Here is a 57671-nt window from a genome sequence, read left to right as displayed (position 1 = left end):
GCGCGCTCACCGCGCCGCAGCATCCTTGCAGCAACGAAAGCCCTGCTCGTAGCCGTAGTCCTCTTCCTTGTGGAACCCCACCGTGGGGCGGCAGCGGCCGCGCATGGGACCCCACCAACCGCCCTTCAGCCCGCTCCGCTCCGGCGACTTGCGGCCCGGCCGCACGACCCACTCGTTGATGTTGCCGTTGAGATCGTAGGCGCCGAACGGCGACACACACGCCGGCATCGAGCCCGCAGGCACGCGCTGATCGAGCCGCTCGAGCTCCGCCTTGCACTTGGGGTGCCGCATGCACCGCTCGTAGTGGTAGAGCGTCACCTCGCGCTGGCGAAAGGGCCGGTCGATGTTGCACTTGGTCGCGTCGCGGGCAAAGCCGTACGTGTACGGGAGCATCTCCTCGCCCTCGCAGGCGAAGTTGAACTCGTCCTCCGTGCAGAGGCGCTTGCTGACGCCCTCGCACGCCTTGACGGCCTGGCGCCACGAGACGAGCAGCGCCGGGAGCTCGCCCTTCCTGTTGGGCCACTCGTACCGGTCGACGCAGAACCGCATCGGCGCGCGCTTCTTCGAGAGGCACTCGCTCGGCCGCCTGTACTCGAGGCACCGCTCGCTGACGCTGGTCGGGCCCTCGTCGTGGGCCGTCGCCCGTCGCGCCTGGTCCTTCTCGTACTCCTTGTGGTGCTTCAGGCAGATCTGCTCGACCACGGGGCAGTAGTCGCCCTCGACGAGGACCATGTCGCCCGGGCACCCCTCGGAGCTGCCGGGCAGCCCCGCGCCGGGAGCGCCGCCGTCGAGGGCCTCCGCCGCGGCGCCCGGCGAGCCGCCGTCGACGGCTGCCGCCGCGGCGTCCGGCGCCGCCGCGGCGTACGACATCGCTGCCCCGGTGTCCGGCGGCTCCGCCGGGGTGTACGACAGCTCCGCCGCGGCATACGGCGGCTCCGCCGGGGTGTACGACAGCTCCGCCGCGGCGTCCGACGGCTCCGCCACAGCGGCGTCGGGCGGCGCCGGCTCGGCATCCGCAGCTGCGCCGGCGCGCTCGGGCCCTCCGGAGGCCACGGCGTCGATCCCCGCGGGCGGCGGGCTGTCGCAGGCGAGGATCGCGGCCGTGAGGCCGCAGAGGAAGGCGAGGCTGACCGCGCAGGGCCCGCGTGAGGCCCTGCGCCGTCGAGGTGGCGCGGCCGGCGGCGCGGCGCGGCGAGGGCGCCGGCTCATCGGCCGGGGGCGGGGATGACCTTGAGCGGCACCCGGGTCCCGCCGCGATCCACCTCGATCTCGACCTCGCGGCCCGGCTCGAGATCGCCGAGCGCGAACATGAAGTCGTGGATGTTGGTGACGGCGTGGGCGCCGATGCGCACGATCACGTCCCCCGCCTGCATGCCGGCGCGGGAGGCCGGCGCGTCGGGCCGCACGCCCGTGAGCTTCACGCCGGGCCCCTGGTACGCGTAGTCCGGCATCGTGCCGAGCGACGCGCGGAAGCCGCCGCGCATGCTGCGGTGGGGGTCGGCGGGCGCGTCGGTGAAGGCGAGCCGCGCGTCGCGCCCCGACAGGGCGAGCGCCATCCGCGCCGCGAGCACCGAGCACCGCGAGACGCCCGCGGCGTTGATCTTGTCCGCCGTGTCGCTCGGCCGGTGGTAGTCCTCGTGGACGCCCGTGAACAGGAAGGCGATCGGGACGCGCGACGCCGTGAACGACGCGTGATCGCTCGCGCCGAAGCCCTCGACGCCGAACTGGAGCGTGAGGCCGAGCCCGCGGGCGGCGTCGTCCACGATCGCCTTCCAGTCGGGCGAGGTCCCCAGGCCGTCGACGAGGAGCTTGCCGTCCCGCATCCGGCCGACCATGTCGGCGTTGATCATGGCCACGATCGGCTTCATCCCCGCGAGCGGCGCCGGCGGGTGATCGACGAAGTGGCGCGAGCCGATGGTGCCGAGCTCCTCGGCGCCGAACGCGATGAACAGGAGGTTCCGCGCCGGCCGCTCGGGGAGCGAGGCGAACCGCCGCGCCACCTCCAGGAGCATCGCCGTCCCCGAGGCGTTGTCGTCGGCGCCCGGGTGGACCGCATGCACGCCGGGCGCGCGCGAGAACGACGTGCCCCCGTAGCCGAGGTGATCGTAGTGCGCGCCGACGACGACGTACTCACCGGCGTGCGGCGAGCCGTCCCGCGCCGGGAGCAGGCCGATCACGTTCGACGCCGGCGCCATCCGCGCGGTGACCTTGGTCGTGATCTCGACGGTGGTGCCGCCGAGCGGCTTCGGCGCGGCGGCCTTGGTCGCGGCCGGCTTCACGGCCGCAGGCTTCGCCGCGGCCGGCTTCGCGTCTGCCGGCTTCGCGGGCGGCGCGAGCCCGGCCGCGGGGAAGAGCGCGCGGGCCGCGGAGCGCGAGATCACCACGGCCGGGATGCCCATGCTCGCCGCGTCGTCCGACACCCGCGGGAGCTCGTCGCCCGCCGCGACCAGGATCACCCCGGCGGCCTTGTGCTCGCGGGCGGTGCGGAGCTTGTAGCGGACGCTGCCGAAGTCGCGGAGCGCGTCCGCCGGCCGTGGAGCATGGTGATGAGGATCGGCGGGCGCAGCGCCGCCGGGCGCGCCGGCCTGCGCCGCTCCACCCGGGCCGCCGTCCAGCGTGGGCACGCCGTCGAGCACGATCGCGATCTTCCCCTCGATATCCCGGCCGGCGTAGTCGTCCCAGGACAGCGCCGGCGCGGTCACTCCGTGGCCGACGAGCACCGCGGCCCCCGACACCGTGCCGCTCGCGCTCCCGTCGGCCGTGACCAGCTTGCCGGCCTCGACGCTCTGCTTCCGGCCCGCGCGCTGCACCGCGAGCGCCGCAGGCGCCACGTCGGCGCCGACCCGCGCGTCGAACACCTGCCGGTACGCCTTCGCGTCGCTCCCCGGCCCGTCCAGCGGCGAGAGCTTGATCTCTGCGAACCGGCGCGCGATGAACTCGGCCGCGAGATCGGCGCCGGGCTCGCCGGTCCCGCGCCCCGCGAGCTCGGGCGACGCGAGGTACGCGACGTCCGCCGCGATCCGCGCCTCCGCGGCGGGATCGACCTCCATCGAGGCCGGCGCGGCGGGCGCCGGCGCGGCAGGCGTCGAGGCCGGCGGCGCGTCAGGCTGGCGGGGCGGCGCGGCCGGCGGAGCGCACGCCGCGACCGCGGCGAGCAGGCCGGCGGCGAGGCCGCGGCGGAGACCCCATGCGCGGGGCGACAGCGGGGCCGCGACGCGCCCGGCGATCACCACGGCGACGCCTTCTGCGCCGCGCGGACCAGCTCGAGCGCGCGGCGGCCGATGTATTCCTCCACGTCGGCGGGCGCGATGTGGCGGTCCTTCGCGAAGTCGAACTCGCGCGGCTTGCCGTCGCCGAACGTCACCCGGACGATCGCGGACTCCCGCAGGAGCTCGAGGGAGAGGCTGAAATCGCCGAGCGCGAGCCGGTGCTTGTCCTGCTCCTGGGCGAACACGATGGGCTGCCCCTTCTCCTGCAGCCTCTCGTGCGCGAACTTCAGCGACTCGGCCCCCTGCGACACGGCCGACTCCGCGGCCGCGAGCGCCTCGGCGACCCGCTTCTTGTGCCGCGCGAGCTCTTCCGCCTCGCGCTCCGCCTTCGATTTCACGGCTTCGATGAGCTCATCACGCCAGGTAGGCACAGTGCACCTCGGCGCGAACACTCTTCCGAAACGTGCGTTTTGTCCAGCCCGACACGCGCCGGTCACCCGACCACCCCGGCCAGCCCGACGCGCGCCGGAGACGGAAATGGCCGCGCTGCCAGCACAAAAACAGGAAGCCCGGGAGCTCCGGAGAGGACGACCCCCTCCTAGAGCGCTCCCGGGCTGCCTGCCCCTGGATCGTGCGCCGCGGCTTCGTGCGCGGGCCGATCCGCGCTGCGCGCCGGCCGCGCCGGACCGCGCGCCGCTACGGCGTGTCGGCGCCCCCGGCCTTCGCCGGGGCGAACTTGCTCAGGTCCTCGGCCACGGTGGCCTTCGGGTTCATGAGCTCGTGGAACGCGCGCTTCGCGAGCGCGCCCGTCTCGCCCTGCTCGTGCCGCAGGGCCATGAGCACGCCCTTCTCCTTCATGAACTTGAGCGTGTCGATCGCGCTCTTCTTCTTCGCGCCGTCGCCGCTCTTGGCCTCCTGGTAGAGCCGGTAGCGCAGCACGACGCGGGTCTCCGAGTGCGGGCCGTTGTCGTACTTCAGGTTGTCGAACTGGGCCTGGAGCCGCTGCCGCGCCCACTCCTGCGGCGCGTCGGCGACCTTCACCCGCGTGATCGCCTCGGCGTTCGCGACGTACCGGTAGAGGTTGCCGCGCTTGAAGTCCTCGTCCGACCAGTAGCCGAAGGCGCGGTAGTAGTGGTCCTTCAGGTCGTCGAGCGCCGACTTGTCGAAGTCGGCGTACATCGCGACCGTCCGCGCCGCGGTGTCGCTCGTGCCGCCGAGGATGAGCGCGAGCGCCGCCGCGTTCCGGACCTCGACGTCCTTGAGCTTCTCGAACAGCTGCCCCTGCACCGCCTCGTCGAAGCCGCCGATGCCGATGGCGCGCGCGATGGCCATGCGCACCCCGGGGTCGACGTCGGCCGTGAGGAGCGTGACGAGCTCGGCGGCCGCGCCGGGCACCGGCCGGAGCGCGAGCGACGACGCGTAGCAGGCGCCGATGAGCTGCTTGCGCGGCTCCTTCTTGCTCGCGAACTCCTTCGCCTTCTTCGCCACCTCGATCATCGTCTTGTCGTCGGCGCACCAGGCGAGCGACTCGCAGGCGGCCTGGCGGGCCTCCTCGTGCCACAGCTCGTCCTCGATGAGCTTCGTCAGCTTCTCCACCGCGCGCGGATCGCCCCACTCGGCGAGCCCCTGCGACGCGCCGTAGGCGACCGCGCGGAGCGCCATCCCCAGCATCGAGAGTCCCGCGCCCTGGAGCCCGTCCTGGGTGATGTCCATCTTCGGGTCCTTCTTCCGGCTGAGCTGCTCGAGCAGCCGCGGGTAGGAGGGCTCGTCCTTCATGCGCCCGATGTACCGGAGCGCGCTCTGCGCGGTCTCGAAGGCCGTGGGGAACGGCGGCAGCTGCCCCTCCTTGGGGAGCGGATCCGTCGGGAAGGCCCAGTCGCGCATGTCCTTCAGGATCTTCTCGGAGCGGACCGTGGCGAGGAAGCGCAGGCCGTTCGCGTGCGGCTGCGGGCGATCCTTGAGCCACAGGATGACCGGGGCCTCGGCCGCGGCCTTGAGCTCGGCGGCCTTGTCCGCGTGGATCGTGGCGAGATCGGCGAGCATGCGGGCGCCGACGACGCGCGGCAGATCGGTGCGCGACAGGTGCCCGCCCTCGTCCGCCTCCCAGAACTTCTCGAGCTTGTAGAGCTTGAGCGGGTCGGCCAGCAGCCGCTCGCCGAGGAACTTGGCGGCGCGGATGTCGCCGACCTCGGCGAGCCGCGTCCCCGCCTCGCCCTGCCAGTGCAGCGGCGGCTTCCTGGCCTCGATCCACTTCACGAGCGGGTCGGCCGACCGCGGGTCGGCGAGCTCGCGCAGCATCTCCATGATCTGCTTCGTCTGGAACCAGGTCGTCTCCTCGGGGTCCTGCTTCACGCTGTCGAGGGCGAGGACGAGCCCCTCGCCGCCGATGCCGTCGCGCAGCGCCTCGAGGAAGCGCTGGCGGCTGGCCTTGTCGGCGTTCGCGAGGGCCTCGAGGAGCGGGGCGCGCGCCGTCTCGTCGCCGATCCTCCCGAGGCCGTTCGCGGCCTCGCGCGCGACCTCGACGTCCTTGTCCTTCACGAGCGTGATGAGCGCGCTCGTCCACTTGGGCTCGGCGTTGCGCGACAGGACGGTCGCGACCAGCTGCCGCACCGACGGGCTCTCGTCGGTCGCGAGCTTCGAGAGCTCCTCGAGCGACACGAGGCCGGCGAGCTTCTCGGGGTCGAAGGCGATGCCGCCGCCGAGCCGCTCGACCTTCGAGAGGAACCCCTTCCTGTACTGGTCCATCGCGTCCTTGAACGCGGCCGGCTCCTTGAGCTCGACGAGGGCCCAGACGAGCTGGGGCCGGTCGCTCTCGTCCGCGACCTTGAGCGCCTCGAGCAGCGCGTGCTTGGCGCCGTCGGCCTTGGGCGAGCCGTAGTACGCGAGCACCTGCGCGGCGACGCCCTTCACGCGGTGGTCCGGGAGCGCGAGCGCGTTCTGCGCGTGCGTGACGCCCTCGGGGTCGTCGGCCCACGCGAGCTGCATGAGGGCCTCCTGCTGGAGCGACAGCTCGGAGCTCGCGGCGGCCCACTTGCGCCACAGGGGCAGCTGGTCCTTCTTGGGCAGGACGAAGATGTTCTTCTTCTCCTTGGAGACGGCGTCGACCGTCATCTTCTGGCTGTCCTGCTTGACGCCGAACCAGATGGCGCCCGCGGCGCCGAGCGCGACGAGGAGGCCGACCACGATCGACACGGGGCTGAAGCGCCCGCGCTTGAAGTTGCCGTCGTCCGCGAAGCCGCCGCCCCCGGGCGCCGGCGGGGCGCCGGGCAGATCGTTGTCATCGGGGGGCCACTTGGCCGCCCGCTTGGCCGGAAGGGGCCCCGGCGGCGGGCGCCGTCCGCGCGGCCCCGCGGGATTCTCTCGTGAAAGATTCGGACGATCGAGCATGGTTCCTCCAGCGCGCGGGCGACGACGTGACCCGAACGGCGGTGGCGTCGCGCGGCGTGCCGCGCTGCGCCCCCGACCCCTCCCGGCGGCGGCGGCGTCGCGCGGCGTGCCGCGCTGGGCCCCCGACCCCGGGCCAGGCGGCGAAGCGCCCGGCCGGTCGAGGCGCCGGACCGTACCAGAGCCGCTCGGACGTAGGCCCAAAGATTTGCTATGAAGCCCAGGGCCCGTATGGCCGAACCCCAGCCCGATTCCGGCAAGATTCTCTATCCTGCAGTCGCGTTGCTCATCGCCCTGAGCGCGCTGATTGGTCTTGTGATCCTGCCGCGCCTCGCGCCGGGGGCCTCGGGCATGGTCGGCGTGGAGGCCCCCGACGTGACGCTGCCGGTCGCGGCCAACGGCGAGCCCGGCGCGCGCATGCAGATCGCCGAGCTGAAGGGCCAGCCGGTGATCCTGGACTTCTGGGCGACGTGGTGCGGTCCCTGCGCGGTCCAGGCGCCGATCCTCGACCGGATCGCGCGCCGCTACGAGAAGAAGGGGCTCGTGGTGCTCGGCATCAACGTGGACGACCCGCCCCAGGTGGCCAGCCAGTACGCGCTCAAGAAGGGCCTCTCGTATCCGATCCTGATCGACGACGCGAAGGAGGCCTCGGCCCACTACGGGGTGGACAAGCTGCCGAGCCTCGTGGTGATCGACCGGCAGGGGAAGGTCGCGGCCTACCTGACGGGCGTCGTCGACGAGGCGAGCCTCTCCGAGATCATCGAGGCGGCCCTCTGATCTGGCGCGACGTGCCCGTCTCGGTAGTGCTCGAAATCGAACATGAAGGCGGGAAGGCGAGAAGAAAAGATCAATGATCTTCCCGCCTTATCGCCTTCATGTGAATTCTCTCCGGGCAAATGTGAGCACTACCCCCCTCTCGCTCCACGTGCCTCCTCCTTCCCGTCCCTTGCACCTCGTGCTGGCGGCGCTCGCCGCCGCCGCGCCGGCCTGCTCCCGCGGCGACGCCGATCGCGGTCGCGACGCCGGCGCGCCGCCTCCGGCCAGCGCCTCCGCGCCGCCTTCGGGCCCGGCGGCCTCCGCCCCGGAGGCGCCTGCCCCTCGGGCCTCTGGCGAACCCGGCGCGCCCGATGCGGCCGGCGGCGACGCCGGCGCGCCCGGGGCGGTCGGGGATCCGATGGCGACCCACCACGAGGCGCGCGAGGATCTGGTGCGGCTCTTCTCGCTGAAGGAGTTCTCGGAGCGAGAGCGGAAGCTCAAGAACCCCGAGCTCTTCCTGGAGAAGAACTTCGGCGGCGGCTCGCCTGCCCGGCTCAACCAGGGCAACAAGGAGCTCGCGCGGCACACGCGCTCGAAGGAGCAGTGCCTGGAGGGCCTCCGGGGCGTCGTCCTCCAGACGGAGGAGCAGCGCGCCCGCTGCGGCGGCCACGACAACATGGTGCCCGTGTACAGGCGCGGGAAGCCGGCGTCGGCCGCGTTCTGCATCGACATCTTCGAGTTCCCCAACAAGCCGTGCGAGCTGCCGATGGTGTGGGCGAGCCCGACGCAGGCGGCGGCCGTGTGCAGCCTGCAGGGCAAGCGCCTCTGCACCGAGGACGAGTGGAGCCTCGCGTGCCGCGGCGATCCCGAGGGCGGCAAGCCGAGGACGTACGCCTACGGCGACGAGCTCGATCTCGCCGTCTGCCACACGCAGACGCCGCACCGCGACATCGACGGCAAGCCGTGCGACGGCGACACCGCGCGCTCTGCCTACCAGACCTGCGCGACCGACACCGAGCCTGCGGGGTCGTTCCCCGCGTGCCGCTCGCGGTTCGGGGTGTTCGATCAGCACGGCAACGTGGCCGAGATCATGACCCGCCGCGACCGCGACGACGGCAAGCTGTACAGCCAGCTCAAGGGGAGCGCCTGGTTCTACGTCGAGGTCGCCCGCGAGCACGACGCCCCGAGGCCGAAGGGCCGGGAGACCTACCCCGACCACTGCGCCTACAGCCCGCGCTGGCACGTCGAGCCGATGGAGGACGCGTGGCACGCGAACTACCACCTCGGGCTGCGGTGCTGTAAGACGATCCGCTGACATGGCACGCCCGGCGCGCGCGGCTGGCTCGCGCCCGCGTCGACGGGTACCCTTCCCCCGCGATGGCGATGCAAGCGCTGGCGCCTCGTGCACGGATCGCCCGCGGCAACTCCGGTGAGGGCCGCTGGGAGCTCGCGACGCGGCCCCCGGCGCCTCACCTCCGCCCGTACATCCGCGACTACAGCGGCTACACGGAGGAGACGCCCGGGCCGCTGCGGCGGCGGGAGCTCCCGGCGCCGCAGATCGTCGTGATCATCGAGTTCGGACCGCCGCTGCGCGTGTTCGACGCGGGGAGCGATCGCCGCCATTCCTCGCACCCCGGCGGCTTCGTCGCGGGCCTCGACGCCACCTTCACGATCACCGAGCACGACGGGTTCCAGCGCGGGCTCCAGGTGAACCTCACCCCCATCGGCGCGCGGCTCTTCTTCGGCGTGCCCATGGAGGAGCTGACCGGGCGCGTGATCTCGGCGCGCGATCTGCTGCCCAGGAAGCACGCCCGGCTGGCGGAGCGGCTCGAGGAGCTCCCGACCTGGGACGCGCGCTTCGACCTGATCGAGCGGGCGCTCGGCGAGCGCGTGGACGAGGCGCGGCTCGAGGTCGGCGTGGTCTCGTGGGCGTTCCGCCGCATCGAGGAGCGCGGGGGCGCTGTCGACATGCGCGCCCTCGCGCGCGAGCTCGGCTACAGCCAGAAGCACGTGATCGGCCTGTTCCGCGAGCACGTCGGCGTCCCGCCCAAGCTCCTCGCGCGGCTCGTGCGCTTCGACCGGCTGGTGCGGCACCTCAAGACGGGCGCCACGGGGACCTGGGCGGAGCTCGCCCAGCGGTTCGGCTACTACGACCAGGCGCACCTCGCGCGGGACGTGAAGCAGTTCAGCGGGACGACCCCGACCCGGACGCGCGCGGCGCTGATCGACGTCGCCGGCATGAGCCCGTAACGGGCGAGCGCTCTTCGGGCTTCGGGCGTCGGGCGCGCCGGGTGGAACGTGGGACTCCCTGTACGCGGCGAGGGCGGCGCTGGCGTGGAAAAGCTGCGCGCGCCGTTTGCGGAGAAAAGGAATCTTCTCATCGAACGTAGACCGGTCTGAGCAGCGCAGTCGCCCGGAAGGCGCCCGCGCCCAGCGCTTCCAGGCGCTGTGGCGTCGCCCGGAGGGCCGCGCGGGCGTGCTCAAGGTGAAGGTTCTGGTTCGTTCAAGGAGATCTCGACATGACACGGATGAAGCTTCTCGGGTTTCTGATGGCTGGTCTCGCGCTCGTGGCTTGCGGCGATGATGAGGGTGCTGGTGATGGCGGTAGCGGGAGCGACATCGAAGGCAAACAGCTCGACGCGCTGACGGCCGAGGAGGCCGACGGCCTGTGCGACGACCTCCGCGGGCAGGCCGAGACGGTCTCGAAGGAGGACGCGTGCGAGGCCGAGGGGGTGCTTGCCTCTTTGTTCGGAATGGAGTGCGAGACCACCAAGCAGGAATGCATCAGCGCTCCGGAGGAGCCCGAGGAGACGGGCGACCTCGACGAATGCGGAGCGTCCCAGTTCGCCGGCTGCACCGCCACGGTCGCGGAGGTCAGGGCCTGCGTGGACGCCATGGTAGGCACCATCAAGGCGCTGACGTGCGAATCGACGCTCACTGACCTCGCGCAGAAGCCGGCGGCGTGCGCCGCGATCGAGGAGAAGTGCCCGGGGGCCTTGGGCGGAGGGGAAGAGGAAGAGGAAGACGAGAGCGAGGGCTGACACTCCTGAGCACAGCGCCCGCCCCGCCGCGCGGCTCGGTCTCGCTGGCACGAGCGCGCGGCGGGGTAAAATCTTTACAAGACCGCCGGCGTCGCCTTCTCCAGGATAGGCTTCGAAGGAGAGCGAACACCATGTCGAGCCGGTCTCCCACGCCTTCCACGCCTCCGCCTCCCGCGCATGTTCCTCCTGCGCTCCGTTCCGAAGAGTTCCAGAGGCTCGCGCTGTCGCTGCCCGAGGCCGAGGAGCAGGACCACTTCGGCAAGCCGTCGTTCCGCGTGCGAGGGAAGATCTTCGCGACCCACTGGGTGGCGGAGGAGCGCGCGGTCCTCAAGCTGTCCCTCGAGGAGCAGGACAGCCTGGTGCAGGCGCAGCCCGACGTCTTCTCCGTGACGCCGTGGGGACACCAGGGCTGGACCCGGGTGGAGCTCCGCCGCGTCGACCGGACGCTCCTGGAAGAGCTGCTCGTGGGCGCCTGGCGCCGCGTGGCGCCGAAGCGCGTGGTCGCGCAGTGGGACGCGGGCCGCAGCGGGGAGCCGGCGGCGCCGCCGGGCTCTCCCTCACGTCCCCGGAGACGCCGGCGCGCGACGTGACCGGCGCCGGGACGCGCAGTCCGGAGAGCGCCTCGGCCGCGCGCGGCGAGCCCCGGGCCGGAGGCTGCCGTCCATGTCCCGATGGTGAGGAAGGAAAGTTCGATCCTGGTCGTAGTAGGTTCACGCGTGGCGCGCCTGCCCGATCGACGAGGCAGCCCGCCCGCTTCGTCCGGCGGAGCCGTCTCGAGCGCCGCGCGGACACTCAGGTGAACATTCTCGATGATGGAGTACTCGATGACACGAATGAAGCTTCTTGGACTGTTGATGGCCGGACTCTCGCTCGTGGCGTGCGGCGATGACGAGGCAGGCAATGGGGGCGAGACCGGCGGCAACACCAGCGGCGGGGGCGATCTCGACGGCAAGCAGCTCGACGAGCTGACGGCCGCGGAGTCCCAGCAGGTGTGCGCGGACCTCGCAGGGTCGATCGAGCTGTCGAAGGAGGACTCGTGCGAGGTCATCGGGCTGGGCAACACCATCCTCGGGGGGGATTGCGAGACCTTCAAGGAGCAGTGCATCAGCGCGCCGGAGGATCCCGAGTCGATCGGTTCGTGCGATCCGTCCGAGTTCGCGGGGTGCACCGCCACGGTCGCAGAGATGAAGGCCTGTATGACCGCAATGACGAGCGCCATGAGAGCGCTCACGTGTGAATCGAGCATTGCGGACCTGGCGCAGCAGCCCGCCGCGTGCGCGGTCGTCAACGAGAAGTGCCCGGAGCTCGGCGAAGGCGAGGGCGAGGGCGAGGGCTCCTGAGGTCGCCGCTCGCCCAGGCGTGACACGCAAGGCCGACGCGGCGATCCGGATGGGGACGCCGCCCGAGAGCGCGAAGCGTTGGTATCGTCGAGGCGACGGGGCGCCTGCGGGTCCTGAACGGCCAGGAACGCACCTTCCTTGTCAAGGAGAGCTCGAATGAGACGGATGACGCTTCTCGAGGTCCTGGCGGCTGGGCTCGCGCTCGCGGCGTGCGTTGACGATGGGGGCGAGACCGCAAGCGCCCTCGACGAGAACCTGCAGCTCGGCGAGCTGACGACCGAAGAGGCCACCCAATTGTGCGACGATCTCAAAGAGCCGATGAAGCTCGCGAAAGCAGACCAGTGCGATCTCATCGGACTGCTCAACTCCTCTGAGATAGAGGAATGCGTGGCCATCTGGCGGGCGTGCCTCATCTCTGCCAATGAACCTCTGACGTCGACCAGGTGCTTCACGTACGACTTCGTGGGGTGCACCGTCACGGTCGCGGAGGCCAAGACCTGCCTGATCGCCATGGCCGGCACCCTCAAGGCGCTCTCGTGCGGGTCCAGCCTCGACCTCTTGCAGCCGCCTCCGGAGTGCGCGGGCGTCCGCGCGATCTGCCCGTCGATCCTCGAAAACGGCGAAGGCTTCTGAGGTCACCCCTCGCCCGCTTACCGGCCGCCCGGCCGCGCTCGATCTGACGGCACGCCCGGCGTCAGCCCGGCGTCACCGCATCCCCTCGCGCCCATGCCTTCGGTCGCCGAGCGCGAGCGTGAGCTGTCGCGGCGCCTCGCATCCTACATCCGAGCACCTGCAGCGGCCCACGCCCGGATCCGCGCCGGCCGAGCATCCCGGAGCTTGACAGGTGACCGTTTGGTAACATATCAAGGAGGTGACGGACGACGATCGCGTCTTCAAGGCGCTGGCCGATCCCACCCGGCGCTCCCTCCTCGACCGGCTCTTCGCGCGTGACGGCCTCACGCTCACGGAGCTCGAGTCCGGGCTCGAGATGTCGCGGTTCGGCGTGATGAAGCACCTTCGGGTGCTCGAAGCCGCGGGGCTCGTCGTCACGGTTCGATCGGGCCGGAAGAAGCTTCACTACCTGAACCCGGTCCCCATTCGCCAGATCCACGATCGTTGGATCGACAAGTACACCGAGGGGCGCATTTCGGCGCTCGTTGATCTGAAGAGACAACTGGAGAAGAACAATGACGACGAAGAGTGAGAAGCCGGTCCACATTTACCGAGTCCACATCAAGGCGACGCCCGAGGCCGTCTGGGATGCGATCACGAAGCCCGAGTGGATCGAGAGGTACGGTTACTGCGCCCGCGCGGAGTACGATCTGCGCCCCGGCGGCAAATACCAGGCGTTCGCGAACACGGAGATGGCCCAGCACGGCGGCCCCAACGTGATCATCGATGGAGAGGTCATCGAGGCCGATCCCCCGCGAAAGCTCGTTCAGACGTGGCGCATCCTCTGGGATCCCGAGATGAAGGAGGAAGGCTTCAGGCGACTTACCTGGGAGATCGAGGTGAGCCCCTACGGCATCACGTCGCTGACCGTGACGCACGAGGTCGGCGACGCGCCCAAGACGGCTGCCATCACCTCGGGCGCGATCAAGGAAGCCGGCGGTGGCTGGAGCTACATCCTGAGCGATCTGAAGACGCTGCTCGAGACAGGCAAGACGCTCTCGGCAGCTTGAGCCCCCACGACGCGGCATCCACATCCAGGCGCCGGCGTGGATGCCGCGGGCTCGGGCCCCGCGCGGGTGGAGCGCCACCGCGGTCCGTGCCTCGAGCGCTGCAGCACGCGTCCGGACAGCCGATCGCGCCGTCCGCCTGCGTCACCTGGCGCGGGCCCAGCGCCAGAGCTCGCGGAGGGTCGGCGTCGATCCATGGGAGAGGACGCCTCTCCGGAAGATCCTTGCAGCGACCCAGACGAAGAGCAGCACGGTCGCGCCGGTGCCGCCGATGGCGACGAGGATCTGCCAGAGCGGCGGCTCGGAGACGAGGACCCGGACGAACATCACCATCGGCGCGTAGATCGGGATCATCGAGAGCACGACGGCGAGCGTCGAGCCGGGGTGACCGGCGATCACCACGAGGAAGAACGGCGGCGCGGAGAGCGCCATCGAGATCGGGCTCATCAGCTGCTGCGCGGCCTTCTCGGAGCTCGCGGCCGCGCCCCCGACGGCATAGACAGCCACGTTCACGAGGTATCCCAGGAGAAAGAACACGACGAAGTACACGGCGACCATGGGACGAAGCAGGGTCTCGGCGTCGATGAGGCGCGGGCCTCCCAGCGCGCCGACCGCGACGCCCGCGACAGCCGCCATCCCTAGCCACACGAGGATCTGCGTGAGGCCGGCGGCGGCGAGGCCGAGGATCCTCCCGGACAGGAGCTCGAACGGGGTCACCGAGGAGAGGAGGATCTCCATGATCCGGTCCGACTTCTCCTGCACGATGCGGCGCAAGATCTCGCGACCATTCAAGAGGATCGCGACGAAGAGCAGGCCGCCGAAGCCGAAGGCGACGAGCAGGTCGAGGTCGCCGCCGGGGCCCCCGGGGCCGCGCGAGGAGAGAGGCGCCGGATCGAACGCAGGAGGCGACAGGAGGCCCTCGATCTCGGCGGCGTCGTGGCCGCGCGCCGTCCACCGCGCCACGGCGACGCCGCGCGCCACCACCGCCGCGGCGTGCTCGACGGCATCGAGGTCAGCCCCCGCCGCGTACAGCGCGCCCCGCGCGCCGGGGTCCTCGAGCATCGCGGGCGGGAGCACCACGACGCCGTCCACGCCGTGCCCTCCCGTCTCGACGCCCGCCCTCGCGCCGTCGAGCAGCGCCGCGACGGCCGCGCTCGTGGCGGCGGCGTCCCCGGGGGCCACGTAGGTGAGCCGCAGCCGGGCGGCCCCCGGGAGCACCGCGCCGCCCATCGCGGCGCCGAGCGACCTCGCGGAGGACCGCGCCGATGCCTCCTCGTCGAGGCTCGCGGAGGCGGCCTCCACGACCCCGCGGAGCCGGCCTGTCCCGTCGACAACGACGACCGAGCGATCGCCGGCGCCGACGGCGACGATGAGCGCAGGGAGCAGGCCCACCGCCGCGAAGAGGACCGGCAGGAGGAGCGTCGTGAGGGCGAAGGACGCGGTCTTCACCGAGGCGACGTACTCGCGCTTCAGCACGACGAGGATGCGGCTCACGATGCCTCCAGCGGCGCGCCGCGGGCCGCGCGCGCCCTGTGGGCGAGCGGCGGCGGGGCGCCCTCGCCGACGACGCGAGAGAAGATCTCGCCGAGCGACGGCGACGAGACCTCGAACCGCCGCACATGGAGGCGCGAGAGCGCCGCCGAGAGCGCCCGCTGCGCGTCGCCGGCGTCGCGCAGCACGAGCTCCGCGACGCCGGCCTCGATCCGCGCGCTCACCACGCCGTCGACGCCGAGGAGGAAGGTCCCGTCGCCGTCGAACTCGATCCGCGCTGTGTTGCCGGCGAACGACGCCTTCACCTCGCCGACGGGCCCCGAAAGGACGACGCGCCCCCGATCGACGACGACCACGTGGTCGGCCAGGCTCTCGGCGAGCGGCATGACGTGGGTCGAGAGCAACAGGGTCTTTCCGGCGGCGCGGAGCTCCCCGAAGAGCCGCTTCACGACCACGGCGTTGACGGGATCGAGGCCCGACATGGGCTCGTCGAGGACGAGGATCTCCGGGTCGTGGACGAGCGCGCCGCAGAGCTGCACCTTCTGCTGGTTGCCCTTCGACAGCGTCTCGATCCGCGCGCGCGCGACGTGCGTGAGCTCGAGCGACCGGAGGAGCCGCGCGGCGCTCTCGCGCGCGCGGCGCGGGCGGACGCCCTTGAGCTCGCCGAGGAAGGCCAGGTGCTCGGCGACCGGCATCTGCTTGTACAGGCCTCGCTCCTCCGGGAGGTACCCGACGCGATCGCGGATCGCGACGCTGTCGCTCCTGCCGCCGAGGACCTCGACCGCGCCCTCGTCGGGGACGAGGATGCCTGTCACGAGGCGCATCGTCGTCGTCTTCCCCGCGCCGTTCCGGCCGAGGAGCGCGGTGGCGCCGCCGCGCCGCACCTCGAACGACACGGCGTCGACGGCCCGGCGCGACGCGAAGACCTTCGTCGCCCCGCGGAGCGCGATCGCGGGCGTCATCGGCGCTCCGGGGCCGAGGCGCCCGCGGCGCGGTCGCCGGGCGCGGCGCGGCGATAACACACCTCGCGCAGCGCCACGCGCTTGAACTCGTCCGCGTCGGCGAAGCCGGCGGAGCGCAGCGCGCCCGCCGGATCGGGCGGCACGGGCGCGCCAAGGCATCGCTCGAAATACCACCGGACCAGGTCGCCTTCGGCCATCCCGGCGTCGGAGAAGGCGGGGTTCGAGAGGCCGAGCTCGGCGAGGCGCTGCTGCTTGTCGCGGGCCCGAGAGAGCAGCTCCGCGTACTCGCCGGAGACCGAGAGGTGGTCGCGGACGTGGCCTTGCGCCACCTCGTCGACCGCCTTCTCGACCCAGCCGATGAGCGCCTCGTCACGGAGCAGCCGCGTCAGCTCGCCCCAGCCGACGCTGAACCGACCCATCCACGCCTTCACGTCGTCCGGCTCGTAGAGCCGCCGCTCGCGGCGGAAGGCGTCGGACGTCCGCTCCAGCGCGGCGTTGTCCACGGTGAGGCCGCGCCGCTCGGCCTCCTGCAGCGCGAGGTACCGGAGCATGGCCCCGCGCTTCGCCCGGCCGTAAGCCGCCGCGTCGAGCCGGAGCTCGTCCAGGATGCCGTCGAGGGCGACCGTCTCGTACGGCGACGGGTCGCCGGCGCTCGGGCGCTCCGCGGCGACCATCTCGCCGGCGGCCTGCTCGGCGCGGCACCAGAACTCGGTGACCTCGAACCTGTACGTGACGGTCTTCAGCGAGAAGCCCGCCTCGGCGCGCGCGCGGAGGTGCCGGAGCAGCGCGATCGCGTCGTCGCGCTTCTGGTGGACGCGCCCCTTCGGGAGGAAGTCGCGCAGCGACGCGAGCTCGCTCTGCGGGACGCCGTGGCGGGACGCGGCGTCGAGGATCACGGGATAGACGCGGTCGGGATAGTAAAGAGACTTCGCGATCGCCGTGAGCGCGTCGCGCGTGGCGGCGGTGATCACGCCCGCGGCCGCGGCGGCGTCGAACGTCCTGCGGAGGTTGACCATCGCCTCGGAGCCGGCGCGAAAGCCGCTGTCCGCGGGGCCGTGGACGACGGCCACCTCGTCGTCATCCTCGAGGAGGCCGTCGCGGTACGCCTCGAAGATGGCGCCCACGCCTTCCATGCCGAAGGCGGAGAGCTCGGCGGCGCGCAGCGCCCCCATGCTGGAGCTCCCGAAGACGTGGATGCCCTGCGCCATCGCGAAGAGGATCTCCTTGTGCCAGACCGCCGGGACCCGCTCGAAGTAGCCGTCGATGATCGCGATGGCGCTCGGGCGCTTGGCGCATGCCCGGTAGACGTCGCCCTGCGAGACCGGCGGCAGATAGACGGCGTCGAGCTCCGCCCGCGCGGCCTCGAGCGAGAGGGTCGGACCGAGGAAGACGATGATGCTCATACGATCTCCTTCAGGCTCGCCGCGCTCCGGCGCTCGAGCGCGCGGCGGAACCGGCGGCCAGGGATGTAGTTGGGGAACGAGTGGATCCCTTCGAGCCCGGGGATAACGACCTTGACGACGGGGATGCCGAACTCCGGCTTCGTGAGATCGAAGGCGACGACGCTGTCGATCCCGACGGCGCGCAGCCGCTCGATCTGCCAGGCGACGTCGTCCTCGAACGTGTCCCCCGCGAACGTCGGCCCCGCGGAGAACGGGCGCTCTCCGCGCGCCGTCAGCAGCTGGCGGAGGTGCCGGACCTGATCGGGGCTCCGGTGGCGGTCGTACTCGGTCCGGAGGAGGTCGTCGCGCGCGCCCGAGATGACCGTGAGCCGGGTCTGGGCGGCCTCGGTGAGGGCGCGCAGCAGCGCGACGGCGCGCGACGGATGGCAGCCTTGCCCGCCGGAGCCGTGGAGCGCCCGGACGGCGTCCTCCGTCCGCTCGGCGATCAGGCACTCGTACGAGGGGATGCCGACGTCGGAGGTGGTCTCCCACGCGCCGACGGCGATCCCGGCGGCCGAGAATTTCGCGAGCACCTCGCGGCAGCCGGGATCATCGATGCTGTCGAGATCGAGCCGCCTCGCGTCCCGCTCGTCGTCGGTGAGGGCCCCCCACACGGCCGTGGCGTCGCGCTCGACCACCTCGCAGATACCGTAGCTCACCGCCTCGAGGAGCCCGTTTCCCGACGAGAGCCCGTTGGTCGAGCAGCAGAAGATACCCGGGTTGACGCGGCCCGTCGCGGTGGCGTTGACGTGCACCAGCTCGTAGGGGACCCACACGGGGGCGCCGCGCAGGAGGTCGTAGCCCTCGGCCCACAGGAGCGGGGTGTCCTCGTCGAGCGGCACGCTCGAGGTCCGCGGCAGCGCGGAGACGTCGGCGATCGCGTGGGAGCGCGAGAGCTCGCGAGAGGAGCCGAGGAGCAGCGGCCGGACGATGTTCTCGCCGTGATAGGCCTCGATCGACTCCATCAGCCCCGAGACCTTCGCCGCCGCGAGCGTCAGCCCCTTTCCCTGGCTGACCGAGAGAGAGCGCGAGTTGGGGCGGCAGACGACGACGACCGGTATCCCGATCGCGTCGAGCCCCGTGACGTTGGCGATCCGCGTGATCCCCATCGCCGGCATGAAGCCCTTGATCCGATCGAAGGTCTCCTCGGGCGAGGCCGCGCGGTGGGTGCCGTTCATGAAGCGCTTCTTCTCGGGGCCCGAGAGCCCCGGCATGGGCGGAAGCTTGGTCTGAGTCTCCACGATGCGTCTCCTTCGCTCTGCGCCCGTGGTGGCGGGCGCGGCTCGAGTTCGTTCAGGGGCTTTGCAAACCGAGGACCACCGGCATGTCGCGGCGGCCGTCGCCGCGGCAGGCGTCGCGCCGCGCGCGGGCGATGGCCGTGACGAGCCGCAGCTCCTCCGGCGGCACGCCCGGGGCGAGCTCCGCGGCGCGCGCGAGCGCGGCCGCCCTGCCGGCGTCGTCCCCCGCGGCGGCGGCGACGTCGGCCTCGAGGTGCGCCGCGGCGAGCGCGAGCAGGGGCGCGCTCCGCGGGGCGGCCCCCCCGAGCGCGGCGAGGCGCGCGCGCAGGCGATCGAGGTGCGCCCCCGCCGCGCCGGCCTCCCCGCGCGCGAGGGCCGACTCGGCGCGCGCGTAGAGCACGGCGAGCTCGCCGTAGGGCGAGCGCCACACGCGGGCGCGCGCGGGCCGGGCGCCGTCGAGCCACGCGCGGACCGGGGCCGCGTCGCGGCGCGCGAGGCCGAGCGAGATCGCGTTCTGCGCGGCGAGCGACGCGAGGTCGAAGAGGCCGATCCACGCCGCGTGGCAGGCCGCGATCTCGAAGAGCGCCGCCGCCTCGGCGAGCTCGCCCGCGGCCGCGACGCTGCTCGCGAGGCGCACGCGCACCATGAGAGCGCGGCGGAAATCGGCGAGCTCCTCGGCGAAGGCGAGCGCCCGGCGCTGGTGCGCGAGGCCGCGCCCGTGCTCGCCGCTGGCCGCGTGCGCGGCGCCGCGCCACGCGTGCGCGGCGGCGAGGCACTGCGGCGGCGCGTCGCCGCGCGGCGCGGCGAGCAGGGCGTCGAGCCGCGCCTCGTGCTCGGCGCGGCGCTCGTCGGTGGCGCACGCGAGCGCGGCGTCGAGCTCCGCCCAGCAGCGCTCCGCGGCGGACGCGCCGGACGTGAAGCGCCGCAGAGCGACCTCGTCCCGGAGCGCGTCGAGCGCGGCGGTCTCGCCCAGGTTGTGGAGCGCGGCCAGGAGGACGCGCCGCGCGAGCGCGCGGCGGCGCTCCGGGAGGCCGAGGCGGAGCGCCGCCTCCGCCGCCTGCCGCGCGAGGGCGGGGCGCGACATGCGGAGCATCGTCCTCGCGAGCGCAACGAGCGCGTCGGCCCGCGCCTCGGGAGAGAGGCCGGGCGACGCCAGGGCGTCGCCGAGGATCGCGGCGGCCTCGTGCAGCGCGCCGGCGCGGCAGAACGCTTCGCCCCGGGCGACCGTCGCGGGCCCCGGCGTCGCCGCGGGGGCGGCCGCTTCGCCTTCGAGCGCGGGCGCGGGCGCGACGCGGAGGAGCCCCGGGCCCTCCTCGATCTCGGCCACGATCGCGGCCCACCCGGGGCTCGGGCGCCCGCTCGCGGTGAGGACGAGGGCGAGCGGCTCCGCCTCCAGGGCGCGCGCGAGGAACGCGACGGCGTGCTGCGTGTCGGCGTCGACGCCGTCGACGCCGCTGAGGACGAGCACCGTGGGCTCGAGCGTGTGCTCCGCGAGGAAGCTGCGGAGCGCCTCGGCCACGGAAGCCGGGTCGGGCGGCAGCGGGCACTCCGGCGCGTCGTGCGCGGCCTCGATGCGGCCGAGGGCGGCGAGGAGCGCGCCGCCCGCCGGGTGGGCGTCCGCGAGGGCGCGCAGCAGCGCGAAGGGCGCGGACATGCCGCCGGCGGGCGCGGCGGGCGCGATGAACCGGAGGCCGTCGCGGCGGGCCGCGTCGCGGAGCGCGTCGAGCGCGGCGCCTTCGCCGGGGTCGAGGAGCGCGGTGACGGGCCGGCGCTCCTCGGCCGCGCGGGCGAGGCGCTGCCACGCCTCGCCCGGCGAGACGCCCGGCGGGCGAGCCCGGGGCGGCTCGTGCGGGGCGCCTGCCTCGGCGAGCGCGTCGGCCACCCACACCTCGAAGGCGAGCGTGAGCCCGAGGCGGTTATGGAACGTGTGGGCGAGGTTGGTCACGACGGTCGCCAGCGGCACGCCGAGCGCTCCGCGCCGCGACGCCTCGGCGAGCTCGGGCAGATCGGCGTCGAACGCGGTGAGGAGCGCGCGCTCGCCGTCGACGAGCTCGCCGAGCGCGGCGAGCCCCTCTCCCCGCACGAGCGCGCGCACCAGCGCGACCGACTCGGCGTCCGGCGCTGCACAGGCGAGCTCCGTGCCCGAGATCGCGCGGGCGAACGTGCGCCAGTGCCGCGCGTACCCCGCGAGGAACGACCGCCGCGCGCCGCCCGCGACGCCCGCGCGCGCGAGCAGCGCGTCGAGCGCGCACGCCGCGACGAGGGCGCGCGCCCGCGGTCGCCCCGCCGTCTTGCGGACGCAGCGGAGCGCGAACCTGCTCGACGCGAAGAACTGCCGCTCCGCGATCTCCATCCCCGCGGGCCCTCCGTGCTTCTCGAGCTCCGGCTCGTACGCGGCGGCCTCCGTGCGCGACACGGCGGCGCAGCACGCCGCCGCGGCGTCCACGCGCGCCGCCACGTCGACGGGGTCGCGCCCGGGCGCCACGCGCACACGCAGCCGCAGGTGGTCGCCTCCCTCGGCGTACCGGAGGAAGAAGAAGCGATCGATCGCGCCGCGCTGCTCGAGCTCGGACACGAGCGGATCGATCAGGTCGAGGAGGAGCGCGTCGGTCCCCTCGCCCTCGGGGCCCCGATCGTGGAACAACTTCCGGTAGATCCAGCTCATCGCGCGCTCCTCTCGGCGTCGATCTCGACAAGCAGCTCCGCCGCGTGCGGCCTCCCGTCGAGGCGCAGCCACGACGCCTCGGGCTCCGGCAGGAGCTCGGTGAAGACGAGGTACCCGCTCCTCCCGTCGCCGGGACCGCCGAGCAGGCGAGCCAGCCCGATCAGCGTGAACGGGCTCTCCCAGTCGACGTACATGTTCGTCTCGGTGAAGCCGTAGCCGGCCGCCTCCGGCCCGACGTACCGGGCGAACCCCCGGCTCGGGAGATCGAGCTCGCGCCGCAGGCGCGCGATCGCGCGGAAGTACGACGCGTACGGCTGCTTCGGCTCCTTGCGCGGGATCGCGCTCACCGGGATCGCCCACCGCGCGCGCTCCACCACGACGCGACCGACCGTGAGGCGCGGGCGCCGCGGGGCCAGCGCGGCGCCACGGGCCAGATCGAGGCGATCGAGCACGTTGTAGAGATCCGCCCGCTCCGCCACCGTGTCGTCGCGGAGCCGCGGCGAGAGCGCGCGGAGCAGGAAGTGCGGATCGGGGAGCGCGGCGTCCCGCAGGAAGCCGAGGTGGATCGGCTCGATCTCGCGGCCGAGGCGCCGCGATCGCAGCCGGAGCTCGACCGCCGCCGCGTCGAAGCGGAGGGAGAGATCGCGGAGCGGCAGGACCTTGTCGCCGGGCGCGCCCGGCTCCCACGGGAGCTCGAGCGCCCACTCGGTGAGGCGCGGGTGCACCTGGAAGTTGAGGCCGAGCGTGGGCGAAAGCTCGACGGGCAGCGGGCCGTCCTCCTGCGCCAGGCGGCGGCGGATCGCCTCGAGGGCCTCGGGGGCGCGCCCCGCGGCGTCCGAGAGGTAGCGCGACAGGTACTTCGCGCGCCCGGCCTGCGCGCCGTTGAGCACGACGCGCGGCTCTCCGCCGTCGCGCGGGCAGGGAGGCGCGATCTGGAGGAAGAGCGCCATCGACGACGGCGCGTCCGGGGCGGCGAGCCCCTCGAAGAGCCCTGGATCGAGGCGCACGACGTCGCCCGTCGCCGCGGCGGCGACGCGGCCGAGCTCCGCGTCGATCCAGCGGATCGGCTCGGACGCGCCGCGGATGAGCGCGACGCGCCGCGGGTCCTCGAGGATCTCGGTCACGAAGCCGCCGACGTCGTCGCAGACGCCGTCACGACCGAACCGCTCGACGAACGCCGCGCAGAGCCTGCGGTGCGCGGCCCCGCAGGCGCTCGCGCGCACGAAGCGCGCGACCGGCGCGAGCGCCGCGGCGAGCGCCCCGCGCGGGACAGGGAGCTCCGCGCCGAAGGCGCCGTCCACCATGACGTCCTCGAGCACGGCCGAGCGCCCGCGGCCGCGGCCGAGCTCGGCGGCGAGGCGCGCGCGCGCCTCGACGCCGGCGGTCGCGTAGTCTTCGAGGCGCCGCGCGACCGAGCGGAGCTCGTCCGGCGCGCCCGCGCACCCGATCTCGCCGAGGGCGTCCGCCGCGGCGCGCAGCGCCGCAGGGGTCGGCCCCATCGGGACGCTCGCCGGCTCGAGCATGCCCGCCTCGACGAGCTGCTCGAGGACGTCGCGGCACGCTCGCTCGTCGGCGCCGTCCGACGCGAGCGCCCGGGCGGCGTCCTCGAGCGTGCGCCCCTCGGCGCCCTCGACGAGGCGAGCGACGGCGGGGGTCCACCCGAGCGACATCAGCTCGCCCGACCCGGCGCGCGAGAACACGACCGACGGCGCGGCGCCCGCCGCGAAGCGCCGGAGCGGGTTCATCCGGAGCGGCAGGCGCGCGCGCGCGTGGGCGTGAGCCGCCGGCTGAGAAGACGACATCGCGCGCGCGACGAGCTCCCCGGCGTGCGCGAGCGCGAGCTGCGGGAGGCTGCGCCACCGCGCCTCCTCGGACGCGCGCGGCACGCGCGGCGCGTCGCAGACACCCGGGGGCGACGCGGAGAGGTCGAGCAGCGCGACGCCCGCGAACCCCGCGAACGGCGTCGTCCGCGCCGTCGCGCGGAAGACGTAACGCGCGATCGTGGCCTCGCGGATCTGCTGCGCCGAGGTGAGCGGCGCGCCGCTCGGGATCTCCGAGATCTTCTGCGCCGTGGTACAATGGTCGGCGCTCGAGAGCAGGATCCCGCCGAGCAGGCGTGAGCTCCCGAGCGTCCGCCGGAAGCGCTCCGACGCGGCGATCCACTCCGCGGCGAACGTCGCCTCGTAGCGCTCCTCCAGCGCGGCGCGCCGGGCCGCGCGCGCGTCGACGAGCGCGAGCGCGGCGCGCGCCCCTTCCGGCGGCGCGGTCCTCGCGCCCTCGAGCGCGCCGGCCGCCACGGCCTTCCCGTTGAACAGCCGCCGCTTCACCTCGAGCGCCGCGCGGCGCAGCGCTTCGTCCTCGCACCCGCGCACGACGTCGAACATGCGCGCCGCCGCGTCCGCCCGCGCGGCCGCGAGCTCGAGCTCGGCCACGGCGAGCTCGCGCTCGACCGCGGGGCTCTCGCGAAGGCGGAGCCCTGCGAGCGCGTCGGCCGGCATCCCCGCGACGCGCAGCGCGCCCCACGGCGCGATCTGGAGCCCGCGGCTCATCGCGGCTGCCCTCCGCGAGGCGCCTCTCGGGAGGTCGGCTGGCGGTGCCCTCCGACGGCGAACGCGAAGAACGCCGTATGATCGCGGCCGTCGAGCCCGAGGACCTCGTCGACGACCGCGGGGGCGAAGCCGCCGGTCGCCGTGTAGGTGAGCCCGAGCGTCTCCGCGACGAGGTAAAGGCGGTCGGTCAGCCACCCCGCCGCGAACGCCGCGCCCCGGTAGCCGCGATCGCCGAACGCCACGAGCCACCGCCCGATCGGGACCACCAGGAAGAGCACCGCCGCGCCCGTGGCGTGCTCGCGCTGCAGGATCGCCGTCTCGGCCATCCGCGCGCGCAGCGCCGGGCCGATCGGCGCGAGGCGATGCTCGCCGCGGTCGTACCGGTGCGCGCCGGGCGGGACGCCGTCGACGTCGAAGACCACCGGAAACAGCAGCGGATCGAGCGTCGCGTCCGCGAGCCCTGCCGGCCGCGCCGCGGCGGCCGCGAGCAGCGTCCCGAGCGTCGCCGCGTCGATGGCGCCCGCCGAGAGCCTTCCGCTCCGCCGCGCGGCGATGACCGACGCGAGCGAGCGCTGGACCGGCTCGAGCGCGCGCGGCGCGGGCAGCGAGAGGGCGCGCTCCGCGTCCCCGGGCAGCGGCGACGGCGCGGCGAGCGCGGGCTCCGGCGACGGCCGCGTCTCGGGGTAGCGGCTCGCGACGACGAGCTCGGCGACGCCCCGCAGGGGCTGGGTCGCCGCGGCGAGCGTGGACGAGATCCTGTGATCAGCGAGAGACATCGCGGGCCTCCGTGGCTGCGCCCCTGAGCGCGATGAGGAGATGCGGTGCGAGATCGATGCCATCGACGCCGACCACGCGCGCGACGACCTCGTCGTCGAACGTCCAGACCGTCGTCGCCGCGAGGCCGAGCTCCTGGGCGAGGAGCTCCACGCGGTGGGCCATCAACCCGGCGTCGAGCAGCGCGTAGGTGTACCCGCGCGCGTAGTACTTGGAGCACGCGCGCGCGACCGAGCCGACGACGACGATCACGGCGCCCGCGGACTCCACGGCCGCGGCGTGCTCGGCGCTCCCGCCCGCCAGCACGGCGCGCGCGAGGGCGCCCGCGGCCACGCCGGCGCGGAGCGGCGCGAGCGCCCGCGCGGCGAGCTCGAACCGGTGGACGCCCGCCGCGATCCCGGGGACCCGCGCCGCGGCGACGTACGCCTCCGCCGAGCCGAGGTTCCCGGCCGACGCGGTGGTGCGACGCACGTGCGCCTCGCCCTCGGCGCGGCGCTCGACGCGCCCGCCGAAGCTCAGCTCGAGCAGCGCGCCGAGCGCGCCCGCGTCGAGCGTCCCCGTCGCGTCGCGCGGGCGCGACAGCGCGGCCCCCGCCGGCGCGCCGAACGCCGCGCCGAGCGGCGCGGCGACCTGCGCGCCGGCGCCCTCCGGAGGCCGCCGCGGCGACGGCGCGGCCGGCGTGCTCTGCAGCTTCCGCACCTCCGGGCTGATGTGCGCCTGCATCCCCGCGTGCTGGCCGATGTGCCACGGCTGGACGACCGTCGTGTTGTGGAACATCCGCGCGAGGCTCTCCGCGTGGCCGGACGAGAGCGTCGCCGTCCGCGGCGGCGCGTCGCCGCCGCAGAGCGGACAGCTGGGCAGCCTGGTCATGAAGGGGTGGAGCGCCGTCTCGCCGGCGCCGGGCCGCCACACCTCGACGTGCTCCAGCGGGGCGACCGCGAGCAGCCCGCTCGCGTGGAAGATCACGTGCTGCGCGACCCGGCTCACGAGCGCGCGCCCCCAGAGCGCGCGAAGCGCGCCGTCGTCGAGCGCCGGATCCGCCGCGGCAGCGCCGATCTGGAGCCGGACGCACGCCGGGCACGCGGACGCCCCGGGGATCGTGAGCGGCCCGATCGTCCACGTGCCGGGGTTCGCCGCGAGCATCGGGACGCGCGCCGCGATGCACGCGCGCGCCGCCGCCTCGAGCGCCCCCTGGTCGCTGATCACCACGGCCAGATCGACCTCGCCCTGCGCGAGCTCCCCGGCGCTCGCGGCGAGGCGGACGTCGGCGACGCCCGCCTCGCGGAGCATCGTCACGAGCATCCCCGCGAGCGGCGCGTCGCCGTCCCCCAGCGCGCGCACGCGCGCGCCTTCGAGCGCCCGCTGCGCTTCTCCCCGGCTGCGGTTGCGCCCGGTCCGGCGGAGGTACCTGCTGAAGAACGCGCGCTGCGCCCGGCGCGGCTCCTCGGCCTCGTCGGCCGCGGCGCCCTCGCCCTCCTCGAGCATGCCGTGCATGTGCATCAGGTGGATCGCGTCCCGCAGGTCGGAGGCGACGACGCCCGGAAACGCGGCCTCGACGTCGCCGACGGTGCGCGTCCCGTCGAGCAGCGGCACGAGGTTCTCCATCACCCACGGGAGCGACGCTCCCTGGATGATCTGCGCCTCGCCGCCGAGGACGTGGAGCTCTCCGCCCGGGAGCGTCACGCGGAGGAGATCCTCGACGAAGCGCGGGCGCTCCGGGCAGCGGAGCTCCCAGTACAGCTCGGCGAAGCGGCTGAGATCGCGGGCCTCGTAGGCATCATCGGGCGGGCTCATCGGTCACCTCCCACGCCGGACGATCCGGCGATCGCGAGCGGGTGCTCGGCGAAGTACCCCGCGAGCGACGCCTCGCGCCCCGCCGCGTGCTCGCCGGCGGCGCACCGCCCGCACAGCCCGACCCGGGCGAAGCGCCGCGCGCGGAGCGCGCCCGACGTGACGTCGCACTCCCAGAAGCGCCCCATGCGCGCGGCTCCGGCGCGGGGCGGCTCCGGCGCGCCGCGCTCCTTGGAGAGCGCGAGCGCCTCCGCGGCGAGCAGCGCCGCGGCCTGCTCGGTGACGGCCGCGAGCTCGCCCTGGAACCAGGGGCCAAGGTCGCCCGAGGCCCCGAGCGCCTCGAGGGCGTCGTGCGCCTCGAGGTCCAGCGCGACCGAGCGCACGCGCCGCGAGAAGCACGCGAAGCACGGCGTGCGGCCGGGGACGATCGACGGCCCGATCCGGAGCTCGTGCGCGAGCAGCGTGCCCGACGTCCAGGCGACGCGCGCCGCGAACGCCGCCGCGTCGAGCGCGAGCGCCGCCGCGGGCCGGGGGCGGTCGGTCGCGAGGACGATCACCGCGTCGGGCAGCGCCTCCGGCGCGCCCGCGCCCAGCGCCGACGTCGTGACCCGCGCCCCCGCGCCGGTCAGGAGCTCCGCGCAGCGGGCGCCGAGCTCTCCGTCACGGAGGACGTGCACCGCGGGCGCGCCGGCGGCGCGCTCCGAGGCCGGGCTCTCCTCAGGCGAACGGGATCGGATCATCGGTGATCGACTCCTCTGTGCGAGCGCCGTACCCGAGCCTCTCCGGCGCGTCGTACAGGCGGGGGTGCGCGAGGTACCGCGCGTGGTGGGTGAAGCTGATGGGCAGGAGCTCGGGCACGATCACCTTCACGACGACGATCCCGAAGTCGCGGACCTCGGGCATCGTCACGTCGACGGCGACCACCTCCATGCCGAGCGCGGCGAGCCGCGCGACGATCGCCGCGAGCGGGTCGTCGCCCTCGATCGGGCGGGGGAAGGCGGTCGCGACCGGCGCCTCGCGCGTGGCGAACGCGAACCGCGCCGGGCCGTCGGGTCCCGCGTAGAGGCGCCCGAACGACTCGGGGGTCTGATCGGCGTCGGCGAAGAACGACGCCCGGGTGACCGGCGGAGCGGGCTCGCTCAGCGCCACCCGCAGGCTCCCCACCTCTTCGAGGACGCGCGCCGCCGCGGCCTCGCCGTCGGGGCGGCAGGCGGCCATCGCGATCGCGTGCGGCGCGCTGTGCGCGCACGTCTGCACGGCGCCGATCACGGGGACGCCGACGTCGGTCGTGAGATCGAGCAGCGCCGTCTCCGTGCCCGCGGCCTCGGCGCTGCGGAGGAGCGCCGCGACGAGCGGGCTCCGCGCGCTCCCGGGCGCGATGCGCGGCATCCGGAGCTGGTGCAGCCAGAACAGCGCGAGGCTGTCGCGCTCGATCACCTCGCACAGGCCGGAGAGGATCGCCTGCCGGAAGCCCGCGCCCGCCGCGAACCCCGTCGAGAGCGGGAAGAGCGCGTGCTCGCGGATCGGCAGCGGCAGCCCCATGTACGTCGCCGTGAGCGGCACCCAGATCGGGCGCTCGTGGGTGAGCGAGAAGCCGCGCACCCAGAGCTCGTCGCGGTCCGGATCGGGCTCGCGCAGGCGGAAGGCCGACGGCGCGCGGGCCCGCTCGCGCGCAGAGCAGCGCGGCAGCCGCGCGGGGTCGAGCGCGCGATCGCCGAGCGAGCGCGGCGTCGCGCGCAGCACCCCCTCGGTCGGGTACATGACGCCGCAGTAGCGCTCGAGGGCCTCGCAGACGGCCCGGATCTGGGCCGTGGTCTCGTCGACGGCCGTGCCGGAGCCGGTGAGCGATCCGAGCTTCGAGCCCGTGCGGGACGGGCCCGGGTGGAGCGCCGCGGGCCTGCCGAGGAACGCGGTGAAGCCGTGCATCTGCCCCTCGAATCCGGGGGGAAAAATGAAACGCCGGACCCGGCGGATGATCCCGCAGCGCTCGTCGATGAGCGGCGCGAGGCGATCGATGAGCGAGATCTCCGGCATGGCGGCGGCTCCTCGAGCGGGGCGGGCGGCGCCCCGGGAGCCCGGACGCGCGACGCGCGTCCGGGCCGCCCAGGGTGCGCCTACGGGTTCACTTCTTGTCGGCGCCGAGCTCGACGCCCTTGGCGATCGCGGCCGAGACGAGGGCGTCCTGGCCCATGACGTCGATCGCCTTGTCGTGCATGCGGATGACGCTCTCGAGCTGCCCCTCGTCGAGGCTGTCGAAGGACGAGCTCGCCGAGACGCTGATCGAGCTGACCGAGGAGAAGCACCCGCTCGTACAGGCGGAGCTCAGCGGGACGGCCTGAAGCGTCTCGTTGCTCTTCTCGCTGATCTTCTTGAGGGTGAGCTCGAGACGCTGCACGCCGGCCTTCGTGTCGACGACGTCGGTCGTCTGCGTCTCGATCATCGACTCGGTATTCTGGATGGTGAGCATGGCAATCTCCTTACAGACGTTGACTACGTATCGACGCGCGCGGTCGCTCGCGAGGATTCGCGAACGACCGCGCGCGCCCTCTCGGATGCGCTCCGAAGAGTCCTTGAGGTCCAAGGCGGCATGTCGCCTGTGACACCCCGCGATCGTCGAGCCGGACAGCGAGCGTGCCTTCCGGCGCCGCGTCAGCCCCGAACCTCGCGGTCCTTCAAGCAACCCGCATGCCGCGGGGCCCGAGCTCACGACCGCAGCCCGGGACCGGCGGAGCGCCGGCCAGGGCGCGGGCGGCATCCCCGGGATGCGGCCCTCGATGCGCAACTACGCGCGCAAGTGAGCAAGGTTTCGCTCAACATGCGCAGGCAGGTCTCCGAGGGCGCCTCGGGGACGGGGAGCGCGTATCGTTCCCGCGAGGCACCGAAGCACGATGCGAAAAGACCGGCTCGCCCTCTCTCTCCTGCAGATCGCGCTGCTCGCGGCGTGCGTGCAGCGCCTTGACCCGGCCGGCGGCGCAGGGACGGACGCCGGGCCCGCGTTCCCGTGCCCGCCGGGCGCGGTGGAGACCGACGCGGGCTGCGAGCCGGCGGGGGTCCCGCCCGGGCGGTGCGGGAGCGGCTTCACGCCCGATGGAGCGCAGGGCTGCGTGCCCGTCCTGCCGGCCGAGGCGGGCCCGCCAGGTCAGATGGCCGTCCCCGGCGAGGCGGCGTGGCGTGAGGTCGCTCCGTGCGGGGCGGGCCCGTGGGGCGGCGCGCCGATCGATGAGACGACCGAGTTCGTCGACGCGGCCTACGCCGGGGCGGACAGCGACGGCACGGAGGCCAGACCGTGGACGACGATCCAGGACGCGATCGACCGCGCGGCCGAGGGCGCCCTGATCGCGATCGCGGAGGGCAGCTACGCCGAAGAGCTGCTGATCTCAGGGCAGCCCGTGCGGCTCTGGGGCCGGTGCCCCGCGCGCGTCGAGATCGTCGGGCCGCCCGAGGCGATCGCCGTCCAGGTCGACAGGGGCGCGAGCGCCACGGAGATCCACGACCTCGCTGTCCGCGGGCAGGGCATGGGCCTCGGTGTGGCGAACGCGCGCGATGTCCTGATCGAGCGGGTCTGGATCCACGACACCGGCGATGTCGGCGTCCTCGCCGCAGGCCTTCAGTCCGAAACGAGCCTGACCGTGCGCGGGGCGCTCGTGGAGCACACGACGGGCGCGGGCATGGTCGTGGCGGACGCCGCCGTGACGCTGGAGGGCACGGTCCTGCGCGATATCGATCTCGCCGCCGGGGACCGGGGGCACCCGTTCTACGGCCATGCGATCGCGATGCAGGTCGAGTCGTTCGAGCGCCGCGCGAGCGTGACGGCGCGATCCGTCGTCATCGAGCGGGTCGGGGGGCTCGGGTTCAGGTTCTCCGGGGCGGACGGCGTCATCGAGGACAGCGTCGTCCGCGACGTCGCCTGGCTCGCGGCGGAGCTGCCGGGCACCGGGCTCGCGGCGACCCATATCCCGGACTTCGATCCCGGGACCCTCACGGTCCGGGGCAGCGTCCTGGAGCGGAACCACACCGCCGCGATCGCGATGATCGGCGCGGAGGCGACCATCGAGGCGACGGTCGTGCGCGACACGGGTCTGGTGCTGACGGAGGGCGATCCGGGCCACGGCATGGGCCTCTACACCGAGCCGAGCCGCGTCGACGGCCGCCCCGCCCGCGTGGCGCTGCGGCACGTCCTCGTCGAGCGGAGCCGCGAGAGGGGGGTCGTCATCAACGGCTCCGACGTCGAGATCGACGGCCTCCTCGTGCGGGAGATCCTCCCCGGCGCGCCGGACTACGGCGCGGGGCTCGAGATCGCGCACGATCGACGGCGCGCGAGCGCCCAGGTGCGCGGCAGCGCGGTGGAGGGCAGCTACGGGATGGGGATCGCCGTCTTCGGGGCCGACGCGACCCTGGACTCGACCGTGGTGCGCGACACGAGGCCGCTGCCGTCGAACGAGGAAGTCGGCCGGGGCGTCAATGTCCAGTCGCTGCCCGACCTCGGCGAGCGCGCGAGCGCGCACCTGCGCAACGTCCTTATCGAGTCGAGCAGGGACGGCGGCCTCTTCCTCAGCGACTCGGACGCGACCGTCGACTCGACCACGATCACGGACACCCTGGGGCGCACGCGCGACGGCGCGAACGGCTACGGCTACGGCATCATCGCCTACAACAACGAGACGGGTCAGGCGGACGCCCTCGTCCGGGACAGCGTGATCGAGCGGAGCACCGCGGCCGGCATCTACAACGTCGGCGCGACGGTGCGGCTCGCGTCGACGACCTTCACGTGCGAGCCGCTCGACCTCGTGAGGTACGTCGATGAGCGCTCCCCGGCGGTCTACGAGGATCTGGGCGGGAACGTCTGTGGCTGCGATGGCCGCACCATCGACTGCAAGGCGGAGCCGACGCGCCTCGAGCCCCCCCGCGCGCTGCCGCTGCCTCCGCCGCTGCCCGAAAGCGAGGACTGAGACTCCGCGAAAGCTCGTTCAGGCGTGGCGCGTCGGCGCCGCAATGCTCGCTGGTCTCGAGCTTGCATGAGCAGGAGCAGCGAGCATCGCATCGCCCAGGTTGCCGACGAGGAGCGGGATGGTCTGCTCGCGTCGCACGGGGCGATCCTTGAAAGAAGGGGACTACGCCATGTTCTCGAGCCAGCACTTCAGCCGATCGGTTTCCATCATGTCAGCACGGGAGGGACGGCGTGGTGCGCGCACGCTGGGATTGATGCTCACGGCGCTGAGCCTCACGGGCACCGCGTTTGCCCTGCCCCCCTTGCCGCCGCCCGGCGAGGGCGGGCCGGTGCTCGACCCAGTCGATCCCTCGACACAACCGCCCGCGGCACCTTCCGGTGTCAGCATCGGCACGCGCACAGCGACGACGGTGGCGCTGTCCTTCCGCGATTCTTCGCCCTACGAAACGGGCTATCAACTGCAGCGGCGCGGCGGGGGCTCGACCAGCTGGGTAACGCGGCGCAGCTTGAGCGCCCTGAGCTCTGGCGCGACAGCCAGTTTCACCGATTCGGGCCTCACCCCGGATACGTCCTATTGCTACCGTGTGCGCGCGTACAACCAGTACGGCCAGCGCTTCTCGCCGGAGCGCTGCGTGTTCTCGCGCGACGGCCGGGGGTTTCGAGTCTGGCGGGCGCAGCTCGAGGTGCGCGTGGCCGATCGCAGCGACGCCAACACGGATGACGCGGTGTTCGCGCGCCTGAACGGCGGCGCCGTGCCGTCCGGCAACATCACGTACATGGACTACGGGCGTGACGACTTCGAACGCGGCAGCACGTTCACGTACGACCTGAACCTCGACTCCATCGACGACATCGGGGACATCACGCAGATCACCCTGTCCAAGGAGGGCGATGACGCTCTCTGCGTGCAGGGCTTCTCGCTCCTGGTGAACGGCATGGAGGTCTTCGATCGCGACTTCGGGTCTGCCTCCAGCTGCCACTGGCTCGACACCGACGGCGGCCATTCCCCGACGCTCACCGTCACCCATGCGGAGCTACGCGCCCATCCGGCCTGGGCGGGCTACAATCACACCGCCGCCCAGTTTCTGCTGGCGTTCGGCATCCCCAACGAGGAGCTGGTGAGCCGGGTCGAGGCCCTGGTCGGTGACTCGCTGCACGGGGAGGATCTGTACTGGGGCAACCTGTACGGCCCTGCGGTGGAGATCACCCGCGGCTGCCCAGCGAGCGAAGCCGAGTGCACGACGGCCCACGTCGACCTCGATCTGGCCTACAGCACATGGCTGCCCGACCCCGAGGTGGACGTCGATTTCGATCTGGATTTCGTTTGCGCTGACGGCGCGCTCAGCATCGTCACGAGCAACCTCGAGGTCGATGCGGACTCCGATTGGTACTATGAGGTCCTGGGTCTCGGCCTGCTCGAGATACTGGATTACAAGGTTCGGCGCGGCGTGGAGGCAGCCTGGGAGGAGATCTCGCAGACGCTCGACGTCGGCGCGGAGTGCCGCGTCAACGTGACACCCGAGGGCGGCCTCTCGATCGAGGCCGTGCCGAAGTCGGGCGGGCCCCGCGTGCGACCGGGGCTCGGGGTCTTCGAGGGCGCCGTCAATTCACGGGTCGTGCGCCCCTGATGCAGCTCGCGCCAGCGCGGGACGCCCGCCACGCGAGATCGCCCCTCGCCCCGCTCACCTGTCGATCTCGGGCGCCACGACGTCGAAGCTCGCGATGAGCGCCACGAGGTCGGCCAGGAACAGGCCGGGGCTCTTGGCCTCGATCATCGCCATCGCGGTGAAGCTCCCCGTCCGGAAGCGCGCCCGGTACGCCTCCTCCGCGCCGCGCCCGATGACATAACAGCCCATGTCGCCGCGGGCGCTCTCGATGCGAGCGTACGCCTCCCCGTCGGGCCGCATCTTCTTCGGCAGCTTGCCCAGGATGTCGTCCTCCGGGTGCTCGTCGATCTTGTCGAGCGCCTGGCGGAGGATCTTCGCCGACTCGCGGCACTCCTCGACGCGGACGTAGAACCGGTCCCAGCAGTCTCCCACGGCCCCGTAGCGCCCGCGCCCCACGGGCACGTCGAACTCGAGCTCGGGGTAGACCGAATAGGCGTCCTCCTTGCGGAGATCCCATTTCACGCCGGATGCGCGCAGGTTGGGGCCGACGAGCCCCCAGTCCTTCGCCTCCTCGGCCGTGACCACGGCGACGTTGGCGAGGCGCTTGATGAAGATGTCGTTCAGGCTGATGAGCCGGTCGAACTCGACCATGATCGGCTCGAAGCGGTCGAGCCAGTGCCTCACCTTGTCGGCCCACCCCTTCGGCATGTCGAACGACACGCCGCCGATGCGGTGGTAATTGAAGGTGAGCCGCGCGCCGCACAGCTCCTCGATGAAGTCGTTGATGTACTCCCGCTCTCGCAGCGCCCACGGGAAGGGCGTGACCGCGCCGACGTCCATCGCCATCGCGCCGAGCGCGATCATGTGGCTCCCGATCCGGTTGAGCTCGCAGGAGATGACGCGGAGGTACCGCGCCCGCTTCGGCACCTCGATGCCCATCAGCTTCTCGCAGGCGCTCGCCCAGGCCTCGTTGGCGAACATCGCGGCGATGTAGTCGACGCGATCCGTGTACGGCATGAAGCCGCTGTACGTGCAGCGCTCGCCGATCTTCTCGATGCTCCGGTGCAGGTAGCCGACGTCCGGCACCGCCTTCCGGATGATCTCGCCGTCCGTCGAGATGACGAAGCGGAGCACGCCGTGGGTCGACGGGTGATGAGGCCCCATGTTGAGGGTCATCTCGTCTTCCATCTCGGCGCCCGGCTCCGCGCCCCCGCGGTCGACGCTGAAGATGACCTGGCTCATGACGCCTCCGCGTCCTTCTTCGGGAGCTTGATCTTGAAGAGCTCGACGGGGTTCGGCCGCTGCGTCGGGATGCCGCGGTACTCGGCCTTCTCCTGCCAGTCCTTGCGGAGGGGGTGCCCCTCCCAGTCGTCGGGCAGGAGCAGGCGGCGGAGGTCCGGGTGCCCCTCGAAGCGCACGCCGAGCAGGTCGAAGCACTCGCGCTCCTGCCAGTTCGCCGCCGACCACACGTCGACGAGCGTCGACACCGCCGGGCTCTCCCGGTCGAGGAACACCTTGAGGACGACCCGGTGCTTCTTCGCGTACGAGTAGATGTGATAGACGACGGCGATCTTCTCGAGATCGGGATAGTCGACCCCGGTGATGCACTCCAGGTAATCGAAATCGAGCTCCGGCGCCTCGCGCAGGAGCCGGCACACGGGCTCGATCTTCGCGGGCGCGACCTTCAGCCAGGCGTCGCGATCCTTCGGGGACACGGGGTGGAAGTCGAAGACCGCGTCTTCGCCGAGCTTCGCCTGGAGCGCCTGGAAGATAGCTTCGGGTGACATGGGAGATCCGGGAGGTGTCGAGGGGAGAGGGCTCAACCGCCCGTCGCGCCGCGGCGGCCGAGGGCCCGCTCGCTCTTGATCTTCTCCTGGATCTTGAGGAGCCCTTCGAGCAGCGCCTCGGGGCGCGGGGGGCAGCCGGGCACGTAGACGTCGACCGGGATGATCTGATCCACGCCCTTGCAGACCGAGTAGGCGTACTGGAAGAGGCCCCCGCAGTTCGAGCAGCTGCCCATCGAGATGACGAAGCGCGGCTCCGACATCTGGTCATAGAGGCGCCTCACGCGGGTCGCCATCTTGTACGTCAGCGTCCCCGCGATGATGAACAGGTCGCTCGACCGGGGGCTCGGCCGCGGCGCGGCCCCGAAGCGCTCGAGATCGCCGCGGGGGCCGCCGGTCTGCATGAGCTCGATGGCGCAGCAGGCCAGGCCGAAGAGCATGTACCAGACGCTGTTCGACCGGCCCCAGTTGAGCAGCCAGTTGACGGTCTGATCGACGCTCGTCGTGATGACGCCGCCGCCGTCGCTCTCGTACTTCGCTTCCCACCCGCGGGGCGGGGCCATCAGGTTCAGGTTCGATGTCATGACTCCGCACCTCCCTCGGCGACCGCCGCCTGACCCGGGAGGCCCGCCGGCGCGCCTTCGCCCGCGCCCGCGAGCGGCGTGTGCGGCCGAGCCCGGCTGCTCACGTTCTGAGCCCCGCGCGGATCCCCCTTGATGGATCGGATCCAGTTGAAATCGCCCTTCACCCAGACATAGGCGAAGCCGAGCATCAGGATGGCCACGAAGAGGAAGATCTCGATCAGCGCGAAGAGCCCGCTGCCCTGGTCCACCCAGCGCTTGAACACGGCCGCGACCGGGTAGATGAACGCTATCTCGACGTCGAAGATGATGTAGACGAGCGCGATGATGTAAAAACGCGGGTTGAAGTTGAACCACGCGGGCCCGACAGGCGCTTCGCCGCACTCGTACGTCTCGACCTTCTCGGCGTACATGTTGTTCGGGCGCAGCAGCTTCCCGAACAGCAGAGAGCCGAGCATGAAGCCGATCGCCACCAGAAAGAACGCGGCAACGCTGGCGTAGGCCATCAACATCGGGCGGAACCTCGCTCGGCCCGCCCCCCTCGTTTCAGGCGAGAGGGGTCGGATCCAGGGGTGATTATGTAGGTGAAAAGCTGAACCGCGGCAAGCCGGCAGACCCCGGTCTCGCCGGCGCTGCTGCTCGGGATCGACAGGACGCGCCGAGCTGAGATATCGCTCGGGCGTGGGTCTCGTGGACGTGACGGTGCTCGCGGCCGTGCAGGGGGCGGCGCAGGCGCTGCCCATCTCGGCGACCGGGCATGGCGCGGCGGCCCGGCTCTGGCTCCGCGCGGCCGACGGCGACGCCTGGGTCGCCGCCGCGCAGGCGCTCGCGACGGCGGCGGCCTCCGCCCTCCGCGCCCTCGCCGAGCGGCGGCGCGTCGGCGCGCTCTCGTTGTGGGTCGTCCGCCTCGGCCTCGCGATGGTGGCCTACGCGCGCGCGCTGCCCGGCCTCGCCTGAGCGCCCCGCGGCGGCCGCACCGCAACCGTGCGACCCTCTTCGCCGTCCAAGCCGCACGTTCAAACCGCGGAGAAGCGCCGATGACCCCGACCGACCCCTCCCTCCATGTCCTGATCCTCGCCGGCGGCGCGGGCACACGCTTCTGGCCGGCGTCGCGCGCCGCGCGCCCGAAGCAGCTCTTGCCGCTGCTCGGCGGCGAGCCGCTCCTCGCCGCGACGGCGCGCCGCGTGCTCCCGCTGTGCGCCCGCGCGGGCTGGGAGCGCGTCTGGATCGCGACCGGCGAGCACCTGGTCGCGCCTACCCGCGCGGCGCTGCCCGAGGTGTCCGAGCGGCGCCTGCTGGTCGAGCCAGCGCCGCGCAACACGGCGCCGTGCATCGGCTGGGCGGCCGCCACCATCGCGCGCGACGACCCCGAGGCGGTCGTCGTCGTGCTCCCGAGCGACCACCACATCGCCGACGTGCCGCGGTTCCACGAGGCGCTGGGGGCCGCCGTCGCCTCGGCCCAGGGCGGCGCGATCACGACGATCGGCGTCCGCCCGACGCACCCGGAGACGGGCTTCGGCTACATCGAGGTGGAGGCGTCCGCCGGGGCGGAGGGCGCGGCGCCCACGGAGCCCCGCCGCGTGCGGCGCTTCGTCGAGAAGCCGAGCCGCGAGCGCGCCGCGGAGTTCGTGGCGAGCGGCCGCTTCCTCTGGAACGCGGGGATGTTCATCTTCCGCGCGGGCGACATGCTGGCCGCGATCCGCGCCCACCTGCCGGCGCTCGCCGCGGGGCTCGACGAGATCGACCGCGCCGCCGCGCTGGGCCCGGGCGCCGAGGCGGAGGCCGTCCTGCGGGTGTTCCCGGGCCTGCCGGCCGTCAGCGTCGATCACGGCGTGATGGAGCACGTCGCCGGGCTCGCCGTGGTGCCAGGCGACTTCGGCTGGAGCGACGTGGGCAGCTGGCAGAGCGCCTGGGAGCTCGCCGACAAGGACGAGCGAGGCAACTGCGCGCCCGCGGGGTCGGTGCTGGTCGACGCGCACGGAAACCACGTGGTCGATCTGCGCGCGCGCGTTGCGCCCGACGATCGCCGGGTGATCGCGCTCGTCGGCGTGGAGGGCCTCGTGGTGGTCGAGACCGACGACGCGCTGCTCATCGTGCCGCGCGATCGGGCCCAGGAGGTGAAGCACGCGGTCGACGCGCTGAAGGCGCGAGGGCAGGGCCGGCATACGTGACCAAGCGGCGCGCCTCTTCGGAGCAGTGAGAGGAGAGAAAAAACGCAAAGGCGCAAAGACGCCAAGGCGCAAAAAGACACATGAGAGACAGCGTCTGCTGCTCACCAGGACGCTTCTCCGTCAATCTCTTCTCTTTTTTGCGTCTTTGCGCCTTGGCGCCTTTGCGTTTTTTCTCGCTCTACTCGCGCGGCTCCCCCCGCCGCGCCACCGCCCGCGCGTAGATCTCGCGCCGCGGTAGCCCGAGCTCCACCGACAGCTCCTCGGCGATGTGCTTCGCCCGCCTCCCCTGGGCGAGCTCCCGATCGATGCGCGCGTCGAGCTCCTCGTCGCTCGGGCGCGCGCCCTCCGCGGCCGGCGCCGCGGGCGCGAGCACGAGCGTGATCTCCCCGAGCCACTCGCGCTCGATCGCCGCGAGCTCCTGCACGCTGCCGCTCAGGATCTCCTCGTGCACCTTCGTCAGCTCGCGCGCGACGACGGCGCGCCGCCCGGGCATCCGCTCGGCGAGCTCGGCGAGCGTCTCGCGGAAGCGCCGCGGCGACTCGAACAGCACCACCGCCTCCGGCGTCGACGTGACGAGGGCCAGCGCCTCGCGCCGCTCGCGCCCGCCGCGGGGCAGGAACCCGACGAAGCGGAAGCCCCCCGTCACCAGCCCCGACGCGCTCACCGCCACCATCACCGCGCTCGGCCCGGGGATCGCCACGACGCGCGCCCCGGCCTCCGTGGCCGCGCGCACGAGCGCCGTCCCCGGATCGCTCACGACCGGCGTGCCGGCGTCGGTCATGAAGGCGATCGACTCGCCCGCCGCGAGCCGCGCGGCCGCGCGCGCCGCGTCCGCCTCCGAGGCGTGCGCGTCGAACCGGTCGACCGGCTTGCCCGAGACGCCGAGGTGGCCGAGGAGCGCCCGGGCCCGCCGCGTGTCCTCCGCGAGGATCCGGTCCGCCCCGCGCAGCGTCTCGACCGCGCGCAGCGTGATGTCGCCGAGGTTGCCGATCGGCGTCGCCACCACGTAGAGGCACCCGCGATCGCTCGACCCGCCCTGCTCGCCGCCGCTCGACACGGCCTAGTCCATCTCGACGGCGTCGCCGAGCTCCTCCTGGAGGTACGTCCGCAGCTTGGACTGGAGCCGCGCCTCGAGCTGGCGCACGCGCTCGCGCGAGATGCCGAACTCGTTGCCGAGCTCCTGGAGCGTGAGCGGGTCCTCCGCGGCCATGCGCTTGTCGAAGATGATCACGTCCTTGCCCTTCAGCGTCTCGCGGAACTTCGAGAGCCGATCGTGGACGAGCCTGCCCATCTCGCGCGCCTCGAACGCGATGTCCGGGCTCGCCCCCGACGACACGAGCAGCTCGACGCGCGGGATCGTCCGGCCCTCGAGATCGCCGACCGGGGCGTCGAGCGAGGCCTCGCCGCTCGAGAGGCGGCGGTCCATGTCGACGACCTCCTTCTCCTCGACCGACAGGCGCTTCGCGATCTCCGCCGCCGTGGGCTCGATGCCCATCGCCGAGAGCTTCGCCTTCTCCTTGTTGAGGTTGAAGAAGAGCTTCCGCTGCGCCTGCGTCGTGCCGAGCTTCACGAGGCGCCAGTTGTTGAGGATGAAGCGGAGGATGTACGCGCGGATCCACCAGGCCGCGTACGAGGAGAGCTTCACGCCGCGGTACGGGTCGTAGCGCTTCACGGCCTGCATCAGGCCGATGTTCCCCTCCTGGATGAGGTCCATGATGTTCTTGTAGGCGCGCCGGTACTCGTACGCGAGCTTGACCACGAGCCGCAGGTTCGCCGTCACGAGCCGCGCGGCGGTCGCGACGTCCTGCGTCTTCGTGTACTTGATCGTCAGCTCCTTCTCCTCGTCCGGCGTGAGCAGCGCGTGGCGCTGCACCTCGCGCAGGTAGGCCTGCAGCGGGTCCGTGCGCGACAGCGCGACGTCGCCGCCGCCGCGGCCCTCGCCGCCGCTGACCCGCGCGGACTTCGGGAGCTCGACGTCGTTCAGATCGACGCCCGCGTCGTCGATCACCTCGCCGACGACCTCCACGACGTCGCCCTCGTCGACGTCGCCCGTCCTCGCGCCGCCGCTCTCGGGCGCGCCGTCCGCCTCGTCGTCGTCCTCGCGCGGGCCCTCGTCGTCGCTCGCCGCGGGCTGCGCTTCGCCGCCGCGCGCGGGCCCGCCGTCCTTCGCGGCGGAGCGCGCGCGGCGCTTCGCGGCGGGCCGGGGGGCCGCGTCCGAGCCGGGCCGGGGGGCCGCGCCGTCATCCTCCGCTCCGGCCTGGAGCCCCGCCTTCGCCACCCCGTCGGGCTGGGGCGCTCCGGTCCCCTTCGTTCGCTTCGTTCGCGGCTCGCTCTTGCTCTTCGCCACCCGGACCTCGTCCTCGAAGTTCTAGTACAGCCCCGCCGCACCGCGCCACCTGCGCCGGCGCGCAGGCGCTTCGCGATCCGCAGGCTACCCGCTCCGCGATCCGCAGGTAAGGAAGAGAGCGCGCGAGATCGGAGAACGTGCTACACGCCAGCCTCCTCCACGTGGACTCGCACCGCCCTCCGCGCCCGCGCTCGCTGCGCCCCTGGTACCTGGTGGCCACCATGCTGCTCACCTGGCTCATCGGCGTGCGCGGCTTCATGGCCGGGTGCGGGACGGCCATGTACCTGCGCGCCGGCATGGCCCCCGACGTCATGGCCGTGGCCGAGCAAGCGCGCGACCAGGGCGATCCGTTCCAGTTCACGTTCCTCGTGCTCGAGGCCGCGCAGGCGCGCGCGCTGAGCCTGTACCAGGACGTCACCTTCCCCCTCAGCATCGGGAAGCTGCTCCTCGGCGGGCTGCTCGTCGTCGCGAGCGGGCTGGCGCTCGGCGGGCGGCCCGGCACGCGCGGCTTCGTCCTCCAGGTCCTCGTCGCCAACCTGGCCTTCGCCGCGCTCGAGTACGCGCTCACGCGGGGCGTCCGCGGCGCCTGGATCGACATGGTGGCGCAGGCCGGGGCGCTCCTTCCGCCGGACATCCCCGAGCGCGCGGGCCTCACGAACACCGGCCTCTGGTGGACCGCCGAGCGGGTGCGCTTCGTGATCTTCGAGCTGGCCGCCCTCGGCTCGGCCGCGGTGGCGCTGACGCGGGAGCGCACCAAGGTGTACTTCCAGGCGGTCGCCCGGGCGGTCGACCCCGGCGACGAGCCATGAGCACCGCGGAGAGGATCGCCGGCGCGGATCCTCGATCGACGCTCACGCAGGCGCAGGCCGAAGAGCGGAAGGTCGCCATCCTCCCGGACGACCTCGCCAACCAGATCGCGGCGGGCGAGGTGGTCGAGCGGCCGGCGAGCGTCGTGAAGGAGCTCGTCGAGAACGCGCTCGACGCGGGCGCGCGCCGCATCCGCATCGACATCGAGGGGGGCGGCGTCGGCCTGGTGCGCGTCGCGGACGACGGGCGCGGGATGAGCCGCGAGGACGCCTCCCTCGCGGTGCTCCGCCACGCCACGAGCAAGATCGCCCGGCTCGACGACCTCCGCAGCATCCAGAGCTTCGGCTTCCGCGGCGAGGCGCTCCCGAGCATCGCCTCGGTGAGCCGCTTCTCGCTGCGGACGCGGCGCGACGGCGAGTCCGAGGGGACGGAGATCCGGATCGAGGGCGGCGGCGCGGCGCAGGCCATCCCCTGCGGGTGCGCCGCCGGCACCGTGGTCGAGGTGCGCGATCTCTTCTTCAACGTCCCCGCGCGGCGCAAGTTCCTGCGCGCCGTCGGCACGGAGTCGGCGCACGTGTCCGAGATCGCGCAGGCGGTCGCGCTCGGCGAGCCGGGCGTGACGCTGGTCCTCTCGCGCGACGGGCGCGTCGCGCGGGAGTGGCTGCGCACCTCGAGCCGCGCGGAGCGGGCGCGCGCGATGCTCGCGGGCGAGGAGCTCGCGACGTGCGCGGGCCAGCGGGGGCCGCTCACGGTCGAGGCGTTCGTGTCGCGGCCGGAGCGCGCCCGCTCGGGCGCCAGCTGGCTGTGGATGTTCGTGAACGGCCGGCACGTTCGCGACCGCTCGCTGGCGCGCTCGATCGCGCTCGCCTACGGCAGCGTCCTCGAGCCGGGCCGGTACCCCATCGGCGCGGTGTTCATCGATCTGCCCGCCGAGCTCGTGGACGTGAACGTCCACCCCCAGAAGGCCGAGGTCCGCTTCGCCGACGGCCGCGCCGTCGCCGACGCGCTCTACAAGATCGTCGCCGCGCAGGTGGCCGCGGCGTTCGGCCTGCCCGCGCCGGCCCCCGGCGGCTTCCAGGGCCGCAAGGGCAAGCTCTTCGAGGACGCGGCGTCCCCGCCCGGAGACGCCTGGGTCTGGTCGAGCGGCCCCGCGGCGGAGGCGCCCGCGGCGGGCGCATCGACGCCCGCGGCGGGCGCATCGGGCGAGCGGCAGGCGCCGCCGGCCGATCCGTGGGGCCTCGGCGGCGACCTCGGCGGGGTCCCGCCGGCGCGCCCGCACGCCGCGCCGGCCGGGCCGGCCGCGCCGGCGCAGCTCGGCGCGTGGGCCGACATCGCTGCGCTCGATTTCCCGGCACGCGGCGGGCCGGGCGAGCCGCCCGCGCCCGCGCCGGGGTCGCCGCCCGTCCCCTACCCGGATCTACCGGCGCACGGCGGGCCGGTGCTCGCCGCGGCCGAGCGCGTTGTCGCCTGGGGGTCGCTGCGCTTCCTCGCCCAGGTGCGCAACACCTTCTTCGTGTGCGAGGGGCCGGACGGCATCTACTTCCTCGATCAGCACGCGGCGGCGGAGCGCGTGACGTTCCACCGCCTGCGCGCGTCGTACGACGGGCGCGACGTCGCCACGCAGAAGCTGCTCTTCCCCGTGATCGTCCAGGCGGCCCCCGCGGAGGTGGCGCTCGTCGAGGAGGCGCAGGAGGCGATCGCGCGGCTCGGGCTCGACGTGCGCCCGGCGGGCGCGGCGCAGCTCGCGGTGCACGCGGTGCCGACGCTGCTCCGCCGCGCGGCGCCCGAGCGCCTCGTGCGCGACCTCGTGGACGAGCTCAGCCACTCGGGCGAGCGCGCCTTCTCGGGCGCTGTCGACCTCGCGCTCGCGACGATGGCCTGCCACGGCTCGGTGCGCGCGGGCGACCCGGTGGCGCCGGAGGAGGCGCGGGCGCTGCTCACGGCGCTCGACGAGGTCGACTTCGCCGGCCACTGCCCGCACGGTCGGCCCATCGTGATGCGCGTCGGCTGGCCGGAGCTGGAGCACCGCGTGGGGAGGCGGTGAGCGAGGCGGCGCTCGAGCTCGCCCCGGACGCCGGCGCGGCCGCGCCGCCGTCGTGGGAGGCGATCGCGCCGCCGGCGCCGGGTGAGCTGCTCGTCGTGGTCGGCCCGACGGCGAGCGGCAAGACCGAGCTCGCCATCCGGCTCGCGGAGCGGTTCGGCGGCGAGGTGGTGAGCGCCGACAGCGTGCAGATCTACCGGGAGTTCGACCTCGGCTCCGGGAAGCCGACGCTCGCCGAGCGCGCGCGCGCGGCGCACCACCTGGTCGACGCGGTCGATCCGCTCCAGGCGATCGACGCCCAGCGCTTCGCGGAGCTCGCGGAGGCGGCGATCGACGACATCCGCGACCGCGGCCGGGTCCCCGTCGTCTGCGGCGGCACGTTCCTCTGGGTGAAGGCGCTCGTCCTCGGCCTGTCGCCCGCGCCGCCCGCCGATCCCGAGGCGCGCGCGCGCCACCGCGCGATCGCCGACGCCGAGGGGCGCGCCGCGCTCCACGCGCGCCTCGCCGCCGTGGATCCGGAGAGCGCGGCCCGCCTCGCGCCCAACGACCTCGTGCGGGTCAGCCGGGCGCTCGAGATCTACGAGCGCTCGGGCCGGACGCAGAGCGCGTGGCACGCGGAGCACGGCTTCCGGGAGCGCCGGCACGCCGCGCGCCTGCTCGCGGTGCACCGGGACCGCGCCGAGCTCGACCGCCGCATCGAGGCCCGCGTCGCCGGGTGGCTGGAGCAGGGCTGGGTGGAGGAGGTCCGCTCGCTCCTCTCCCGCGGCCACGGCGACGCGCGGGCGATGGGCTCCGTCGGCTACCGGCAGGTGCGCGAGCACCTGGAAGGGCGCCTGCCGGCCGACGAGCTCGCGCCGGCCATCGTGCGCGCCACGCGCACCTTCGTGCGCCGGCAGCGCACGTGGTTGAGGGACCAGGCGGTCGCGTACGTCGCGCTGCCATGATCCAGAAACAATAACAAATACAATAGTTTACACCAGAACCACCCGCCGGCGGGTGGTGCTGTCATTTGCCCAGAGAGGGTTCACATGAAGGCGGTAAGGCGGGAAGATCATTGATGATTTTCTTCCCGCCTTACCGCCTTCATGTTCAAATGACAGCACTACCCGCCGGCGAGGCGCCGCGGGCGCCGCTCATGCGCGCTCTTCGCCGGTCCCGCCGCCGCCGCGGCGCCTGCCCGTTCCAGCCGGGGGCATGCGCCACCGGACCTCGCCGTCGCAGCGCGGGCAGGCCGCGGTGGACGGCCGCGCCTCCTGGGCAAACGCGACGCGCCCGCAGTGCGAGCAGACGGTCATGTGGCGCTGATAGATGTCCGGGCCCGAGAGGATCGCCGCGGCGAAGAGGCTGAGCACGACGTCGCTCAGGAAGTCGCTCTCGCGCGGCGCCGGCAGCCAGCCGGATCGGTCGCCCACCACGGTCCAGCGGACGCGCGCGCTGTACAGCGCTGCACGGAGAAACCTGCCGTCGGGGTCCGGCGCCACGAAGTCGAGCAGCGCGCTCCCCACGCGCCGGCGCGCGCGCCCGGTGAGCGCCGCGACCGCCTCGGGCCGCTCGTCCAGCTCGCCGAGCGCCACGGTCTCCGCGCCCGGCTCGCGCACCGCGCGCGGGGGCCTCATCCACCCCGGAGCGATCACGTGATTGTCGAGCCACGCCCTGAGCTCATGGGGCTCCCAGGGGCGGTTCGTCACCTGCATGAAATGGAGCGCCCCGGCCAGGCTCGGGCTCGCGAGCATGCGCCCGCGCAGGGCGACGAACGATCGGGCCCTCCCGGCATCGGCGCGCGCGCTCCACCCGAGCCTCCTGCTCCGGCTCGCGAGGTCCGTCGGCGCGGCGCCGGGCATCGGGATCTTCAGGGAATTGCTCATGAGTTCCATGGGGTCTTCCGCCCCGCTGTGCGCCGCGGGGAGCGGCCGGCGAGCCGGCGATGTGCGACGCGGTAAGCGCCCGGCGTGCCAGCCGCCGCGGAGGCCCGGATCTCCTCGCGCGCGCGGGCGGCGCGCGCAGATACGGCATGTTCGCGCGCCCGCCGGCGGCGCCGCTGAGGCCTCGAAACCGCCGTCCGCCGAGCGCGGTTGCGGGGTCCAAGCATCAGGGGGCCACCAGCGCGTCATCGACACCGCAGCTCGTCGGGCTTCATGGGCTCACCCCGGCGGCGCGGGCGCGCGCGGCCGATGGCGCGCCGCTCCGGGTCGACAGCCTCGCTCGGACGATGTCGAACCCCAGAGGGCGAGGGGGCGGGGCCCTTCTCGCCATTTTACGTCCATGCTAACCGCATCTCCCCTCCGGCCAGGAACGGCTCGAGAGGGCTCACCACGGAGCACGGCGCCTCCTGCTCCACGCGCCGAAAGGACGACCATGACGCGAGAGTTGAGTGACGTGCAGGCGATCCAGAATGTCGTTGTCCGGATCGCCCACCACATCGATAAGCGGCGCTGGACCGAGCTCCGCGGCCTCTATGCCGACGTCGTGGTGGCCGATTTCACGTCGGTCTTCGGGGGCGAGCCGCAGGAGCAGAAGACGGACGATCTGCTGGCGGGCTGGAGCAAGTTTCACGACGCGATCGACGCATCACAGCATTTCCTCGGCCCCCTGGACATCGAGGTGAAAGGAGAGCACGCCACCGTGGAGTGCCATGTCCGCGCCCACCATCGGTTCGCGCGCGCGCCGGGCGGCGAGGACTGGCTGGTCGCGGGCCACTACCGCTATGAGCTCGCCAGGCACGCAGGCGGCTGGAAAGTCTCCAAGGTCAGGTTCGAGATATCGTACCAGACCGGCAACACGAGCATGTTCGAGGAAGCGCTCAGGTAGGCCCGCCGCGGGTCACCGCGGGTGGGGCGGCGCGATCGCCAGGCCGAGCGCGTGCGCCGCGCGCAGGGCCGCGACGCGGAGGTGGCCGTCCGGCAGGCGCTCGCGCCCCGCGACGAGCTCGATCAGCGGCACCCACGAGAGCCGCCGAGCGGCATCGGACCCCGGCGCGAGGCCGGGCGCGGCGGCAGCCGAGGCGGGCGCGCCGGCCGAGGCAGGCGCCGCGGTGACCACGAAGGCGAGCGGCTGGACCAGCTCCGGGGTCAGCCCTGCCGAAGGGCGGTAGGCCCCTCCGAGCTCGACGGCCGCCCCCACCCGAAGGCCGTACTCGGCCTGCAGCCGCTCGCGCACGAACGCCTCGGCGGCCGCCAGCGCGCTCACGCTGCGCGGCAGCCGCCACGCCGGCGCGACCAGGATGCCGCTGTCGCCCGAGAAGCTCTGGGCGGCCGGCAGATCGTGATCGTCCACGCCGAGCACGACCTCCCCCGACGGCGCCCGCGCGAGCAGCGCCGTCGAGACCGTGAGCACCCCGAGCGGCCGAGGCACCACGTACTCCAGCTCCCGCGCGGCCACCACGCCGCCGTCTGCGGTCAGCTCCTCGAAGCGCGCCCGCCGCACCTCGAGGAACCCCGCGCTGGCGCCCGGGTCCACCCGCGAGAACCTCCGGCGGCTCGGGCGCCCGAGCAGCGCGGCGAGCGACGTCGGCTGCACGGCGGCGCCCGCGCCGGCCGCCGCGAGCGGGATCTCGTCGCCGATCCACGGCCCGAACGGCAGGCCGAAGCGCGCCAGGAGGTCGTAGACGTTCAGCTCGAGCCGCGCGTCGGGCAGGCCGCCGACCTGCGCGGCGCGGAGGAGCTGGCGCGCCTCGATGGCGCGGATGCGCCCCGAGGTGCCGAACCCCGACACGTTCTCCGAGGGCGCGTTCACGAACGTGGGCTCGACCTCCACCAGCATCGAGCGCACCTCTTCGAGGATGCCGCCCGGCGACGGGTAGTACGTCGTGCCCGGGATCATGCGCTGGATCGCCGCCGCCCGCACCCCGGCCGCCCGCTCCAGCGCATGCTCGACCGTGTGCCCGACAGGGAACTCGGTCTGCACGACCGCGATCGGCTCGGCCAGATAGTCCGCCGGCCCGCTGCCGTCGAGGGGCGGCGTCTCCTCGCGGCAGGCGCGCGCGATCGGCCGCGGATAGCTTGTCCGCGCCAGCACATACGCCGTCTCACCCGCGAAGAAGAACGGCACGATGTCCAGCGTGGGGTGCGGCCGCGCCGCCAGGTCGAACACCTGCCCTGTCGCCCGATCCTGGTGGTGCTCGATCCGCAAGAACTGCCGGGCGCTCTCCGCGGGCGCGAGCCGGAACGCGACCCCTTGACCGGCCTTCACCTTCTCTCCGACGATCAGGTAGTTGGTCGGCGGATGAGGCAGTCGGGCGCCCGTGGCGTCCCGGAGCTCGAAGCGACCGGCGAACCTGTTCCGCACGATCCAGGGGTTGCGCAGCGGCGTCGACGACAGCACGCGCAGGCCGAGCCGGGCGAAGAGCGCCTCGAACTGCGCTTGAGAGAAATAGGTGTACTCCTCCTTGACCTCGGCTTCCCAGTCAGCGCGGTAATCCTTCCTCAACACGAACTCGGCAGCATGCTTGTGGGCGAGCCGGTACCGGCGCCACCCCGGGCGCGGCGCGGGGAGCGCGCCGGACGGCTCGCGCGGGGCGCGCGCCAGCGGGAACCCCGGCTCCGGCGAGAGCGCGCGAAACTCGCCCGCGAACCGCTCGAGCAGCGCCGCCGTCGAGGCGCCGCGGGGATCGCGGCCGTCGTCGCCGTCGTCGGCGGGCACGTCCAGAAACACCGTCTCCGGCCCGGGATCGACGAAGTCCCTCACCACGAGCACCCCGCCCGGCGAGAGCTGCTCCACCTGCGCCGCGAGCGCTTCCGCGGCGTTCGCGTGGCGGTAGCCCCCGTACGAGGTGACGTGGTGGAGCACCGACGAGTCGAAGATCCCGTCGAGGCTCTCGGGCGGGAATACCGTCCTGGCGATGTCGCCCAGCTGAAAGCCCAGGTTCGGGTGCTGATGAGCGCGGCGCGCGAGCTCGACGACCGTCGGATCGATGTCGACGCCGATGACCTCGAGGCGCGGGTAGAGCTGGGCCAGCGCGGCGCTGCCCTGCCCCGAGCCCATGCCCATGTCGGCGACGCGGCCCTCGCACAGGAGGTGCGCTGCCGTGAGCGCGACCTTCTGGCGCATCGACGCGTCCATCGCGGACAGGTACCGCGCGTACGCGGACAGGTCGTCCCGCCGTTGATCTGCCTCGTACCCCGCCGGCGCGCGCGTCGTCATGGTGACGAGTGTACGCCGGGCGCGGGACGGGGATCGACGGCGGCGTGCGCCCGGGAGCGCGCAGGCGCCCGGCGCGACGCGGCGGTCGCGGGGAACCGGAGCGCGCGCCCGCCGGTCGCCTCAGTTGGCCGAAAGGCCCGGGAGCGGCGACTTGGACCGCAGGCTCGGATCGCCGAAGCCGGCGAAGTCCGTGACGCCCATCGCGTCGCACAGGCTGAGCAGCACGCGCTCGTGCCGCTCGCTGCTCTTGATGTACCGGCCGCCAGGGGCCGTCTTCAGATAGCCGCCTTCGCCGCTCGCCAGGACGAACTTCATCTCGTTCTGGTTGTGGTTCGGCGAGTCGCCCATGTCGCGGCACCACGCGATCAGCGTGTTGTCGAAGAGCGTCCCGGAGCCGTCGGCCTCCGGGATCGCCTTCAGCTTGTTGATGAGGTCGACGAACCGCTGCGACAGCCACTTCTCCAGCTTGATCAGGTCGAGGTGCGCAGGGGCGCCGGTGTGGATCATGGCGCCGTGCTCGTCGCCCTTCAGCCCGATGTCCGGGAGATCGACGTTCATGGCCTGATCCGAGCCCCACTGGATGGCGCCGACGCGGGTGATGTCGCACGCGAACGCGCCGACGAGGAGATCCATGTGGAGCAGGTTGGCCTGGAGCGGGTTGGCCGGATCGGTGGCGGGCTTCGTCGGCACGCTGCAGCCGCCGGTCTGGCCGGACGACGCGTTGGACAGCCGCTCCTCGATCTGCCGGATCGAGTCGATGTGAAGCTCCAGCTTGTACTGCTGCTCGGAGCCGAGGTTCCCCTCGAGCGCCTTGATCTCGTTCTTCAGGTGATCGAGGACGCTCTTGCGACGGCGCAAGAGATCGCTCGACGACGTGTTCGACGGGATCGCCGAGCCGAACAGGGTGGAGTAGGCGGACGTCGGAGAGGCGATGCCTGGCAGGTTGTCCTTGCGATAATACGGCGATCTCCCGCCGTTCACCGTGCTCTCGGCCCCCAGCAAGAGCGAGGCGATCTGCGTCTTCGTGCCGGCGGCGATCAGCTTGTCCGCGATGAACTGGTCGACGGAGATCAGCTTGGCGGGGTCGCTGAAGCCGAGCCCCGTCAGGGCGTCGGGCGCGCCGTGGTTGTTCCCCGGATTCCCGCTGGGGAGGCCGTCCACGAGCACGACGTGCTGCTTCACGTCCGCGAGCGGCGACGTCGACTCGCTGAACGTGGGGGTCTCGCCCGAGACGCTCGTGGGCTTCCAGATCGATGGCGCGGTCCCCATCGTGCAGAACAAAAGGAGCCGCTTGGGCTTCTGGCCGGGCGCCGCCTCCGCGATGGAGTCGAGGAAGGGGTTGAACAAGAAGCCGGCGCCGACGCTGGCCCCCAGCCCCTTGAGGAAATCTCTACGACGATGGCTGCGCATGAACGACCCTTTCACGCTACCGATCTCGCGCCAACGGCGCTCGCCGCGACAGGTGCGTGGGGGCTCACCTGTCGCGGCGAGCGGCCGCGCGCCCTCGGTGTCAGGTCGCGGCGATGCCGGGGAGCGGCGTCTTGCTGCCCAGAGCCGGATCCCCGAAGCCGGAGAAGTCCGTGACGCCCATCGCGTCGCACAGGCTGAGCAGCACGCGCTCGTGCCGCTCGCCGCTCTTGATGAACCGGCCGCCGGGGGCCGTCTTCAGATAGCCGCCGTTGCCGCTCGCCAGGACGAACTTCATCTCGTTCTGGGTGTGGTTCGGCGCGTCGCCCATGTCACGGCACCAGGCGACCAGCGTGTTGTCGAGGAGCGTCCCGGAGCCGTCGGCCTCGGGCGTCGCCTTCAGCTTCTTGATGACGCCGACGAACTGCTGGTGCAGCCACTTCTCGAGCTTGATCAGGTCGAGGTGCGCAGGGGCGCCGGTGTGGATCATGCCGTTGTGCTCCTCACCGCTGAGCCCGATCTCGCTCAGGTTCGCGTTCATCATCTGATCCGAGCCCCACTGGATCGAGGCGACGCGGGTGATATCGCACGCGAACGCGCCGACGATGATATCCAGATGAAGCTGGTTGGCCTTCAAGCCATTGCTCATGTCGCCGCTCGGCGTCCCCGGGACGGAGCAGGCGCCCGTCCCTCCTTCTCCTCCCGGGGTCATGGTGTTCGAGAGCCGCTGCTCGAGCTGGCGGATCGACTCGAGGTGCAGATCCAGCTTGTACTGCTGCTCCTTCCCCAGGTTTCCCTTGAGCGACGTGAGCTCTTTCGTGAGGTTGTCGAGGACGCTCTTGCGCCGCTTCAGCAGGGCCTCGGCGGCGCTGTTGTCGTTGCTGCCTTGGTTGTTGTTGGACGGCGTGAAGCCCGTGAACACGGTCGAGTAGGCGGACGTGGGGGAACCGATGGGCGACAGGTTGGTCCCCTTGTAGAACCCCGTCTTGCCGCCCTCGACGGCGGCGCCGAGCAGGAGCGAGGGGATGGGCGTCGACAGCCCGCTGCCCTTCAGCTTCTCGACGATGTACTGGTCGACCGAGATCAGCCCGTAGGGGCCGTTGCTGTAATAGCCCATCCCGGTGAGGCCGTCGGCGGACCCGTGGTTGTTGCTGGGGCTCCCGCTGGGGAGGCCGTCCAGCATCACGATGTGCTCCTTCACCTCCTCGAGCGGCGAGGTGGACTCGCTGAACGTGGGGGTCTCGCCGGAGACGCTCTTGGGCTTCCAGATCGAGGGGGCCGTCCCCATGGTGAAGAAGATCAGGAGCCGCTTCGGCTTCTTCCCGGGAGCCGCGTTGGCGATGGAATCATAGAAGGGAGAGAACAGAAGACTGGCGCCCAGGCTGGCCCCGACACCCTTGAGAAACTTCCTACGACTGTGGCTGCGCATGACCGATCCTTTCACTCGCTACCGATCTGTTCTTGGGTTGCAGCCGTGGGGTCACGGACCTTGAACTCTGCGGGTGAAGTGCGGCGCGCGCGTCAGCGCGAGCCACACGCTCTTGAGGCGGAACTCGTCCGCCGCGGCGTCCTGCTGGACCGTCTCGTACGTGCAGCCGTCCTGCTCCCAGGTGCCGCCGAACGCGTAGTACGACCAGTAACGGACCATGCACGCCTTGACGTCCTCGCTCGCCGCGAGGTAGTCGGCCAGCTCGGTGACGCCGCTGAAATTGAAGTCTTCCCCGGTAGGCGGCTCGACGACCGTCCCGGTCACGTCGACGGGGATCCCGTTCTCGTCGTTCCGCCACCGGCCGAACGTGTCGTAGTGCTCGAAGCCGACGCCGATCTTGTCGGTGAACTGGTGGCAGCCCCCGCAATACACGGGCTCCGTGTGCTGCTCGACCATCTCGCGCGTGGTCGCCGGGGTCTCCAGGGGCTTGACGTTCGGATCCACGCCGGGCGGCGGGGGTTCGAGCGGCTGGCAGAGGAGGCGCGTGCGGACCATCTTGCCGCGCTGGGTCGGCGAGGACAGCTTCGCGCTGCCATGCCCCGTCAGGAAGCTGCCGTGGGCCAGGATGCCCTTGTCGCGCTGCCCCGGGGTGAGCGTCACCTTCGTCAGCTCGGTGCCGCCGGCGCCGTTGATGCCGTAGTGCGCACCCAGGCTGGCGTTGATGAACGTGTAGTCCGCCTGCAGGAGGTTGGAGAACGTGCCGTTCTGGTTGAACGCGGTGTCCACGATGAGCGCCTGCGTCTCGGCCATCATGTCCTTGCGCATGGCGTCCGTGAGATCGAAGATCGTGTTGTCCTTCACCGCGGTGACGAGGCGGTTCAGCTGGAGCCAGCCGCGCATGAACCGCATCATCTCCTTCTCGGCCAGCGGCCTTGTCGCCGAGTCCTCCAGCAGGCGCAGCGCGTGCTGGGCGATCTGCTCGCTGGTCAGGTTGGCGCCCTGGGCGGCGGCCGCGTCGGCGGCCTGCAGCAGCGCCTCGTCCGGCATGGTCCCGGTCAGCAAGTACGAGAGGTTGCTCGCGATCTCGTGCGGGGTGAGCTCGTAGACGCCCGAGCCGCTCGCCGCGGTCCCGATCTCGTGGCGGTAGAGGAAGTACGGCGACTGCAGCATGGCGCCCACGACCACCTTGGCGCCGTCCTCGAACGACTTCTCCGCCCCGAACAGCGCGTCATAGGACGCGATGCGCTCGTCCGTGAGCTTGTCGCGGAACGCGCGGCGGCCGAAGTCGCGGATGAACTCGGTCCGGCAGCTCGCGTCCAGGGTCCTGCACGTCGTCGTGGTGATGCTGGCGAGCTTGTTCGTCACCGCCCAGTCGGCCGTCGTCTCGGCCCAGTCCATGATCTGCTGGGCCGTCAGGTCGCGAATCACCAGCGCGTTCGCGTCGGCCGTGAACCCGAGCACCTGCGGATCGTTGAAGATGCTGGGGAGGGCGACGCTCTGGTCCTTGAAGAGATCGCGGACAGTGGCCTCGAATTGATCCACCGTCAGGCGACGCACCACGCGCGGGCCGGGGGTGCTCTTGTCCGCGACCTCGCAGTGCGACACCTCCGGGATCTCCGTGTGCACCTCCGGCGGGTCGCCCGTCGGCGGGCCGCCAGCGTCGCCGCCGCTGCTGCTGCTGCTGCCGCTGCCGTTGCCGCTGCTACTGGTCTCGGAGGGCGTCTCGTCGTTGGGATTGCCGAGGTTGCCCAGGCAACCGAGCGGGCCGGCGAGGAGAAGCGCCACTGCGGAGTAGCGGCGACACGCTTTCGCCGAAACTAAGCCATTAAGCGTGCTCATCATTGCTTGAGAAAAGCTGATGTCTCTCATGTTGTCAAGCCCCGATCAAGCGGTGTCGCCTCGATAATCCATGCGCATACCCGCGCGCTTCAATGGCCTGTCACCGAATCGTCCGCGTCATTCGTGCTGTTTGCGTTGATTGCGTTGAGTGCGCTGGCCGCGTTCGAATCGTTTTCAGCGTCGTTTTCAGCGTCTTTGCCCTGCCTGCTCGCCTGCATGCGTCATGGTGGGCCCGTGGTGGCTCTCCCCGGAGCGAAGTCGAGTTCGACGCTCCGCGTTGAGCCGACTCACGGTGTCACCCGCCACGCCAGAGAGCTCGACCTCCCACCGGATCCGAGGTCGAACCGGAGCCGCTGGATCGCCAGGCGCGTTACGACCTCAGGGCTCTGGGCGAGCCGCTGGGCAAGGCCTTCGTCGTCCATGAGCGTCGCGAAGCGATCCACAGCAGGCGGTAAAGCAACCCTCGTGCCGAGTGTTCTCGCGGGGTTACCCGGCGCCGCCATGCCCGGTTTCTGGATTTTTTCGAAGGTTGCGAGGGGTGGACGCCGAGGGGTCCAGGAAGGGCGATCCACCGCTTCCGCGATCCATCCGTGCGCCGCTGCAACCGCGCCCCCAGGACCAGCCGCGTCAGCCCTTGGACCAGGCGCTGATCGAGCGATAGCTCGCGACGGACTCCTCGATGACCTCCAGGGCGCGGCTCCTGTCGTACATCGTATCCACCTCTGCGAGCTTGTTCTCGAGCGTCTTGTAGTCGATGAAGAACCGCATGAGCTCCTTGGTCACGTGCGGCGGCAGCTCCTCGTGGGTCAGGTAATGGGCCACGGAGGGGTCGTCGACGGCGACCGCGATGATCTTGTCGTCGACGCCCTTGTCGTCGCGCATGAAGAAGCCGCCGATGGCGCGCGCCCTCACGATCGTGAGCGGCACGACCGGCTCCTGCATGAGGACGAGGACGTCGAGCGGGTCGCCGTCGCCCGCGTGCGTCTGAGGGATGAAGCCATAATTGGCCGGGTAGTGCACGGACGAGTAGAGCACGCGGTCGAGCATCAAGAGCCCGGTCTTCTTGTCGAGCTCATACTTGCACTTCGATCCTTTCGGGATCTCGATCACCACGGGGAAGAAGTCGTGTCGGCTGTCGGGGAGCAAGATGTCGTGGAGCGGATGGGTCATTGAATCGTCCTGGGCTTTCGCCCCCGCCCGGGAGGCGGGCGAGGGGCGCGCAGGATACCAGGAGTTCGATTCGGTGAGATCGGGGTCCGGACACCCCCGCATTCCCGCTCTGGAACGAGATGAGCCCGCCGCCGTTGGGGCCCTCCAGGCGCGGGGCGGCGGGGGACGCAGGACCGACGTTGGCGGGCATGGGCAAGGGCGGGCGCCCGTGCGATGAGCTAGCCCGAAGCCGCCGGGGCAGACTCGCCGGCGGATCTCCGGATTCCAGGTGCGCTCCCCATGAGACCGTTCCCCACACGCGCCCCGGCCGCGCGACCAGCGCGAGGGCCCGCGCTCCGACGCACGGCGCCCTGGGCGCTGGTGGTCCTCGCCCTGGGCGCGGTCCTCGGCGGCCCCCCCGCGGCAGCGGCGCGCGCGCCGGACGCGCCGTCGGCCAGGCCGCCCTCGCACGTCGCGAGCGCGCAGGCCGGGGCGCCCCCCGACGACGGCGCCTCAGCGGCCGCCGCCCCGCCGGCCGTGGGCCGGCCCGTGGTCTCGCCGGTGCAGCGCCCGGACGAGCGCGACGTCCGCGACGCCCAGCAACGCGCTTGCTCCTTCACGCTGCCCGTCTGCGTGCACGCGCCCGCGGACGTCCCCGGCGCCGCCCTCCTCGAGAGCCTCACCGACCTGGAGGCCGCGATGCGGGCCTACGACGCGCTCGGTCTGCCGCGCCCGCTCCCCGACGGCGCGCGGGGCGGCGGCCCATCGTACGATCTCTACCTGGAGCGCGGCCCGCGCCGCGGCCCGGTGCGCGTGGGGTACGACCCGCGGGCGCTCGGGGAGCGGTTCGACGCCGCGAGCGCGTTCGCCATCATCGCCGCGCCGGGGCGCGGCGGGTGCGCGAGCGCGTCCGACGCGGCCTACGCGCTCGCGCACGCCGTCGCCATGCGCCTCGACGCCGGGGCGGAGCAAGGCGCGATCGCCATGACGGCGAGCTACCTCGCCGCCATCGCGGCGCCCTGCGCGGCCGAGGAGCTCGCCGCGGTCGACGCCTTCCAGCGGGCGCCCGAGCGGGCGCTCACCGGCGCGGCGCTCGGCGCGCTCGACGGCGGCCTGCTCTTTCCGTGGTACCTCGACGACGCGTACGGCACCGGGACGCCGGCGCAGGTCGCGACGTCGCTGCTCGCCATCGCGGCGCAGTCCACGCCCGCGGGCGCGGCGCGCTTCGACGCCGAGCCCGACACCTTCGATGCGCTCCGGGCGTCCCTGCGATCCCGCGGCGAGGACCTCGACGACCTGCTCCTCGAGTTCGCCATCGCGCGAGCGTTCGTGGGCAGCCGCAGCGACGGCGCGCACCTCTCCGACGCCGAGCGCTTCGGCGATTTCGGCCGGGTTCGCTTCGAGTGGTCGCTGCCCTACGCCACGCTCCCGCGGCGGGTCGCGCCCCTGCGCCCGATCGAGCCGACCGGCGCGACGTACCTCTGGCTCGATCTCTCGGCGGAGAACGCGGCCGCTCGGCCGGATCTCAAGGCGGCCGAGATCACCTTCGTGGCCGACTGGGAGCTGCCCGCGCTGTTCCGCTGGGCGATCGTGAAGGTCGACGCGCACGGCGCCGAGGCCGGCCGCGTCGACGTGGCCGGCGTCTTCGGCAGCAGCCGCGCGCAGCGCACGGTGGTGGGGCTCGACGGGCTCTCGGGGCTGCTCGTCGTGGGCGTCAACGCGGGGAGCATGATCCGCAGCCTCCCGTTCGATCCCGACGACGCGCCGTTCATGCCGCACGCGTACACGGTCTGGCTCTCCAGGTAGGCGCCGCGCCGGCCGGCGCTCGCGCCGGGCGCCGGCAGGCGGCGCGCTCGCCGCGGCCTGCGCGGGACGCCGGTGGGCGCGTCACGCCCTCGCCTCGGCTCCTCGCGCGCTCAGGTGCTGCGCGAACCACTCGCCGGCGAGCCGGGCGACCGCCGCGAGCGCGCCCGGCTCCTCGAACAGGTGCGTCGCGGAAGGCACGACGGCGAGCCGGCGCGGGCCCGCGAGGCCGTCGAGGGCAACCTGGTTCAGCGCGAGCACCTCGGTGTCCGCGCTGCCCACGATGAGCAGCGTCGGCGCGCGCACCATCGCCAGGGCCGCGCCCGCGAGGTCGGGCCTGCCGCCGCGCGACACGACGGCGCCCACGACGCGCGGCCGCGCCGCCGCGGCGATGAGCGCGGCCGCCGCGCCGGTGCTCGCGCCGAAGTAGCCGACCGCGAGCTGACGGAGCTCGGGGCGCGCGAGCGCCCAGTCCGTCGCCCCGAGCAGCCGCCGCGCGAGCAGATCGACGTCGAAGCGGAGGTGCGCGCTCCGGCGATCTTCCGCCTCCTCCTCGCCGGTGAGCAGGTCGAAGAGCAGCGTGGCCAGCCCCCACCGCCAGAGCGCCTCCGCGACCGAGCGGTTGCGAGGGCTCCTGCGGCTGCTGCCGCTGCCGTGCGCGAAGATCACGAGGCCGCCCGCCCTCTCCGGGATCGCGAGGTCCCCGGGCAGCGCCGCCGTCCCTGCCTCGACGAAGAGGGGCCGCTCCGCCTCTTCCGGCGTCGCGACCTCGCGCCGCGCCTCGGCGAGCAGCGTGGCGACGGCGTCGTCCGACGTCTGCGAGAAATCCTCGTAGTAGGCGCCGATCGCCTGGAGGCCCGGGTCCTCCTCGATGCAGGCGATGCCGTCGACCTCGCGGCTGAGCGACGACAGGCTCGACGGCGCGGCGACCGGCACGGCGAGCACGAGCCGCCTCGGCGAGCGCTTGCGCAGGTCGCGCAGCGCGGCCCGCACGGTGCCGCCGGTCGCGATGCCGTCGTCCACGACGATCACCGTCCGCCCCTCGACGCGGGGCATCGGCCTGTCGCCCCGGTACCGGCGCACGCCGCGCTCCACCTCGGCGGCCTGCTGCTCCGCGATCTCGGCGAGCTCCGCCTCGGAGATCCCCAGCAGCGCGACGAGGCCCCGATCGATGTACACCTCGCCCCCCTCGGCGATCGCGCCCACGCCGAGCTCCGGCTGCCCGGGTGCGCCGAGCTTGCGCACGATCCACACATCGAGCGGCGCGCCCAGCGCGCGCGCCACCTCGTAGCCCACCTCGACGCCGCCGCGCGGCAGGGCGAGCACGAGCGGCGCCTCGCTCCTGTACCCCGAGAGCAGCTGCGCGAGCCTGCGCCCGGCGTCCCTGCGATCCTCGAACAGCTTCGCTCGCCCCATCGCCCCCTCCCCTCCCGTCCGCTCCTGGGACCCCTTCAAGAGCGGTGCCGCGGGGCGCGCGGCGCGGGCTCGGCCGCGCGCGACGCGACGAGTGGCGGGGGGTTGACCGCGACACGGGCAAGGCCGCGCCCGTCAGCGCCCCATCAACCGAACAGGCTCCACTCGTCCTCGATGAGCGAGAGCGCGTTGATCAGCTCGACCGCGAGCTCGCGCTCGAGCCACTCGTCGATGCGCTGGCCTGCGGCGATCGCGCTGAAGCCCGCGCGTGGGATGCGCTTCGCGAGGTGCGAGAGGCACGAGCCGGTCCGATCGAGGCGCGCGACCCAATCGGTGTCGCGATAGGCATACCTGGCCTGGTGGAACAGCGAGTCGCTGAGCGCCGAGATCCTGTCGCGCACGACGTCGGCGGGCTCGGCGCGGGACGCGATCGCCTCGCGCACCTCGCCGATGGCGCGCAGCACGAGGCAGACCGGCGCGCCCGGGTGGAACGAGGTGCGCTTCGGTGAGAACGTCAGCCCGTCGAGCGCAAGGAAGTACCAGGCCTGCGGCGAGGGCACGCGATAGAGGTAGGCGGCGTTGCAGGCGTCCGCCGCCCTCATCGCGATCTGCCAGGCGCCTTGCTCGTCGATGCCGTCCTGCTCCGCGGGCATCCCGTCGATGCGCCCGATCCCGGCGCCGCTGGCGAGCGGGTCGGCCCACGCCATGACCAGGACCGAGGTCGCGCACGACCAGCTGCACAGGAGGCGCGCGCTCGCCTCGGCGGACACGCGCCCGCTCGGCGCGATCCAGACGAAGCGCCCCTCCTTGAGATCGGCGCGGTACTCGTGGAGCGCGGCGCCGTGGCCTTCGAGCTGCTGGAAGAGCTCCTCCCCCCGCGCCGCC

The 57671-nt window shown here is 72.9% G+C and carries 47 protein-coding genes (1 of these 47 cut by a window edge); 18 read left to right on the top strand and 29 right to left on the bottom strand.

The window, feature by feature from the left end; all coding sequences use genetic code 11:
- Positions 1-6 precede the first annotated feature (6 nt).
- From WMF27_RS45935 to WMF27_RS45920, 4 genes are all read right to left on the bottom strand, one after another.
- A complete protein-coding gene (locus tag WMF27_RS45935) occupies positions 7-1209 on the bottom strand; it encodes a formylglycine-generating enzyme family protein (protein WP_437762545.1) in 1203 nt (400 codons plus the stop codon).
- Positions 1206-3233, bottom strand: coding sequence for a M20/M25/M40 family metallo-hydrolase (locus tag WMF27_RS45930; protein ID WP_437762546.1), 2028 nt, complete (start codon positions 3231-3233; stop codon positions 1206-1208). Before WMF27_RS45930 ends, WMF27_RS45935 begins: the two co-directional genes overlap by 4 nt.
- Positions 3227-3607, bottom strand: a complete 381-nt coding sequence (locus tag WMF27_RS45925; RefSeq protein ID WP_437762547.1) for a hypothetical protein — start codon at positions 3605-3607, stop codon at positions 3227-3229. Before WMF27_RS45925 ends, WMF27_RS45930 begins: the two co-directional genes overlap by 7 nt.
- 298 nt (positions 3608-3905) lie before the next feature.
- The gene (locus WMF27_RS45920; RefSeq protein ID WP_437762548.1) at positions 3906-6596 is read right to left on the bottom strand and encodes a HEAT repeat domain-containing protein; all 2691 of its coding nucleotides are present in this window, start codon (positions 6594-6596) and stop codon (positions 3906-3908) included.
- Between the two features lie 228 nt (positions 6597-6824).
- On the opposite strand from WMF27_RS45920, the gene WMF27_RS45915 reads away from it, so the two are divergent.
- The 9 genes from WMF27_RS45915 to WMF27_RS45875 all read left to right on the top strand — a co-directional run bounded on the left by WMF27_RS45915 (position 6825) and on the right by WMF27_RS45875 (position 13412).
- Positions 6825-7370, top strand: a complete 546-nt coding sequence (locus WMF27_RS45915; RefSeq protein WP_437762549.1) for a TlpA family protein disulfide reductase — start codon at positions 6825-6827, stop codon at positions 7368-7370.
- 121 nt (positions 7371-7491) lie between these two features.
- A complete protein-coding gene (locus tag WMF27_RS45910) occupies positions 7492-8664 on the top strand; it encodes an SUMF1/EgtB/PvdO family nonheme iron enzyme (protein WP_437762550.1) in 1173 nt (390 codons plus the stop codon).
- Positions 8665-8726: 62 nt separating this feature from the next.
- Positions 8727-9599: a helix-turn-helix domain-containing protein gene (locus tag WMF27_RS45905; protein WP_437762551.1), complete on the top strand. Its 873-nt coding sequence runs from the start codon at positions 8727-8729 to the stop codon at positions 9597-9599.
- Between the two features lie 269 nt (positions 9600-9868).
- Positions 9869-10390 (top strand): hypothetical protein, encoded by a 522-nt coding sequence (locus WMF27_RS45900; RefSeq protein ID WP_437762552.1) that lies wholly within the window; start codon positions 9869-9871, stop codon positions 10388-10390.
- 131 nt (positions 10391-10521) lie between these two features.
- Entirely contained in the window at positions 10522-10980 is a 459-nt protein-coding gene (locus WMF27_RS45895; RefSeq protein ID WP_437762553.1) for an MmcQ/YjbR family DNA-binding protein, read from the top strand.
- 234 nt (positions 10981-11214) lie between these two features.
- Positions 11215-11730, top strand: a complete 516-nt coding sequence (locus tag WMF27_RS45890) for a hypothetical protein (RefSeq protein ID WP_437762554.1) — start codon at positions 11215-11217, stop codon at positions 11728-11730.
- A 165-nt stretch (positions 11731-11895) separates the two neighbouring features.
- A complete protein-coding gene (locus tag WMF27_RS45885) occupies positions 11896-12363 on the top strand; it encodes a hypothetical protein (RefSeq protein WP_437762555.1) in 468 nt (155 codons plus the stop codon).
- Between the two features lie 238 nt (positions 12364-12601).
- The gene (locus tag WMF27_RS45880; protein ID WP_437762556.1) at positions 12602-12934 is read left to right on the top strand and encodes an ArsR/SmtB family transcription factor; all 333 of its coding nucleotides are present in this window, start codon (positions 12602-12604) and stop codon (positions 12932-12934) included.
- Positions 12918-13412 (top strand): SRPBCC family protein, encoded by a 495-nt coding sequence (locus WMF27_RS45875; protein WP_437762557.1) that lies wholly within the window; start codon positions 12918-12920, stop codon positions 13410-13412. Before WMF27_RS45880 ends, WMF27_RS45875 begins: the two co-directional genes overlap by 17 nt.
- A 141-nt stretch (positions 13413-13553) precedes the next feature.
- Here WMF27_RS45875 and WMF27_RS45870 read toward each other — a convergent pair whose 3' ends face one another.
- From WMF27_RS45870 to WMF27_RS45820, 11 genes are all read right to left on the bottom strand, one after another.
- A complete protein-coding gene (locus WMF27_RS45870; protein ID WP_437762558.1) occupies positions 13554-14903 on the bottom strand; it encodes an ABC transporter permease in 1350 nt (449 codons plus the stop codon).
- Entirely contained in the window at positions 14900-15862 is a 963-nt protein-coding gene (locus WMF27_RS45865) for an ABC transporter ATP-binding protein (protein ID WP_437762559.1), read from the bottom strand. The genes WMF27_RS45870 and WMF27_RS45865 overlap by 4 nt, the downstream gene beginning before the upstream one ends.
- The gene (locus tag WMF27_RS45860) at positions 15859-17265 is read right to left on the bottom strand and encodes a TfuA-like protein (RefSeq protein WP_437762560.1); all 1407 of its coding nucleotides are present in this window, start codon (positions 17263-17265) and stop codon (positions 15859-15861) included. Before WMF27_RS45860 ends, WMF27_RS45865 begins: the two co-directional genes overlap by 4 nt.
- On the bottom strand, positions 17262-18545 hold the full coding sequence (locus WMF27_RS45855; RefSeq protein WP_437762561.1) for a YcaO-like family protein: 1284 nt from the start codon (positions 18543-18545) through the stop codon (positions 17262-17264). Before WMF27_RS45855 ends, WMF27_RS45860 begins: the two co-directional genes overlap by 4 nt.
- Before the next feature lie 52 nt (positions 18546-18597).
- On the bottom strand, positions 18598-21207 hold the full coding sequence (locus WMF27_RS45850; RefSeq protein WP_437762562.1) for a thiopeptide-type bacteriocin biosynthesis protein: 2610 nt from the start codon (positions 21205-21207) through the stop codon (positions 18598-18600).
- Positions 21204-23756: a lantibiotic dehydratase gene (locus WMF27_RS45845; RefSeq protein WP_437762563.1), complete on the bottom strand. Its 2553-nt coding sequence runs from the start codon at positions 23754-23756 to the stop codon at positions 21204-21206. Before WMF27_RS45845 ends, WMF27_RS45850 begins: the two co-directional genes overlap by 4 nt.
- Complete coding sequence (locus WMF27_RS45840) at positions 23753-24532, bottom strand: nitroreductase family protein (protein ID WP_437762564.1); 780 nt, start codon at positions 24530-24532, stop codon at positions 23753-23755. Before WMF27_RS45840 ends, WMF27_RS45845 begins: the two co-directional genes overlap by 4 nt.
- Positions 24519-26324 carry a SagB family peptide dehydrogenase gene (locus WMF27_RS45835; protein WP_437943684.1) on the bottom strand — a complete coding sequence of 602 codons (1806 nt, stop codon included), beginning with the start codon at positions 26322-26324 and terminating at the stop codon, positions 24519-24521. The genes WMF27_RS45840 and WMF27_RS45835 overlap by 14 nt, the downstream gene beginning before the upstream one ends.
- The gene (locus WMF27_RS45830; protein ID WP_437943683.1) at positions 26321-27061 is read right to left on the bottom strand and encodes a hypothetical protein; all 741 of its coding nucleotides are present in this window, start codon (positions 27059-27061) and stop codon (positions 26321-26323) included. Before WMF27_RS45830 ends, WMF27_RS45835 begins: the two co-directional genes overlap by 4 nt.
- Positions 27039-28355: a YcaO-like family protein gene (locus WMF27_RS45825; RefSeq protein WP_437943682.1), complete on the bottom strand. Its 1317-nt coding sequence runs from the start codon at positions 28353-28355 to the stop codon at positions 27039-27041. The genes WMF27_RS45830 and WMF27_RS45825 overlap by 23 nt, the downstream gene beginning before the upstream one ends.
- 88 nt (positions 28356-28443) lie before the next feature.
- Positions 28444-28788 carry a hypothetical protein gene (locus WMF27_RS45820; RefSeq protein WP_437943681.1) on the bottom strand — a complete coding sequence of 115 codons (345 nt, stop codon included), beginning with the start codon at positions 28786-28788 and terminating at the stop codon, positions 28444-28446.
- Between the two features lie 421 nt (positions 28789-29209).
- Between WMF27_RS45820 and WMF27_RS45815 the strand changes: the two genes are divergently transcribed.
- Together WMF27_RS45815 and WMF27_RS45810 are read left to right on the top strand one after the other, a co-directional pair.
- Positions 29210-31270 carry a hypothetical protein gene (locus WMF27_RS45815; protein WP_437943680.1) on the top strand — a complete coding sequence of 687 codons (2061 nt, stop codon included), beginning with the start codon at positions 29210-29212 and terminating at the stop codon, positions 31268-31270.
- 169 nt (positions 31271-31439) lie between these two features.
- Positions 31440-32897 carry a fibronectin type III domain-containing protein gene (locus WMF27_RS45810; protein ID WP_437943679.1) on the top strand — a complete coding sequence of 486 codons (1458 nt, stop codon included), beginning with the start codon at positions 31440-31442 and terminating at the stop codon, positions 32895-32897.
- Between the two features lie 54 nt (positions 32898-32951).
- Here WMF27_RS45810 and WMF27_RS45805 read toward each other — a convergent pair whose 3' ends face one another.
- From WMF27_RS45805 to WMF27_RS45790, 4 genes are read right to left on the bottom strand one after another with little or no spacing between them, the layout of a single operon-like run.
- Entirely contained in the window at positions 32952-34118 is a 1167-nt protein-coding gene (locus WMF27_RS45805; RefSeq protein ID WP_437943678.1) for an NADH-quinone oxidoreductase subunit D, read from the bottom strand.
- Positions 34115-34663 (bottom strand): NADH-quinone oxidoreductase subunit C, encoded by a 549-nt coding sequence (locus tag WMF27_RS45800; protein WP_437762572.1) that lies wholly within the window; start codon positions 34661-34663, stop codon positions 34115-34117. The genes WMF27_RS45805 and WMF27_RS45800 overlap by 4 nt, the downstream gene beginning before the upstream one ends.
- Positions 34664-34695: 32 nt before the next feature.
- The gene (gene nuoB / locus WMF27_RS45795; RefSeq protein WP_437278754.1) at positions 34696-35244 is read right to left on the bottom strand and encodes an NADH-quinone oxidoreductase subunit NuoB; all 549 of its coding nucleotides are present in this window, start codon (positions 35242-35244) and stop codon (positions 34696-34698) included.
- A complete protein-coding gene (locus WMF27_RS45790; RefSeq protein ID WP_437762573.1) occupies positions 35241-35753 on the bottom strand; it encodes an NADH-quinone oxidoreductase subunit A in 513 nt (170 codons plus the stop codon). The genes nuoB and WMF27_RS45790 overlap by 4 nt, the downstream gene beginning before the upstream one ends.
- A 169-nt stretch (positions 35754-35922) precedes the next feature.
- Between WMF27_RS45790 and WMF27_RS45785 the strand changes: the two genes are divergently transcribed.
- Both WMF27_RS45785 and WMF27_RS45780 read left to right on the top strand, forming a co-directional pair.
- A complete protein-coding gene (locus WMF27_RS45785) occupies positions 35923-36198 on the top strand; it encodes a hypothetical protein (protein ID WP_437943677.1) in 276 nt (91 codons plus the stop codon).
- Positions 36199-36278: 80 nt separating this feature from the next.
- Positions 36279-37412 carry a mannose-1-phosphate guanylyltransferase gene (locus WMF27_RS45780; RefSeq protein ID WP_437762575.1) on the top strand — a complete coding sequence of 378 codons (1134 nt, stop codon included), beginning with the start codon at positions 36279-36281 and terminating at the stop codon, positions 37410-37412.
- Between the two features lie 178 nt (positions 37413-37590).
- Here the strand turns inward: WMF27_RS45780 and rsmI are convergent, their stop codons facing one another.
- On the bottom strand, positions 37591-38469 hold the full coding sequence (gene rsmI, locus WMF27_RS45775; RefSeq protein WP_437762576.1) for a 16S rRNA (cytidine(1402)-2'-O)-methyltransferase: 879 nt from the start codon (positions 38467-38469) through the stop codon (positions 37591-37593).
- Positions 38470-38472: 3 nt separating this feature from the next.
- On the bottom strand, positions 38473-39759 hold the full coding sequence (locus WMF27_RS45770; RefSeq protein WP_437943676.1) for an RNA polymerase factor sigma-32: 1287 nt from the start codon (positions 39757-39759) through the stop codon (positions 38473-38475).
- A 137-nt stretch (positions 39760-39896) separates the two neighbouring features.
- On the opposite strand from WMF27_RS45770, the gene WMF27_RS45765 reads away from it, so the two are divergent.
- The 3 genes from WMF27_RS45765 (at position 39897) to miaA (ending at position 43551) form a co-directional block, all read left to right on the top strand.
- Complete coding sequence (locus WMF27_RS45765; RefSeq protein ID WP_437943675.1) at positions 39897-40568, top strand: hypothetical protein; 672 nt, start codon at positions 39897-39899, stop codon at positions 40566-40568.
- Positions 40565-42610: a DNA mismatch repair endonuclease MutL gene (mutL, locus tag WMF27_RS45760; protein WP_437943674.1), complete on the top strand. Its 2046-nt coding sequence runs from the start codon at positions 40565-40567 to the stop codon at positions 42608-42610. Before WMF27_RS45765 ends, mutL begins: the two co-directional genes overlap by 4 nt.
- 62 nt (positions 42611-42672) lie before the next feature.
- The gene (gene miaA, locus WMF27_RS45755; protein WP_437944563.1) at positions 42673-43551 is read left to right on the top strand and encodes a tRNA (adenosine(37)-N6)-dimethylallyltransferase MiaA; all 879 of its coding nucleotides are present in this window, start codon (positions 42673-42675) and stop codon (positions 43549-43551) included.
- A 189-nt stretch (positions 43552-43740) separates the two neighbouring features.
- On the opposite strand, the gene WMF27_RS45750 is transcribed toward miaA, so the two are convergent.
- A complete protein-coding gene (locus tag WMF27_RS45750) occupies positions 43741-44472 on the bottom strand; it encodes a hypothetical protein (protein WP_437762580.1) in 732 nt (243 codons plus the stop codon).
- Between the two features lie 490 nt (positions 44473-44962).
- Here WMF27_RS45750 and WMF27_RS45745 point away from each other — a divergent pair, with 490 nt between their 5' ends.
- Entirely contained in the window at positions 44963-45415 is a 453-nt protein-coding gene (locus WMF27_RS45745; RefSeq protein ID WP_437762581.1) for a nuclear transport factor 2 family protein, read from the top strand.
- A gap of 12 nt (positions 45416-45427) precedes the next feature.
- Here WMF27_RS45745 and WMF27_RS45740 read toward each other — a convergent pair whose 3' ends face one another.
- The 5 genes from WMF27_RS45740 to WMF27_RS45720 form a co-directional block, all read right to left on the bottom strand.
- On the bottom strand, positions 45428-47746 hold the full coding sequence (locus tag WMF27_RS45740; protein WP_437762582.1) for a methyltransferase domain-containing protein: 2319 nt from the start codon (positions 47744-47746) through the stop codon (positions 45428-45430).
- A gap of 120 nt (positions 47747-47866) precedes the next feature.
- Entirely contained in the window at positions 47867-49156 is a 1290-nt protein-coding gene (locus WMF27_RS45735) for a DUF1552 domain-containing protein (protein ID WP_437762583.1), read from the bottom strand.
- A gap of 100 nt (positions 49157-49256) precedes the next feature.
- The gene (locus WMF27_RS45730; protein WP_437762584.1) at positions 49257-50582 is read right to left on the bottom strand and encodes a DUF1552 domain-containing protein; all 1326 of its coding nucleotides are present in this window, start codon (positions 50580-50582) and stop codon (positions 49257-49259) included.
- A 51-nt stretch (positions 50583-50633) separates the two neighbouring features.
- A complete protein-coding gene (locus tag WMF27_RS45725) occupies positions 50634-52367 on the bottom strand; it encodes a DUF1592 domain-containing protein (protein WP_437943673.1) in 1734 nt (577 codons plus the stop codon).
- A gap of 681 nt (positions 52368-53048) precedes the next feature.
- On the bottom strand, positions 53049-53591 hold the full coding sequence (locus WMF27_RS45720) for an inorganic diphosphatase (protein ID WP_437762586.1): 543 nt from the start codon (positions 53589-53591) through the stop codon (positions 53049-53051).
- A 360-nt stretch (positions 53592-53951) separates the two neighbouring features.
- Here WMF27_RS45720 and WMF27_RS45715 point away from each other — a divergent pair, with 360 nt between their 5' ends.
- Positions 53952-55376 (top strand): hypothetical protein, encoded by a 1425-nt coding sequence (locus WMF27_RS45715; RefSeq protein WP_437943672.1) that lies wholly within the window; start codon positions 53952-53954, stop codon positions 55374-55376.
- 81 nt (positions 55377-55457) lie between these two features.
- On the opposite strand, the gene WMF27_RS45710 is transcribed toward WMF27_RS45715, so the two are convergent.
- Positions 55458-56789, bottom strand: coding sequence for a phosphoribosyltransferase family protein (locus WMF27_RS45710; RefSeq protein WP_437762588.1), 1332 nt, complete (start codon positions 56787-56789; stop codon positions 55458-55460).
- Positions 56790-56932: 143 nt separating this feature from the next.
- Positions 56933-57671 carry the 3' portion of a hypothetical protein gene (locus tag WMF27_RS45705; RefSeq protein WP_437762589.1) on the bottom strand. It continues 464 nt past the right edge of the window, so the window shows 739 of its 1203 coding nt (coding positions 465-1203); its start codon lies off the right edge, out of view; the stop codon is at positions 56933-56935.

The sequence above is a fragment of the Sorangium sp. So ce281 genome, assembly GCF_051527395.1.
Taxonomy (GTDB): Bacteria; Myxococcota_A; Polyangia; order Polyangiales; family Polyangiaceae; genus Sorangium; species Sorangium cellulosum_B.
Note: the sequence above shows the minus strand (reverse complement) of the source record. Positions and strands in the feature narration are given on the sequence as shown.

What these genes read in the sequence shown, in the direction of transcription:
- WMF27_RS45820 (WP_437943681.1), bottom strand. Translation starts at nt 28,788, where the DNA reads ATGCTCACCATCCAGAATACCGAGTCGATGATCGAGACGCAGACGACC.
- WMF27_RS45850 (WP_437762562.1), bottom strand. Translation starts at nt 21,207, where the DNA reads ATGAGCTGGATCTACCGGAAGTTGTTCCACGATCGGGGCCCCGAGGGC.
- WMF27_RS45885 (WP_437762555.1), top strand. Translation starts at nt 11,896, where the DNA reads ATGACGCTTCTCGAGGTCCTGGCGGCTGGGCTCGCGCTCGCGGCGTGC.
- WMF27_RS45860 (WP_437762560.1), bottom strand. Translation starts at nt 17,265, where the DNA reads ATGAGCATCATCGTCTTCCTCGGTCCGACCCTCTCGCTCGAGGCCGCG.
- WMF27_RS45780 (WP_437762575.1), top strand. Translation starts at nt 36,279, where the DNA reads ATGACCCCGACCGACCCCTCCCTCCATGTCCTGATCCTCGCCGGCGGC.
- WMF27_RS45895 (WP_437762553.1), top strand. Translation starts at nt 10,522, where the DNA reads ATGTCGAGCCGGTCTCCCACGCCTTCCACGCCTCCGCCTCCCGCGCAT.
- nuoB (WP_437278754.1), bottom strand. Translation starts at nt 35,244, where the DNA reads ATGACATCGAACCTGAACCTGATGGCCCCGCCCCGCGGGTGGGAAGCG.
- WMF27_RS45740 (WP_437762582.1), bottom strand. Translation starts at nt 47,746, where the DNA reads ATGACGACGCGCGCGCCGGCGGGGTACGAGGCAGATCAACGGCGGGAC.
- WMF27_RS45905 (WP_437762551.1), top strand. Translation starts at nt 8,727, where the DNA reads ATGGCGATGCAAGCGCTGGCGCCTCGTGCACGGATCGCCCGCGGCAAC.
- WMF27_RS45810 (WP_437943679.1), top strand. Translation starts at nt 31,440, where the DNA reads ATGTTCTCGAGCCAGCACTTCAGCCGATCGGTTTCCATCATGTCAGCA.
- WMF27_RS45845 (WP_437762563.1), bottom strand. Translation starts at nt 23,756, where the DNA reads ATGAGCCGCGGGCTCCAGATCGCGCCGTGGGGCGCGCTGCGCGTCGCG.
- WMF27_RS45920 (WP_437762548.1), bottom strand. Translation starts at nt 6,596, where the DNA reads ATGCTCGATCGTCCGAATCTTTCACGAGAGAATCCCGCGGGGCCGCGC.
- WMF27_RS45935 (WP_437762545.1), bottom strand. Translation starts at nt 1,209, where the DNA reads ATGAGCCGGCGCCCTCGCCGCGCCGCGCCGCCGGCCGCGCCACCTCGA.
- WMF27_RS45840 (WP_437762564.1), bottom strand. Translation starts at nt 24,532, where the DNA reads ATGTCTCTCGCTGATCACAGGATCTCGTCCACGCTCGCCGCGGCGACC.
- WMF27_RS45900 (WP_437762552.1), top strand. Translation starts at nt 9,869, where the DNA reads ATGACACGGATGAAGCTTCTCGGGTTTCTGATGGCTGGTCTCGCGCTC.
- WMF27_RS45890 (WP_437762554.1), top strand. Translation starts at nt 11,215, where the DNA reads ATGACACGAATGAAGCTTCTTGGACTGTTGATGGCCGGACTCTCGCTC.
- WMF27_RS45730 (WP_437762584.1), bottom strand. Translation starts at nt 50,582, where the DNA reads ATGCGCAGCCACAGTCGTAGGAAGTTTCTCAAGGGTGTCGGGGCCAGC.
- WMF27_RS45735 (WP_437762583.1), bottom strand. Translation starts at nt 49,156, where the DNA reads ATGCGCAGCCATCGTCGTAGAGATTTCCTCAAGGGGCTGGGGGCCAGC.
- WMF27_RS45915 (WP_437762549.1), top strand. Translation starts at nt 6,825, where the DNA reads ATGGCCGAACCCCAGCCCGATTCCGGCAAGATTCTCTATCCTGCAGTC.
- WMF27_RS45720 (WP_437762586.1), bottom strand. Translation starts at nt 53,591, where the DNA reads ATGACCCATCCGCTCCACGACATCTTGCTCCCCGACAGCCGACACGAC.
- mutL (WP_437943674.1), top strand. Translation starts at nt 40,565, where the DNA reads ATGAGCACCGCGGAGAGGATCGCCGGCGCGGATCCTCGATCGACGCTC.
- WMF27_RS45800 (WP_437762572.1), bottom strand. Translation starts at nt 34,663, where the DNA reads ATGTCACCCGAAGCTATCTTCCAGGCGCTCCAGGCGAAGCTCGGCGAA.
- WMF27_RS45825 (WP_437943682.1), bottom strand. Translation starts at nt 28,355, where the DNA reads ATGCCGGAGATCTCGCTCATCGATCGCCTCGCGCCGCTCATCGACGAG.
- WMF27_RS45790 (WP_437762573.1), bottom strand. Translation starts at nt 35,753, where the DNA reads ATGTTGATGGCCTACGCCAGCGTTGCCGCGTTCTTTCTGGTGGCGATC.
- WMF27_RS45745 (WP_437762581.1), top strand. Translation starts at nt 44,963, where the DNA reads ATGACGCGAGAGTTGAGTGACGTGCAGGCGATCCAGAATGTCGTTGTC.
- WMF27_RS45710 (WP_437762588.1), bottom strand. Translation starts at nt 56,789, where the DNA reads ATGGGGCGAGCGAAGCTGTTCGAGGATCGCAGGGACGCCGGGCGCAGG.
- WMF27_RS45815 (WP_437943680.1), top strand. Translation starts at nt 29,210, where the DNA reads ATGCGAAAAGACCGGCTCGCCCTCTCTCTCCTGCAGATCGCGCTGCTC.
- WMF27_RS45805 (WP_437943678.1), bottom strand. Translation starts at nt 34,118, where the DNA reads ATGAGCCAGGTCATCTTCAGCGTCGACCGCGGGGGCGCGGAGCCGGGC.
- WMF27_RS45750 (WP_437762580.1), bottom strand. Translation starts at nt 44,472, where the DNA reads ATGAGCAATTCCCTGAAGATCCCGATGCCCGGCGCCGCGCCGACGGAC.
- WMF27_RS45865 (WP_437762559.1), bottom strand. Translation starts at nt 15,862, where the DNA reads ATGACGCCCGCGATCGCGCTCCGCGGGGCGACGAAGGTCTTCGCGTCG.
- WMF27_RS45835 (WP_437943684.1), bottom strand. Translation starts at nt 26,324, where the DNA reads ATGAGCCCGCCCGATGATGCCTACGAGGCCCGCGATCTCAGCCGCTTC.
- WMF27_RS45875 (WP_437762557.1), top strand. Translation starts at nt 12,918, where the DNA reads ATGACGACGAAGAGTGAGAAGCCGGTCCACATTTACCGAGTCCACATC.
- WMF27_RS45830 (WP_437943683.1), bottom strand. Translation starts at nt 27,061, where the DNA reads ATGATCCGATCCCGTTCGCCTGAGGAGAGCCCGGCCTCGGAGCGCGCC.